Consider the following 57362-nt stretch of genomic DNA (forward strand, 5'->3'; position numbering starts at 1 on the left):
CGGCCGGCAGGTTGCGGTCCTCCAGGATGAATTCGAACAGCATGCCGACCAGGTCGATGGTGTCCTCATCGATGGTGGCCACGTGGCTGGGACGTTCGCCGCGCAGGGCGCCGATCTGGCTCAGCAACTGTCCCTTCAGCTGCATCACTTCACGGCTGAGTTCGGCAGCGTCGTCCGGCTGGGCGAGCGGCAACGGACCGGCGCTGGCGATCTGGCTCTGCAGCACGCTGAGTGCGCCGAGCAATTCGTTGGCCGACGGCAGCGGGCCACTCGACATCGTCTGTATTCCGCCGCTGCCGCCGCTGCCGCCCGGAGAGCCGCGACGGGCACTGAACAACGCATGCAGGGTCTGCAGCAGGTCACTCGGGATTTCGCCGGTATCCTCGCCAGTCTCTGCCTGCGCGCCGACAGGTTGTGCGCTGGCGCTGCCGGTGGCTGCAGCCTTCGCAGTGCCACCGCGCACAATCGAGTGCCGCAGCTGCGGCAACACGCCGGCACGGACCAGTTCGGTATTGATCTCCTGGTAGAGCTCTTCCAGCGACGACAGCACGTAGCGATCGAACAGCTTATAGATGATCAGCTTGACCCGCATGTCCGCACTGAGCTCATGCAGTGCCTGCCGAAACGCCTGCGACAGGATCGCCGGCGCCACCGGGTTGCCGGCGTCGTCGATCTTGTGACCGCCGCAGATCACCGACAATCGCTGGTTGACGGCGAACAGGTCGCGCGACAGCCGCGATTCGTTCTTGCCGATCATGCTGGTGATCGCCAGCGACTCTTCCAGATCGTTGTCGGCCACCAGTGACAGTTCCACCGTTCCCATCGGGCTCGGTGCGACAGGTGGCTGTGCCGGTGGATGGGTCAGTTCGCCGAGCTGCCGGCTGATCGCGCCCAGGAAGTTGCGCTCCACCGCCGGGCGGCGCTTGCGCACTTCGCGCATGCCGTCGAAATAGTGCATCTGGGCGGCATTGTTCTCGGCTTTCTCGGCCAGATCGAACAGGGCGTCGTCGACATGCTCGAAGGCGTTGCCGATCCACTGCTGCAGGCGCCGGTTGGCAATACCGCGCACGGCGTTGAGCAATTCGCCCACGCGTTCGCTGGCGGGATCCATCCGCTGGCTCAGATTGACGACTCTGGATGGATCACTGGCTTCGTTCATCGCCAATCCCCTGAAACATTGCGATATGCGGCCGGAACCCGGATGTACTGCACGGGTGATGACGATAAGCCAAAGCGGGTATCCGTGTCATGCGCGGTCTCGCAGGCGGATCAAGGCCTGCAGGATCTTACGGGGTCGTCGGGAACGCCGTCAGCTGCGTGGTGCCGATACCTTCCTCCGGCAGCATCACCGGAATGCCGTCCTCGACCCGGTAGATCACCTTGCGGTCGGTGGTGATCAGCGCCTCGGCCACGCGCTCGCGCACACCGGTGCCGGCGACGGAGTCGACCTGGCCGGCTGCGATTGCCTCATTCAGTGCATCGAGCTCGTGCTTGCTCAATGGGCGTACCGGCGTTTTGCTGACCGGACAGCACAGGATGTCGAGTAGACGCTTGTCCATGATGGGTTTTCTGGAAGGTGTCGAGGTGCTGGAAAGCCCGTACAATAACGGTTTTTGGACGGCTCGGCCATGACAGGAACTACCAAGCCGCCGCGCGTTGGCGTGGTGATGGGTTCGCGTTCGGACTGGGAAACCATGCAGCACGCGGCCGATGTGCTGACCGAGCTGGGTGTGCCGCACGAGGTGCAGGTGGTTTCCGCGCATCGTACGCCGGATCTGCTGTTCAGCTATGCCGAGCAGGCCGTGGGGCGCGGTATCCAGGTGGTCATCGCCGGCGCCGGCGGCGCCGCGCATCTGCCCGGCATGCTGGCGGCGAAAACGCGCCTGCCGGTGTTTGGCGTGCCGGTGCAGTCGAAGGCGCTCAACGGCATGGATTCGCTGCTGTCGATCGCGCAGATGCCGGCCGGCATTCCGGTGGGCACGCTGGCGATCGGCCGGGCCGGTGCGGTGAACGCCGGTTTGCTGGCGGTGGCGGTGCTGGCCTTGCACGATCCCGTGCTGGCCACGGCACTCGAGGCCTGGCGCGCTCGCCAGACCCAGGCCGTACTGGGGCAGCCGGATCCGCGTCAATGAGCGCGCCTGCTGAACTTGCGCGCACGGGTGCGCGCCGCCAGCCTGTATTGGGCATCCTGGGTGGTGGTCAGCTCGCGCGCATGCTGGCGCTGGCCGCGGCGCCGCTGGGCGTGAAGACCCTGGTGGTGGACAGCTCGGCTGACGCCTGTGCGGGGCAGGTCGCGCCGCTGGTGGTGGCCGATTGGGCCGACTATGCCGCGCTGGAAGCGTTTGCCGCGCAGGTCGATGTGGTCACCTTCGATTTCGAGAACGTGCCGGCCAAGACGGCGCACTGGCTGGCCGAGCGGGTGACGGTGTCGCCGGCGCCGCAGGCGCTGGCGGTGGCGCAGGATCGGCTGGCCGAGAAGACCCTGTTTCGCGAATGTGGCCTGCCGACGCCCGAATTCATGGCCGTGGATACGCGCGAGGAACTGGATCAGGCGCTGGCCGCCATCGGTGCGCCGGCGATCCTCAAGACGCGCCGGCTCGGCTACGACGGCAAGGGTCAGTTCCGCCTGAAGAGTGCGGCCGATGCCGCTGCCGCGTGGGCGGCGCTCGGCGCGCAGGCATCCAAGCATGGCCTGATCCTGGAAGCGTTCGTGCCGTTCGAGCGCGAGTTGTCGGTGATCGCGGCGCGTGGCCGCGACGGCGATTTCCGCATCTGGCCGTTGACCCGCAACTGGCATACCGACGGTGTGCTGGCGATGAGTCTGGCGCCGGCACCGGATATCGAATCGTTGCAGCGGCGTGCCACGACACTGGCGCGCACACTGGCCGAGCGACTGGATTACGTGGGCGTATTCGCGCTGGAACTGTTCGTCAAGGATGGCGAGTTGCTCGGCAACGAGATGGCGCCGCGGGTGCACAACTCCGGTCACTGGACGATCGAAGGCGCGCACACCAGCCAGTTCGAGAATCACGTGCGCGCCGTGCTCGGCATGCCCCTGGGGGACACCGGCGCGCGCGGCGTGTCGGCGATGTTCAACTGGATCGGTGAGCTGCCTACGGCAGAACCGGTGCTGCGCGCCGTCGATGCGCACTGGCACGATTACGGCAAGCAGGCGCGCGTGGGCCGCAAGGTGGGTCATGCCACGTTGTGCGCGCCGGATGCCAGGCAGCTGGCAGCGCGGTTGAGTGCGTTGGCCAGCACGCTGGAGCGTGAGGTGCAGGCGGAGCCGGTGCTGCAGTCGTTGGGTCACTCGTAGGTAGCGCACACCCTGGTTTCGTAGGGCGGCCACTGCCCGCCGGCTTTTGGTTTCACCGAGCGAGAGCGGCGGGCAGTGGCCGCCCTACAAAACTGTCGCGCGCAAAAAAAGTGGAGCCGTTGCCGGCTCCACTTTTTTGTTGGCGCACGCAATCAGACCAGGTTGCTGGCCGCAAAGTCCCAGTTCACCAGGTTCCAGAACGCTTCCACATACTTCGGGCGGGCGTTGCGGTAGTCGATGTAATAGGCATGCTCCCACACGTCGGCGGTGAACAGCGGCTTGTCGCTACCGGTGATCGGGGTGGCCGCATTCGAGGTGTTGACGATGCCTAGCGAGCCGTCCGGACGCTGCACCAGCCAGGTCCAGCCCGAGCCGAAGTTGCCGGCGGCGGATTTGCTGAACTCTTCCTTGAACTTGTCGAACGAACCGAACGCCTTGGTGATCGCGTCGGCCAGCTTGCCGCTCGGTGCGCCGCCGCCTTTGGGGCTCATCGAGTTCCAGTAGAACGTGTGGTTCCAGATCTGCGCGGCGTTGTTGAACACGCCACCGGAGGACTTCTTGATGATGTCTTCCAGCGCGGCATCCGCAAACTCGGTGCCTTCGATCAGCTTGTTGAGGTTGGTCACATAGGCCTGGTGATGCTTGCCGTAGTGATATTCCAGCGTTTCGGCGGAGATGTGCGGTTCCAGTGCGTTCTTCTCGTACGGCAGCGGGGGAAGTTCGATCGCCATGATGAGGCTCCTTGTCGGTGGCTGGGGAGATAGGTCGGCGCAGCGGACGGCAGCCGACGGCTGACTGATACAATATCGGTCTGTCTGCATTGTAAAGATGAAACACCGAACTATGGACATTAACGAGCAAATCCGGGCCACGCTGGCCGAGCATCCCATCGTGCTTTTCATGAAAGGCACGCCGGAATTCCCGATGTGCGGTTTTTCCAGCCGCGCCGCGCAGGCGCTGTCCAGCGCCGGGGCGACGTTCCATGCCGTGAATGTATTGGCCGATCCGCAGGTGCGCGCCGCGTTGCCGCATTTCGCGAACTGGCCCACGTTCCCGCAACTGTTCATCCAGGGCGAGTTGATCGGTGGCTGCGACATCATCGAGGATCTGAACGCTGCCGGTGAGCTGGCGCGCATGGCCAGTGACGTGACCGGAGTGGCGCCTTGATCGGCCTGCCCGTGGCCCGCTTGCCGGCGAACTGGATGCCGGCTGCCGATACCCTGGCCGATCGCGTGGTGCTGGTGACCGGCGCCTATGGTGGCCTTGGCAGCGCAGTGACGCGTGCGGTAGCCCGTGCCGGCGCCACCGTGGTGATCACCGGCAAGCGCAAGCGCCAGCTGGAGCAGTTGTACGACGCGATGCTGGCCGAAGGCTTGTCCGAGCCGGTGATCCATCCGCTCGACATGGAAGTGGCCACGCCGCGCGAATACACCGCGCTGGCCGAAGGGCTGGAGCGCGACCTTGGCCGACTCGATGGCATCGTGCATTGCGCCGCCAGCTTCACCGGACTGACGCCGATCGCGATGCACAAGCCGGACGACTGGCTGCGCGCGCTGCATGTGAATGTCTCGGCGCCGTTCGCATTGACCCAGGCCTGCCTGCCGCTGCTGAATCAGGCCAGCGACAGTGCCGCGGTGTTCATGCTGGACAATCCCGAGCTGCTGCAACGCGCGCACTGGGGTGGCTACGGCGTGTCGAAGGCGGCGCTGGAGCGCTTCGTGGCGATCCTGCACGAAGAGACCGACAGCGGTCCGCTGCGCACGCATGCGCTGCTGCCGGCGCCGATGCGTACCGCGCTGCGGCGGCAGGCGTATTTCGGCGAGGACATCATGCGGCGCCCGCTGCCGGATGCCACGGCTGCTGCCGCGGTCTATCTGCTCAGTGCGCAGGCACTGGCGGCGCGAGGTGCGGTGCTGGATCTGCGTGTCGACTGAATGCATGCGCCGGTGTCGCCGGCGTGGTGATCGCCTCACGAGAAGGGAGTCGAGATGGAAACGCAGATGACCACGTTGTCCGCGGGAATCATGTTGTTTCTGATCATGGACCCGCTGGGCAATATCCCGTTCTTCCTGAGCCTGCTCAAGGACGTGCCGCCGAAGCGCCGGCGCCGGGTGATGGTGCGCGAATTGCTGATTGCGCTGGGCGTGCTGCTGGCCTTCCTGTTCGGTGGCCAGCACCTGCTGCAGTTGCTGCAGCTGAAGCCGGATTCGATCAGTATTGCTGGTGGCATCGTGCTGTTCCTGATCGGCATTCGCATGGTATTTCCGCCGGCTGACGGCGGCGGTATCTTCGGCAAGCCCGGTCAGGGCGAGCCGTTCATCGTGCCGATGGCGATTCCCGGCGTGGCCGGCCCGTCGGCGATGGCGGCGTTGTTGCTGTTGACCAACACCCAGCCCGGGCGCACTGCCGACTGGGTGGTCGCACTGCTGCTGGCGTGGCTGGCCACTTCAGTGATCCTGCTCAGCGCCACCTATCTGTTCCGCTGGCTCGGCGAGAGCGTGCTGACCGCGCTGGAACGCGTGATGGGCATGTTGCTGATCGCGCTGTCGGTACAGATGTTCATGGCCGGCGTGGCGTCGTTCCTGCATCTGGCCGTCTGAACGCAGTCGCCTGAAGCCACGGCGCGCTGGACAGGCTGCCGCGGGACATCGCGTCATCGACCGCTTGTCACATTCGACCTTCAGGATGGAGGAGGTCGATTCGAGGACACGGTCATGCTGAGTATCGAGCAGTCTCTGGTCGAGCGCCTGCCCTGGCTCGCGCAATACCCCGCCATCCGTCGTCCGGTCGCCGGCATGCTCGGGCGACTGGCCGACGAAGATGGTTTCAACCGCGTGCTGGATCGGGTCGGCACGGCCACCGGTTTTGATTTTGTCGAGCGCGTGCTGGATGTGCTCGGCACCAGCTATCACGTCAATTCGCGCGAGCGCGAACACATTCCGATCGATGGCCCATTACTGGTGGTGGCCAATCATCCGTTGGGCATGCAGGATGCGCTGGCGCTGCTGCAATTGATTGGTTCGGTACGCAGCGATGTGCGCATGCTCGGCAACGACTGGCTGGCGACGGTGCCGCAACTGGGTCGTTTGCTGTTGCCGGTGGATGTGTTCGGCAAGGGTGCGGCCTCGCGTCTGCGTGGCATCTACCGCGCGCTGGATAACGGCGAGGCGCTGATCGTGTTTCCGGCGGGCGAGGTATCGCGGATGCGCGCCGACGGTGTGCGCGACGGGCGCTGGTCAGATGGTTTTGCGCGCTTGTCGTTGCGCCGCAAGGTGCCAGTTTTGCCGGTGCATGTTGCGGCGCGAAATTCCACGATGTTCTACGGCATGTCGATGCTTGCCCGGCCACTGAGTACGGCGATGCTGCCGCGTGAGGCGGTGGCGTCGGGCAGCCGACGGATCGGTTTCAGCATCGGCGCGCTGGTCACGCCCGCTGAGCTTGAACAGCGCAGTGCGGGCTCATCAACGCAGGCCGCCCGACTGATGCGCCGCCATGTCTACCGCGTCGGTCGGCATCGCGGCCTGATCTTTGGTGGACAGGCGCCACTGGCGCACCCCGAACCGGCCGCACAGGTCGCCGCCGAACTGGCACGGGCCGAAAAGCTGGCCGACCTCGGCGATGGCAAGCAGGCGTTGCTGTTCAAGGGGGTGGCCGACAGCACCGTATTGCGCGAAATCGGTCGACTGCGCGAGCTGACGTTCCGCAAGGTCGGCGAGGGTACCGGGGAGCGGCGCGACCTGGATGCCTGGGATCCGCATTACGAGCACCTGGTGCTGTGGGATCCGCAGGCCTTGCGGATTGTCGGTGCCTATCGTCTCGGTCACGGTGGTCGGCTGATCTGTGAGCGTGGCATGGCCGGTCTGTATACCTCCAGCCTGTTCCATTACTCGCCGGCACTGGAATCCCGACTGGCGCAGGGACTGGAACTGGGCCGCAGTTTCATCGCACCAGCGTATTGGCGTTCACGCGCGCTGGATCAGCTGTGGCAGGGCATCGGCCTGTATCTGCAGCGCCATCCGGAACTGCGCTACTTGTTCGGTCCGGTAAGCATGTCGGTCAGCCTGCCGCGCGAGGCGCGCGAATGGATTGCAGCGGCACACCAGCATTATTTTGGCGCCCCAGGGCTCGCTGCTGCGAGACAGCCATTCGTGATTTCGGCCGAGGTCATTCGTGGCGTGCAACTGGCGCTGGCGGGACTCGATGCTTCCGCCGGCCTGGGCAAGTTGAAGCATCACCTGGATGCGCTCGGCGTCAGCCTGCCGGTGCTGTATCGCCAGTATGTCGACCTGGTGGAACCCGACGGCGTGCAATTCCTCGATTTCGGCGAGGATCCGGGGTTTTCCGGTTGCGTGGACGGGCTGGTGATGCTGGATCTGGCCGCGCTCAAACCGCTCAAGCGGGCGCGCTATCTCGGCAAGTCAGCCTGATGGCTGTCGTCCTTCGACAGGTTGGCTCAACGAGTGCCATGAAGTGGTACTCGGCAGGCGAACAGACGGGATCCTGTTCCTGAAGTGAAGGCTGGGCTTTGCGATTACCGCGTGATGTGCCCGTGGCCCCGTTGTGGTCGACAGAACGACTGGACATGGCCATTTGACCTGGCCGTCAATGGCTGGAAATATTGTAAAATTGTTGTAAGGTAAAACTAAGACAATAGCGGAGTGCCTGGATCAGAGCAGCATGCCACCGGATTGGCGTGGAATAATCACAAGTAATTACGAAATTAGACACGTTTTCTCGCCCAGCTATGCAGTTGGGTTTTTTTGTGCCTGCAATTTGCGTTTTTTCTTTCGCTTTTTATGGGTTTGCGCCACATGAATTTGCGAAATGTTGTTGATGAAACTGCTTTGTCGTTGATTGAAACGAGTTGCTTGGAACATGGGTGAGTTACCAAAGTTCCCGATATGGCCGGATGAACTGGGCAGGGGATGTCCAGTGATCCGGAAAGTCATGAAAAGACGGCTATACGATCGGCCAGTGAACCGGTCATTCATTTGATTGAACTTGCAAGATGGAATCCATAATGAAACGAACCTACCTATCTGTATCAATCGCCCTGGTTTTCGGGATGGCATCATCGATGGTGTTGGCGCAGAGTGCCCCGGATCAAACCGGCACCGCGCAGACGGCCACGACCAAGCCGGCGCAACGAGCCAATGCGTCGAGCACCTCCAATACGACCACCTCCAATGACACCAAGCGCGTACAGCAATTGGGCACGGTCCAGGTCAGCGCGCAGTCGCTGTCGTTGGGTGGCGGCCTGATGTCGGTGCAGACGGCGCCCAAGGCGGTTTCCACGATCACCCGCGACGCGATCGTCAAGGCGGCGCCGGGCGTGAACTTCTCGCAAATGATCGAGAGTATTCCGGGTGTGAATGCTTCCACTGACGACTATACCGGCCTCGCCAACGGCAACTACAGCATCCGCGGCTTCACCAGCGACGAGATCGGTACCACCGTCAATGGCGCGCCGATCAACGACAGCGGCAACTACAAGGTCTATGCGACCGAGTATGGTGATGGCGAGAACTACGGCGACGTCACCGTCTTGCAAGGCTATCCGGACGTGGATACGCCGATCGCCGGCGCGGCCGGCGGCTCGATCGCCTGGGCCACCATCGACCCCTCGCATACCGCCGGCCTGGACGTGAGCCAGACGTTTGGCAGCAATGACTATCGCCGCACCTTCCTGCGTCTGAATACCGGCGATACCGGCCCAGTGCGTTCTTGGCTGTCCTACTCCGACAACACGGCCGACCTCTGGCGTGGTCCCGGTCAGCAGAAAGTGACCAAGGTGGATGGCAAGTCGCTGTGGACCATCGACGACAACAACTCGATCTCGGCCTCGTTCCAGTACAACCGCGAGTTCAACAACACCTATGACAGCCTGACCAAGGCGCAGGCGCAGCAGAATTACAATCAGAACTATGACGCGACCCTGCTGACGCCCACCGATACCAATTTCTACCTGCTTCATACCAACCCCTTCCGCAGCTGGCTGGTCAGTATGGATGGCGAATTCAAGCTGAGCGACAACCTGCATCTGTCGGTGGTGCCGTACATCCAGTACGGCAACGGCGGCGCCGGCGGCGGCTCGGTCTTCACCGAATCGACGTCCGCGAACAACTACAACTGGTATCAGTACACCAATCAGGATCTCAACGGTAACGGCGTGGTCGGTGGCAAGACCAACAAGGCGCTGGCGTATTCGATCAGCAACACGTATACGATGCGCCCCGGTGTCATTGCCAAGCTGAATCAGGACTTCGGCGAAAACAACAGCCTCGAGTACGGCGTGTGGTATGAGCGTCCGCGCCAGGAGCAGAGTCAGTCTTTCACTCCGGTTAATCCGACGACGGGCGTTCCCTCCGACAACTGGGGGGACGTCGACCTGATCCGCTATCAGAGTGGCTCGGCACAAAAGGCCTACAACGAATACACGGCTACCGAAACCCGCAAGGCATTCGCCACGGATACCTGGACGCCGAATGACCAGTGGACCATTACGGCGGGCGCCTCCTATCTGTGGGTGCAGCGCAGTGGTTTCGATTATCAGTACCCGGGTTCGGTGCGTCCCGGTTACGCACAGTACGGCGTAGCCGACTTCAGCCAGACGTTTCACGACTGGAGTCCGACGGCCGGCGTCAAGTATCAGTTGAACGAGCAGAACCAGTTCTATTTCGGCATGGGCCGGACATTCCGCGCGCCGATCAACGGCGCCACCCTGCAAAATGCGGCGGCGGCCTATTTCCCCGGCCAGACCGTGCCGGTGAGCGACTTCATCAACAAGCCGGAAACGTCAACCACGGCTGACCTCGGCTGGCGTTTCTACAACGACACGTTCTCGGCCAGCGTCGATGCCTACGCGTCCAACCTCAACAACAAGCAGATTTCCGGTTTCGACGAGACGACCTTCGCCACGGTGTACCTGTCACTGCCCAAGGTGCACATGCGCGGCCTGAACACCGAGGCGAGCTACAAGATCACGTCGAACTGGACGCTGTATGGCTCCTACGCGTACACCAAGTCCACGCTGGAGGCGAATCTCAACAGCCTGGGCGACGGCATCTACAGCACCGACGGCAAGACCCTGCTGAATACGCCGAAGAACATCGGCTACGTACGCCTGGGCTACGACCAGGGGCCGTTCTGGGCAAGCCTGGACGCGAAGTACCGCAGCGCGATCTGGGGTGACTGGTCCAACACGCAGAGTGTGGGCGGCTACACCACGCTCAACCTGAGTGCGGGCTGGAAGTTCGATGACTTCTCGTCATGGTTCCGCAAGCCATACATCAAGCTCAACTTGTTCAACCTCACCGATCGCCAGGCGCTCACCAATGCCAACAACATCAGTGCCTTCCTCGCGGCCAACCCGACCAAGATCAAGGACCAGAACGGCGTGACCCTGTTTGCTTCCCAGCCGTACTATTCGCTGTTGCAGGGGCGTACGTTCATGGTGACTTTCGGCGCCTCGTTCTTCTAAAAGCGAAGTCACACACCACGGCAACGACTGCGTGGTTCATCAGGCCGGCACCTTCGGGTGCCGGCTTTTTTGTGGCTGACACAACCCCTTGGGCGGTCTGCAAAAAATTACGAAATATTGCTCAAAGTTACGAAATTGTAATATTCTGCGCGTAACTTTAGCCGGGCCGAACGTGCCAGATAGCTTGGCTGCGGTCAGTCTCGTCAGGGAAAACAAGCAAAAAAATCATTGCCCTACGGAACAAGTCCGGTGGGCGAGGTGTCTTTTTTTGTTGCCCTGGCTCGTCATTTATTGCGAATCACCATGGGGTCGATGTTCGATGAAAAGCACTATTCGCACGAAATTGCTGCCGCTGGCCATTGCCGCGCTGCTTGCTTCTACGCCCACCCTGGCCCAGGACACCTCGTCGGCCATCTCCGGCCGCGTGCTGGACGCCAACGGCCAGCCGCTGGCTGGCGCCACCGTGCAGATCGTGCACGAGCCGTCGGGCACCACCAAGACCACTACGACTGACGCAGACGGTCGCTATGCGGCGCAGGGTCTGCGTGTGGGCGGCCCGTTCGACGTGACCGTGTCCAAGGACGGCGTGACCAAGGTCGAGCAGAACAATGTCTACCTGCAGCTGGCGCAGGAAACCCCGGTCAATCTGACCATGGCCGGCGGCGCACAGGCGCAGAACGCGAAGAATCTGAATGGTGTGACGGTGTCGGCGAATGCGCTGTCGCAGACGTTCTCGTCGGACAACAAGGGCATCAGCACGAATATCTCGCTGGCCGAACTGAACGCCCAGCCGACGCCGGGTCGTTCGATCCAGAACATCGTGCGCATGGATCCGCGTGTGGTCATCACCGACCGCGCCCGTGGCGAAATTTCGGCCAACGGCCAGAACAGCCGCTACAACAACATCACCGTCGACTCGATCAGCGCGAACGATCCGTTCGGCCTGAACGCGAACGGCCTGCCGACGCTGGGCACGCCGATCTCGCAGGACACGATCCAGGAATACAACATCTCCACCGCGAACTATGACGTGGCCAATCGCCGTGGCCTGGGCGCTGCCGTCAACGCGGTGACCAAGAGCGGTACCAACCAGTTCCATGGTTCGGTGTACTACGTCTACCAGAACGACAAGATGATCGGCGACAACCAGACTGGTGTGTCGTACAAGGGTTTTTCGCGCGCCTGGACGGGTGGCGCCACCGTCGGCGGTCCGATTATCCAGGACAAGCTGTTCTTCTTCGGTTCGTACGAAAAGAGCACGCAGATCGGCCCCGGCAGTCCGTACGGCCCGGCCGATTCGGGCGCGGCCTCGCCGGTCGCCGGCCTGACGTCCGCACAGGTGCAGGCGGTGCGTGATGCGGCGGCGAAGTATGGCCTGACCGACATCGGCTCGGTCGGCGGCGGCAACTCGAACCTGCTCGACAAGCGCTACCTTGCCAAGATCGACTGGAATATCAGCAACAACCATCGCGCCAGCTTCACCTATACCGAGACCAAGGAAAACAAGCCGATCATCACCGGCAGCACGACCAACCTTGTGCTCTCCAGCGGCTGGTACAAGACTGCCGTCGACAACAAGAACTATGCGCTGCATTTCTACGATGACTGGTCGGACATGTTCTCCAGCGACACCACGGTGTCGTATTCCAACTTCGACCAGAACCGCGGCCCGTACAACGGTACGCAGATGCCCGATATCCGGATCTATCCGAATGTGTACCCGGGTCCGTCGGTGGAATTCGGTACCGAATACTCCAGCCAGGCCAACGTGCTCAAGGTGAAGACCCTGAATGCGGCGTGGGCCGGCACGCTGTTCCTCGGCGACCACACGGTCAAGGGCGGTGTCGATTTCCAGAAGGACCAGTTCTACAACCTGTTCGTGCAGAACCTGTTCGGCAGCTACACCTTCGAGAATCTGACCGGCAGCACGAATACCGGTCTGCAGAACTTCCTGGCCGGCAACTACTACCAGTACCAGTACAACCGTCCGGCGAACGGACTGGATCTGGCGCAAACCGCGGCCGGCTACGGCCTGAAGCAGTACGGCGTGTTCCTGCAGGACACCTGGCAGGTCAACAGCCAGTTGTCGGTGCAGTACGGCGTGCGCGTGGATATTCCGCTGATGGACGATCTGCCGCTGTACAACGCGAAGTTCGCCGCGGCGCCGGGCGTCGTCGGTGGCACTGGCGAAAACAGGAACCAGTCCACCGGTGGTTTCGGCCGTACCAACCAGACCACGATCAACGGCAACCGCGTGGTACAGCCGCGCCTGTCGTTCAACTATGCCTTCGAAACCGAGCGCATGACCCAGCTGCGCGGTGGCGCCGGCCTGTTCGTGTCCAACACCCCGGGCGTGTGGATCGGCAACATCTTCTCCAACTCCGGCATCACCCAGACCCAGTTCAACTGCGGTCCGACGCAGAAGGCGCCATGCAATAACCCTGCGACCCTGCCGCCATTCAGTCCGGATCCGTCCGCCCAGAACGACGGCCCGGTGGGCTCCGGCGCGATGACGGTCAACACGATCTCGCCCGGCTTCCTGATTCCCAGTGCGTGGAAGCTCAGCCTGGGCTTCGACAAGGAGCTGCCGTGGTGGGGCCTGGTGGCGACCGCCGACTACGAGCACATCATTCAACGTGATGCGATCTGGTACCAGGCGATCAACCTGGGCGCGCCTACCGAGCAGTTGCCGGATGGTCGCAATTCCTACTACAGGTACCCGAACCTGGATCCCAAGGCCAAGAACCAGCAGTCGGTCTACAACTCCAACTCGGCCTTCAGTGCCAATACGATCAATCTGGCGGACAGCAACCGCGGCAAGGCCGACAGCCTGACCCTGCAGTTGAAGAAGTCGTTCAGCAATGAATGGTCCGGCATGCTCGGCTTCACCATGAACCGCGCGACCGAAGTGAATCCGGGTACGTCCAGCGTGGCGTCGTCGAACTACAAGTACAACTACGTCATGAACTCCAACGAGAACGTGGCGAGCATGTCGAACTACTCGGTGCCGAGGCGGGTGATCGCTGCACTGAACTGGCAGCATCACTTCTTCGGCGACTATGTGACCAGCGCCAGCGCGTTCTACGACGGCCACTCGGCATACCCGTACAGCTGGGCGTTCGGTAATGATGCCAATGGCGATACCTTCACCAACGATCTGGTCTTCATTCCGAAGCCGGGCCAGGTGGAGTTCCGCACGACCGGCAACGCCGCGAAAGATGCACTTCTGCAGCAGCAGTTCTACAGCTACATCCAGAACGACAGCTACCTGAAGGACCACCAGGGCCAGGTGGCCAGGCGCAATGGCGCTCGCGCGGGCTGGCTCAACCAGCTCGACCTGAGTTTCAGCCAGGAAATCCCGGGCTTGTTCAAGGGCAACAAGGGCCTGATCAAGCTGGATGTCTACAACTTCACCAACCTGCTGAACAAGAACTGGGGCATCGAGAAGCGCGTGACGTTCCCGGGCGGTCGTGCACTGGCCGACTTCTACGGCGTGGATGCGGCTACCGGCAAGTACATCTACGACATCTCCTGTGGTGGTGCGGCGACCTGTACCAATTACATCGACAAGAATGGCAATTACACCCCGCTGGCCATCCCGACCTACGTCAACAATGGCGACGATCTGGCCCAGCGTTGGTCGTTGCAGTTGACGGTGAAGTACACCTTCTGATTCATTGAAGGGTTGCTACAAAGCAGCCGGCGCCCTCACGGGCGTCGGCTTTTTTTTGCGCGCTTGACGGTACGGGTTCGGCGCGTGAAGCTACAAGGTCAGCTCACGTTTGATGATGGAAGGCATGCCGCGGACAGCGGTCAGGAGAATGAACCGGATGAACGATACAAACACCGCCGCGCGCGACAAATCAGCCACGGTCAGCGCGCGCATCTCGCCGGTCGGCGGCCTGGATATCCTTTCCCGCAACGAGGTGGCGCGGCTGCGCGGTGCGAGCGACTCGGGCCTGCATGCCTTGTTGCGCCGCTGCGCGCTGGCGGTACTGACTTCGGGCAGCATCAGCGACGACCCCCGCGCAATCCTCGAGCAATATCCGGATTTCGACATCCAGGTGCAGCAGCAGGATCGTGGCATCAAGATCGAGCTCAGCCATGCGCCGGCACAGGCGTTTGTGGACGGCCAGATCATTCGCGGCATCAACGAGCTGCTGGTGGCTGTAGTGCGCGACATCGTCTACGTGTCGACCCAGCTGGAGCAGATCGGCTTCGACCTGGATGGCTCGGCCGGGCTGACCCAGGGCGTGTTCGAGATCCTGCGTAATGCGCGCATCCTGAAGCCGCATATCGATCCCAACTTGGTGGTGTGCTGGGGCGGTCACTCGATCTCGCGCGACGAGTACGAATACACCAAGCAGGTCGGTTACCAGCTGGGGCTGCGCGGGCTGGATATCTGCACCGGTTGCGGCCCTGGCGCGATGAAGGGGCCGATGAAGGGCGCGACCATCGCGCATGCCAAGCAGCGGCGTCGCAACAATCGCTACATCGGCATCACCGAGCCGGGCATCATTGCCGCCGAATCGCCGAACCCGATCGTCAACCATCTGGTGATCATGCCGGATATCGAGAAGCGTCTCGAAGCATTCGTGCGCATGGGACACGGCATCATCGTGTTCCCCGGTGGCGTCGGTACCGCCGAGGAAATCCTCTATCTGCTCGGCATCCTGCTGCACCCGGACAACGTCGGCACACCGTTCCCGCTGATCTTCACCGGGCCGAAGCAGTCGTCCGCGTATTTCGAGCAGATTGACCGCTTCCTGCGGCTGGCTTTGGGTGACGAAGTGGCGCAGCACTACCAGATCATTGTGGATGATCCGGCTGCCGTCGCGCGCTCGATGATCAAGGGCATCGACAAGGTGCGCAATCACCGGCTGGACACCAAGGATGCATTCTTTTTCAACTGGGCCTTGCAGGTGCCGCTGGCCTTCCAGACACCGTTCCGTCCCACCCACGAGGCGATGCGCGCGCTGCAGATCCATCATGATCGACCACGGCATGAGCTGGCGGCGGATCTGCGCCGGGCGTTCTCCGGCATCGTCGCCGGCAACGTGAAGGAGGAGGGTGTGCTGGCAATCGAGAAGTCTGGTCCGTTCGAAATCGACGGTGATGCGGACATCATGCGTGCGCTCGACAAACTGCTGCAGGCGTTCGTCGAGCAACACCGCATGAAGCTCCCTGGCGGCGCAGCTTACGTACCGTGCTATCGGGTAGTAACGAGCTGAAATTTTCGCCGCACAAATCGCCAACAATGGCTTGACAGTTGACCTAAGCCCCGACAAACTACGCAGCTCACGCCCGAATAGCTCAGCTGGTTAGAGCACTTGACTGTTAATCAGGGGGTCGTTGGTTCGAGTCCAACTTCGGGCGCCAGATTGGCAAAAGCCGGCATATCGCCGGCTTTTTGCTTTTTGTGGCGATGGATCCCCACTCAATCCGTTTGCGCACACTCGGCGGCCTGGCTCGCGCTGGCTGGGGCGCCACGGACACGACCGGCGTTGGAGACCACCACGCTCAGTACGTGCTGCGCACTGGCGCGTGCGCAGAACAGCAGGGTGAGATTGCTGCCGCTGGCGCTCCCGTCGGGGCGGAAGCGCGCAAAATGCCGCCCACTGCTGCTGCGGATGGTCAGCTTGCCGGCGTAGCCGCTGCCGGTATACAGCGCGCCGTGGTCGGGCTGGTTGTTGCGATCGGCATCGTGGCCGATGAGCCAGCCACGTTCCCAGTGCATCTCATCGCTGCAGCTGCTGCCATCGCGGCTCGGGCAGAACAGGGTGTACCTGCCGCTGGTGATGGCCGTTCCACGCGAGTGCTGCAAGGCTGCGATGAAATCCATCTGGGCGACCTGCAGCTGGCTGCGGCTCAGCAGCTGCCCCAGCGACGGTATGGCCATGCCGAGCATTACCGCGATGATGACGAGGACCATGATCTGCTCGATCAGGGTCGCGCCGCGTTGCCTGCGCTGTAGCCCAGCCTTCCTGTGAACATTCACGGCATCATCCCTGCGCGGTCCGGAACTTCATGCTAGGGCGACGATGGAATGCATCCAGCGGCCTGGCGGTTGCCCGGATGTCGGCTTCTGCTGACGCACACTGTCAGCAGGCCCGATTTAAAATGCGCTGCCGCGCCCACATCTGTAGCCGATGACTGATCGCTTCCAGCTTGTTGCTCCCTATCAGCCCGCCGGCGACCAGCCGCAGGCGATCCAGCGCCTGTCCGACGGTTTCGAGGCAGGACTGGCCGCGCAGACCCTGCTTGGCGTCACCGGCTCGGGCAAGACCTACACGATCGCCAATGTGATCGAACAGGTGCAGCGGCCGACCATCGTGATGGCGCCGAACAAGACGCTGGCGGCGCAGCTGTACGGCGAGTTCAAGGAGTTCTTTCCGCACAACGCGGTGGAGTACTTCGTCAGCTATTACGACTACTACCAGCCAGAAGCCTACGTGGTGGCGTCGGATACCTTCATCGAGAAAGACGCCTCGATCAACGAGCACATCGAGCAGATGCGACTGTCGGCGACCAAGGCGCTGCTATCGCGGCGGGATTCGATCATCGTGGCCACGGTGTCGGCGATCTACGGCCTCGGCAATCCGGAGGACTACCTGTCGCTGCGACTGATCCTGGCCAAGGGCGAGCGTATCGACCAGCGCAAGCTTATCCATCAGCTGACCGAACTGCAGTACAGCCGCAACGAGATGGAGCTGCGTCGTGGTATGTACCGCGTGCGCGGCGAGATCATCGACGTGTTCCCGGCTGAATCGGAAATCGAGGCGCTGCGCATCGAGCTGTTCGACGGCGAGGTGGAGAACCTGTCGCTGTTCGATCCGCTCACTGGCGAGACGATTCGCAAGGTGCAGCGTTACACGGTCTATCCGCGCACGCATTACGCCAGCACGCGCGAGAGCGTGCTGAACGCGATCGAGACGGTCAAGGTCGAGCTGAAGGAGCGGCTGGAGCAGCTGTACAAGGACAACAAGCTGGTCGAGGCGCAGCGGCTGGACCAGCGCACGCGCTTCGACATCGAGATGATGGCCGAGGTGGGCTACTGCCAGGGCATCGAGAACTATTCGCGCCATCTGACTCGGCGCGAGCCCGGCGAACCGCCTCCGACCCTGTTCGATTATCTGCCGTCCGACGGCCTGCTGGTGGTGGACGAATCGCACGTCACCGTGCCGCAGCTCGGCGCGATGTACAAAGGCGACCGCTCGCGCAAGGAAACCCTGGTGGAATTCGGCTTCCGGCTGCCGTCGGCGATGGACAACCGGCCGCTGCGTTTCGAGGAGTGGGAACAACGCGTGCCGCGTTCGATCTTCATCTCGGCTACGCCACGTGCCTACGAGCTGGACAAGTCCGGCGAAGCAGTGGTTGAGCTGCTGGTGCGCCCGACCGGTCTGGTCGACCCGGAAGTGGAAGTGCGCCCGGTGCGTACCCAGGTCGATGACCTGCTCGGCGAAGTGCACAAGCGCGTGGCGATCGGCGATCGCGTGCTTGTCACCACGCTGACCAAGCGCATGGCGGAGAACCTCACCGAATATCTGGCCGAGCACGACGTGAAGGTGCGCTACCTGCATTCGGATATCGAGACGGTCGAACGCAGCGAGATCATCCGCGACCTGCGCCTGGGCGAATTCGATGTGCTGGTCGGCATCAACCTGCTGCGCGAGGGCCTGGATATGCCCGAGGTGTCGCTGGTGGCGATCCTCGATGCCGACAAGGAGGGTTTTCTGCGTTCCACCGGTTCGCTGATCCAGACCATCGGTCGCGCCGCCCGCAACGTGCGTGGCAAGGCGATCCTGTACGGCGATCAGATCACCCGCTCGATGCAGGCGGCGATGGACGAGACCGCGCGCCGCCGCGAGAAGCAGCTGGCGTGGAACGAGCAGCAGGGCATCGTGCCGACCACCATCGTGCGGCGTATTGCCGACATCATGGAAGGCGCGCGCAGCGAGGCAGGCAACCGGCGTGGCAGCAAATCCTCACGCAGCCGCGCCGCCGTAGCTGAACAAGCGGCCGATTACGCTGGGCTCAACCCCCAGCAGGCCGCAGGTGCGATCAAGAAGCTGGAAGCACAGATGTACAAGCACGCGCAGAATCTCGAGTTCGAGGACGCCGCCAAGCTGCGCGACCAAATCCACCAGCTGCGTGAACAGGCGCTGCGTTAGGCTGGTCGCTGTCTCAGCGGGATATTGTCGAGCGTCCGCTACTCCCGTATAATGCGCAGCTCGCTCGGCAAGCCGATGCGAAATGGGCAGTTAGCTCAGCGGTAGAGCACTTCCTTGACATGGAAGGGGTCACAAGTTCGATCCTTGTACCGCCCACCAATTTGAACCAGCAGCGGCGCAACCTTCACGGGTTCGCGCCGTTTCTGTTTTTGGCTTCGAAAACGGATTGCCTCGCTGGGTGCTTGGGCTCGTCCCGGCCTGCGCTCAACTCGCGAAGCGCTTGACCCACGCCACATAGCTGTCCACGAAACCCTGCAGGAATTTCCGGCTGCCGTCGTTGTTGATCGTGCCGTCCTCGGCAATCAGTTCGTCCTTGAAGTGGATGAATACTTCCGGCTGGCCCAGCACCGGCACGTCGAGATAGGCCAGCACATTGCGCAGGTGCTGCTGCGCCAGCGCGGTGCCGCCGGTGCCGATCGAAGCACCGATCACCGCAGCGGGCTTGCCGGCAAACGAGTTGGTACCCCACGGGCGAGATGCGATGTCGATCGCGTTCTTCAGCACGCCGGGTATCGAACGATTGTATTCGGGCGTGACGAACAGCAGCCCGTTGGCCGCTTCGACCTCCTGCTTGAGCCGGCTGGCGACGGCCGGGTAGGTGGCGTCGAAATCCTGCGAGTACAGCGGCAGGTCGTCGATCCGCACATGGTTGAAGGTGAGCTCGGCCGGTGCGAGTTTTTCCACCGCCCGGGCCAGCCGGCGATTGAATGAATCCTTGCGCAGGCTACCGACGAAAACGGCGATCTTTAGCTGACTCATTTCGGCGCTCCTTGGGATGATGTGGGAAGAACAAACCGACTTGCCGAGATTGGATGATTTCTATTGCACGTGATCAACCAATGTACTGCCGCGCCTGGTTAAAGGCGGATGAAACTGCCGATCCTTGGAGAAACTGGGACTGGATGTCACCTGTGCTACGGCATCGACTGCCGCAGCATGTACTCTTTGCGACCAGCCCCACGGCATCTGTCGTCCATCCGCTTTCAACCAGTGAAGCCGTCCCATGCAAGCCATTGAAACCTTGATCGATGGCGCCTTCGAGCGCCGCAACGAACTGACCCAGGCCGAGATCGAGACCCATCTGCGGCCCGCCATCGGCCAGGTCATCGACCTGCTCGAATCCGGCGAAAGCCGCGTCGCCGAACCGGATGGCCACGGCGGTTGGACGGTGAACCAGTGGATCAAGAAGGCGGTGCTGCTGTATTTCCGCATCAACGACAACCGCGTGGTCGACGGCGGGCCGGCGCAGGCCTTCGACAAGGTGCCGCTGCGCTTCGCCCAGGGCAACGACGCCGAATTGCAGCAACTCGGTGCACGCGTGGTACCCGGTGCACTGGTGCGACGCGGTGCGCATATTGCCAAGGACGCGGTGCTGATGCCGAGCTACGTCAACATCGGCGCTTACGTCGGTGCCGGCACGATGGTCGACACCTGGGCCACGGTCGGTTCGTGCGCGCAGATCGGTGCGGGCGTGCACCTGTCCGGCGGCGTCGGCATCGGCGGCGTGCTGGAACCGCTGCAGGCGAACCCGACCATCATCGAGGACAACTGCTTCATCGGCGCACGCTCGGAAGTGGTCGAGGGCGTGGTGGTGGAGCGCGGCAGCGTGATCGGCATGGGCGTATTCCTCGGCCAATCCACTCGCATCTACAACCGTGCCACCGGCGAAGTCAGCTACGGCCGCGTGCCGGCCGGCAGCGTGGTGGTGTCCGGCAGCCTGCCGGCGAAGGACGGTAGCCACAGCCTGTACGCCGCAATCATCGTCAAGCAGGTCGATGCGAAGACGCGCAGCAAGACCAGCATCAACGAACTGCTGCGGAGCGGCGAATGAATCCCGTCCTGTATGGACTTCCTAACTGCGACACCTGCAAGAAGGCGCGCAACTGGCTGGCCCGTTTCGACGTGGCGCATGATTTCATCGACTACCGAGCCAACCCGGTGCCGGCCGCGACGCTGAAAGATTGGGCGGCGAAGCTCGGTGACTGGGAGAAGCTGGTCAACAAGTCGTCCACCACCTGGCGCAACCTGCTGCCGCAACGCAAGAATCCCGGCAGCGATCCAGAATGGACGCTGCTGCTGAAGGAATATCCCGCGTTGATCCGTCGTCCGGTGGTGGTGCAGGCCGACGGCTCGGTGAGCGTGGGCTTCAGCGACAACGGCTTCAAGAAACTGTTCGGTCGTTGAGGCAGACATGCCGGAGCAGGGCGCCCACATCAGCCATCACCGTGCGCGGCGATTCCGCACCAATCTGCGGATCGAGCGCGACAACGCCGCGCTATACTCGCGGCTGGCCGAACTGGCGACCGACCCGCGGCTGAGCCGCGTCTATCGACGCATCGCCGCAGGCGAACAGGCCAATGCGGGTTTCTGGGAGGCGCGTCTGCGCGAGCTCGGCACGGCGGTGCCGACCGCACGGATCGGCCTGCGCGTACGCGCGCTGAGCTGGTTCGCGCAGCACTTCGGCACCGAGTTCGTGATGCCTACGGTGGTGCGGCTGGAACATGCCGATCACGCCGACACGCCAGTGGATCGCAGCGGCCATCGCGATCATTTCGTGCCGCCGCACGGACTCGATGTGCCTGGTGGTCGGCATCGCACGCAGAGCGGCAACACGCTGCGTGCAGCGGTGCTCGGCGCCAACGACGGACTGGTCTCCAACGTCAGCCTGGTGATGGGCATGGCTGGTGCGGCCTCGGGTGATCGCGCGATATTGCTCGCGGGTCTGGCCGGGCTGGTCGCCGGTGCCTGTTCGATGGCGCTGGGTGAATGGCTGTCGGTGAACAGCTCGCGCGAGTTCTATCAGGCGCAGATCACCGAGCAGGCCGAGCGCCTCGCGGTGTCGCCGGAGGATGGCCAGCGGCACATCGCCGGCATCTACCGCGAGAAGGGGCTGGAGCCGGCCGCTGCCGAACATCTGGCCGAGCACATCGCCGAGACTCCACGGGCCGCGCTGGACATGCTGGTGCGCGAGGATCTGGGCGTCGATCCGGGCGAACTCGGTGGCTCGGCCTATGGTGCGGCGATCTCGTCGTTCTGCCTGTTTGCCTGCGGCGCGCTGTTTCCGGTGGCGCCGTACTTCTTCCTTGGAGGTCACACGGCACTGTTGGCCAGCGCCTGTTCCACCGCCGTTGGGCTGGCGCTGATCGGCATCGGCACCTCGCTGTTCACCGGACGCAGCATGCTGTTTTCGATCGCGCGCCAGTTCGGCATCACCGTGGCCGCCGCGTCCATCACGTATGCGGTGGGTCACTTGCTGGGTGCGGCGATCGCCAGTTGAGGCGAGGTTTCGCAAGAATGTTGTCGGGCACGCTTTCGTCAGTAAACGATGCTTTGACAGAGTCGGAATTGACGTAGCATGACGGCTCCCCCAGCCCTGGAGAACAGCATGAGCGCTTCCTCGATCGTCGTCAGCAGCGTCGCCGAACTGGTTCGTGCGGCTCAGGATTCCGACATACATCAGATCGTGGTCGATGGTGAGCTTGCCGAGGTGCCGGCGATCCGATTGGCGCCTGGACAGGTGCTGCTGGGGCAGGGCGATGACGCGGCGCTGATCTTTGCCGCCGGCATCGATGGTCTGCAGCTGACCACGGACAATGAGGTTCACGGCCTGCATCTGGTCGCCTCGCCGGACCGGCGCGCGATCCACAACGACACCCAGGTGGAAAGCCTGGGCCGGCTGGTGCTGGGCGAAGTGACCACGATCGGCCAGGTACAGATCCTCGCGCGCGACAAGGTGCGCAGCGGCCACGTCGAGGTCGCCGGTCTGGATGTGGTCAGCGCCGATGCGCGTGCGCAGACCGACCGACCGCAGGGTTTCGGCGTGCATGTGCTGCAGGGCGCGTTCACACTGTGGAACATGCAGGCCGATGCTTCGGTAGTGATCAGCGCGCGGCTGGTCGGGCTGTCTGCCGGGCGTGCCGCGGCGCCGGTGCTTGGCAGCGGCATTTTCGTCAGCGGCGCCGGCTTCGAGGGCGGCCGACTCACCGTGTCACTGCTGGAAACCGGTGAGATCCACAGCGATGGCCGCATCGCGCCGGGCACGCCGGACGTGATCACCGGCGGTGTGTTCACCGTCTTCAACGCGTTCGTCGATACCGTGCGCAACCTCGGCCCAGTGGTGACTTACGGGCAGAACGACATGGTGCTCGACAACTGGGGTTCGGTGGATCGCTGGGTCGCCGAGGAAAAGATCACCTCGTACGGTCCCAGCGGCATCGGCTTCGTCAACTTCGGCCTGGTCAACGAGCTGGAGGTCGAGGCACCGATCGAGACGTTCGGGCAGGGCGCGCGCGGTTTCAACGTTTACGCCGGCACAGTCAATCGCGCGGTGTTCGATCGGATCACCACCCATGCCGATGGCGCGGTCGGCATCCAGATCAGCCAGCCGATCGGTTACCTCAGCGTGCGCCGTGGCCTCGAAACCTTCGGCGGCACGGGCGACTCGCTGGTGAAGGGCGTCGTGCTGAAACTCTCCGCGATCGCGCTCAGCGTCAAAGCCGGTGGCTCCGCCCGCGAGATCGACATCGACGGCGGTGTCACCACGCATGGCGATGGTGTGGCACCGCTGGAAATGCTCGGCGTGGTGGGGCGGCTGAGCATCGAGGGCGGGGTCAGCGCGAAGCAGGCGCATTGATCGCGAGCGCACTCGTACCGGTGCGCTTGCTATGCTGCAGCGCTGTCGATCCGTTGCGCCTGGCGAGTATCCATGTCCGAAGTTCTCGATCTCACCTGTGATCTGATCCGTCGCCGCTCGGTGACGCCGGAAGATGCCGGTTGCCTGCCATTGATCGGCGGGCGCCTGCAGCGTGCGGGTTTCCATGTCGAGCACCTGCGCTACGGCGAGGTGGACAATCTGTGGGCCACACACGGCACAGGTGGACCTACGCTGGCCTTCCTCGGCCACACCGATGTGGTGCCGAGCGGGCCGGAAGCGTCGTGGCAGAGTCCGCCGTTCGAACCGACGATTCGTGATGGCCGTCTATACGGCCGCGGCGCCGCCGACATGAAAGGCTCGGTGGCGGCGATGGTAGTGGCGCTGGAACAGTTTGTGGCGGCACATCCCGATCATCGCGGCCGGGTCGGCCTGCTGCTGACCAGCGATGAGGAAGGGCCGGCCAATCTCGATGGCGTGCGCAAGGTGGTCGAGCATTTCCGCACCGTTGGCGAACGCATCGACTGGTGCGTGGTCGGTGAGCCGTCGGCAAAGGAAAAGCTCGGTGACCTGATTCGCGTGGGCCGGCGCGGCTCGCTGTCGGGCACGCTCCGCGTGCGTGGCGTGCAGGGGCATGTGGCCTATCCGGAGAAGGCGCTGAATCCGATCCATGCATTCGCGCCGGCACTGGCCGAGCTGGCGGCCGAACGCTGGGATGAAGGCAATAGTGATTTCCCGCCCACCTCGTTCCAGGTTTCCAACCTCAACGCCGGCACCGGCGCCAGCAACGTGATTCCCGGCGAGCTCAAGGCGCTGATCAATTTCCGCTATTGCACCGCCAGCCGTGCGGAAGATCTGCGTGCGCGTACCGAGGCGATCCTGCATCGGCATGGCCTGGATTTCGTGCTCGAGTGGAATCTGTCCGGCGAGCCGTTTCTCACGCCGCCGGACGGTGTGCTGCGCGAGACGGTGGTTGGGGTGTGCCGCGATCTATGTGGCCTCGATCCTGAGCAAAGCACGGGAGGAGGCACCTCGGATGGCCGCTTCATCGCGCCGATGGGTGTCGAAGTGGTCGAGATCGGCCCGGTCAACGCCACGATCCACAAGGTGGACGAATGCGTGACGGTGGACGAGCTGGAACGATTGCCAGCGGTCTATCAGGCCATTTGTGAACGGCGGCTAGTTCGCGAGGAACTGCGATAGGCACGTCGGACACCGCTATGGCACTGTCCGCTTCATTGATTGCTTGGGCTGGAACGCGCGGATCACGGCATGCTCGAAACCATCGAACACAAGGCATTGGAATCCACGCCAGCGTGGCATGCCCCCTGGCCTGTCGACGAACTGGAATGCGTGCCGGCGTGCCCGGTCTGTAGCGGCACAGCACGGGAGCTGCTGCGGGAGAACCTGGTAGACAATGTGTTCTTCGTTGCGCCGGGTCGGTGGAACCTTTACCGCTGCATGCATTGCCACAGCGCCTATCTCGATCCGCAGCCTAATGCGGCGAGCATCGGCAAGGCCTACGGGGTTTATTACACGCACGCGATCGACGAACCACGGATGACAGCCACCAAGCCCGGTGCGGTGCGGTACCTGAAGCGGGCGCTGACGAACGGCTATGTGAACTCGCGTTATGGAACCCGGCGCCAGCCGGCAAGCGAGCTGGGCGTCTGGCTGGCGAAGCTGCTGCCGCAGCGACGGCAGAAGCGCGATGCCGAATTTCGCTATCTGCCGAAACCGCACCCGGGCCAGCGGCTGCTGGATATCGGCTGTGGCAACGGCGACTTCCTGCTCAATGCGCGTGATGCCGGCTGGGACGTGATGGGCGTCGATCCCGATCCCAAGGCGGTCGCCGCGGCGAAGCAGCGCGGGCTCGAGGTCAGTGTGGGATCCGTCGAACTGTTCGCCGGCGAGTCCGATAGTTTTGATGCGGTCACGCTGAGCCACGTGCTGGAGCACCTGCACGAACCGGTGCAATTCATCCAGGCCGTCCATCGCCTGTTGAAACCCGGTGGCGTGATCTTTGTCGACACCCCGAATATCGAAAGCCGCGGTGCACGGCGCTGGGGCAGGAACTGGCGCGGACTGGAAACCCCGCGGCATCTGGTGCTTTTCAGTCGGGCCGGACTGGTCGGGCTTTTGAAAGCCGGTGGCTTCGACAACATCGAGACGAAGCGTCGCACGGCGGTCAGGAAATCCATGTATCTGGGCAGCCTGCGGATGCAGCTGGGCAAGTCGCCCTACGACCCAGCGCCGTCCCGCTTGCCTTTGCTGATGCGCGTCCGCCTGCTGTGGCCGGCTGCCCGCGTGCAGGACGACGAGTTCCTGACGTTCGTTGCACGGAAACGCAGCTGATCACAGCTTGCCGTGTTCGAGCGGCCGCTCGCGGTGCATCAGCGCCCATTCGGAGTGTTCGGCCAGCGAAGCATCCCCCAGTGCGCGCAGGATGTCGCATTGGCCTTCGGCGGTGTGTGCAGCGTCCAGTTTCCTGCGTGCGGTGGCGAAGATGCTGCGCATGTAGCGGTATTGCTTGATCAGTTCCTTGTCGGCCTTGCGGTAGGCGTAGGACTCGCGCGCCGCTGCGATGATCGCCAGCGTGCCCATGAGTGCGATCAGTATCGTGGTGGTATCGGGGCTGAGCCGGCGATGGAACAACGCCAGGAACACGCTGAGGGCGATGCCGACCCACAGACAGCTGCGCCCGAGTCGCTGGGTCGTTCGATGCGTGCGGATGCGTTGTTCGGTCTTGCGCAGATAATAGTCGAGCTGGCCGCCAGCGCCGGGCTCGCCGATCCATTCGGCGATGACCCGGGACAACCCGTCCTCCGATACCGCGGCATCGAAACTGTGCACGCTGGCGGCGCGCATCACATGCCGGATCCAGCCCAGTTCGATGTCCTGCTTCTGCATGAAGTTGTCATGCGCAAATGCAGTGGAGCGGTTGGTGCCGATGCCGGCCTCGTGCCAGTAATGCTGCACGCGCAGCCCCTCGGCGAGAGCACGGTAATCGACATATTTCCGATGCCAGTCGCGATGGCGTGCCTGTCTTGCGAGCAGCACGCCTGCCGCGAACAGGACGATGAACACATAGATCGCATTGTCCTGATAGGGCCAGTCGGTCGGGAGGTCGGAATAGCAGACAAAGGCGATGCCCATCAACGCGGCGAGAATATAGATGCCGCGCATCGCCAGCAGCACGCGTTTCTGGAAATGGATGGCCAGCCAGTCGGCGCTGGCAAACAGGCCATCGAGCAGATCGTCATTGACCGCATCGGCCGGGTTGTCGACGGAACCTGCCGCATCGGCCTGGATGTAGTCCGCGTAGTTTTGCGCATCGGTGTTGAACTGACGCATGCGCGCGAACATCCGGAGAAACTCGTCCGGCATGCCGGCGTCGCCCGGACAAGTGTGCTCCTGGCTGACCCAGCGCGATTGCAGAGGTTGCAACGGCGGCAGCGGCGGCTGCACCAGGCCATGTTCGTCGGTGCGCGAACACGCGATGTGGTAGAGCAGGCTTTCGTCGCGATCGTCCAGCGTCACGGGATTGGCCTGGCGGCGTTCGATCAGGCCCGGCATCAGTCCATCGAGATGGAAACGGACGACCTGCGCCGTACCGCCGAGCAGTCTCGATGCACGCCCGTCCCACAACGCCAGCAGGATATGGCAATGGCTGGCGATGAAGACGCCGGATTGCGCGTATTGGCGATCACGTTCTTCGCCATGCACGGCAATGCCGGCGAGGGAATTGCCGGGCAGCAACGGCAATTGCAGCACGTCCGCGCGCTGGCACAGCGCGGCGAAGGTAGCGCGGCCGGCATCGGTGAAGTCGCTGGCGTATGCCTGTGGCGAGAGCGGCAGCGGTGCGGTCAGCGTTGCGCCAGCGGCGAGTGCCTCCTGCGCCACCAGCTGATCGCCGCCCTCGGCCAGCGCCGACAGCACCATCAGCGGCAGCTCGGGGAAGTCGCGTTTGAGCTGCGCAAAGAAATCCCGCACATGTTGGCGCAGCGGCTCGACCTCGTGCGCCGCGAGGTTGCGATGGCTGGTCACGCCGATCACCAGTGGCACGATGGTGTGTGCCGATGGATTTCCCGTTGGCGTCAGCATGGTGCGACGTGGTGCAGGGCGAAAGTGATTGGTTGATGCATGTGGGGGCGCCGGCGACGCGTCAGGTGTTTTTTATCGAGGGATTGGCCGTGTTCGCAGATCCATTTGTCGTTGTCCAGGGCGTCTGATACACGTGGTCTCCGAAGCGCGCGAAAAGCTGGTAGTTCCAGTGTCCCTCGGTGGTTCTGTCGGTGTGATGATTGACGATGCGCAGCTTGTTCGACGCAGGCTTGGAGAGGTCGCTGAAGATGCCTGAGCGAGGTGCATCGAAGGGCCATGCGAAGCCCGGAACGGAATCGCCGGGCGCACAAAATTCACCATTGCTGGCGTTTCCCGCCAATGTCCAGACGATAGCTTGCGGGTGCTCACTTTTTCCAAATATGTGCTGATGGCCGCCGCTGTTGACTACGAGGAAAGAGTGCCCGGGCAGGTCATTGTTCAAGGTGACGCTCAACTCGAGATCATTGTTCATGGTGAACTCCTGTGGGTGAGGATTTTATCTTCGCGCTTGATGCTGCTGCTACTTTTGTGCTCGGTGTTCAATCTGGTTAGCGATCGGTTGCGGTACTGGCCGCCAACAGTTGTTTCTGGAAGGTCACATTGACCGGATAGGCAATGTGCTCGCGATGCAAGATGGCCAGCAGTTCCGCATCGCGGTAGCCGCTGCTCCATAGTTGCTGGATTACCGGCTGCACTTCGCTCTTTTGGCCCTGTGCCAGCAGCGCCTGGATCTGCAATGCCAGCAAACGGGGATCGCCTCGGCCGCTTTTCGGGGTCTGCGCCGCCATGAGGACATCGGCGCGCAGTTGTTGTGCGGCATGAACATCTGTGCTGGTATTTGCCAGCAACAACTTTGCGGTCATCGTGGCTAGCACGATTGCTCGATCGTCGGGATGCGTGTCCAGCAACGGGTCAAGAATGCCTAATGCGGCCTGCACCTGCACATATGCGGCACTGCCCTTTCCGGTGGCCAGTGATTGTGCGGCCTGTTCCGTCTGCGCCTCGGCAAGCTCGCGCCGTAGAGTGGCATCAGTGGGATCCTGTTTGGTCAAACCAAGAAGAATCGATAGCGACTGTGCAATCAGCGTTTGAGCCGAGGCTTGATCGCCATTGAGGCGCTTCAGCCGGGCCAGTTGTGCCGCGTAGCGCCCTAGGTCGTCCAGGAAGCCGCTGTTGTGGGGGTCGATCTGGACCAGTGAGGCCGCTATCTCGACTGCCTGCTGCAGATGGCGCATCCCGTTTTCGTTGTCGCCCGTCAGCGCCAGCGTTCGCCCCAGAATGGCGCGCACTTTCAACATGCTCTCGCGTTGGAGGTTGTCCTTGGGAGTGCGTTCCGCCAATCTGGACTCGATCGCATCATCGGCGATGTATTCAGCGACGGCCGTCGCGAGGTCGCCATGCTGCAGTGCAAGCTTGCCAAGGTTGTTGTGCGCACCACCCAATTCCACCACCCACTCGGTTTTGTCGGGATTGGCCGCAACCAGCTGTTTGGACAGGGTCAGCGCACTTCGGTAAGGCACGGAGGCGTCATCGAGCCGACCACGCGCCTCAAGTACATGGCCGATATTGTTGTCGATCATCTCCAGCTCGAACTGCAGCGGCAGCTTGTTCGTAGTTTTCAACTCGGCGGGCTGCAGAATTTTCTGCGCCGACTCAAAACTCCTTTGTGCCATGTCGAGCTGGCCTTGGTACCAGTGGGTTTCGCCGATGAAGGCCAAAATCCGCGCGTAGGCGAGCTGTCGCACCGTGTTTTCGGGTGCTGCTTCAGCCAGCGTTGCGGCGAGTTTCGATGCCGCCTGGAACGACGCCATCGCCGCTGGCAACTGGCCTTGCCCCAGTCGCACGCTGCCGATCTTTTCCAGCGCCTTGGCACGCTGCGCCAGCGCGGCGTCAGTGACATCGATCGTCGGCAGCGACTGGAAGTAGTTCATCGCCTGATTGTCGACGGCCTCCATGATGTCCAGTCGTGACACCTGTTGCAGCTTGTCGTTGAGGTCGCCGAGCATGAAACCGACCAGATCCTCGGCTTGTTTTTGCCGACGCTCGGCGGCGTGGCTGGCGATTACTGCGGTATGCCGTGCGATCAGCGCGGCGATCGCCAGTGCGGTGGTCACCGTCATCACAACCAGTGCCAGCGTGGCCAGTGCGGCCAGGTGCCGGTTACGCCGTTTCAGCTCGCGTCGCTTCAATGCATCGAAATCGAGATCCAGCATGCCGGCGATCAGCTTCAGCTTGGCGTTGGTCTTGCCGTCCTTGCCCGTGCGGGCGTCGGCGGCGATCGGCTCGGTGTGTTCGCAGGTGGGTTTGCCGTCCACATCCAGCCGGAAACGCAGCGCCGGCGCGAAGCATTCCTCGGCGTCACGGCCGGGCAGGTCGCTGGCGTTGGGCTCGCCGTCGACGATCAGGCAGAAGATGCGTTCGGCGTGTCCCATCCGCTTGAACGCCAGCACTTCCTCGTTGACCCAGGCCGAGCTCGCCGAGCGCGGCGAGCAGATCACGATCAGGTTCGCCGATTGCACCAGCGCCTCGTTGACCTTGCGACCTAGGTCGGTGGCGCTGGCCAGTTCGTCGCGGTCGCGGAAGATCGGCGCGAGACGGCTCGGGATCACGCCGGCCGCGGTGGTCTGGCCGACCAGCCGTTTCGGGATCGCATAGGTCTCCAGCGCCTTGTGCAGCCAGTCGGTCCAGGATTTGTCCTGGTGGCTGTAGCTGATGAAGGCACGGTACCGGAAAGCCATGGCCAACTTCCTGCTGGTGGAAACCTGGTTCGGGGTTTGCGTCGGCGGCCGATACGCAGTCGAGTAGCGCTATTTATTCTTGATCGTTGGAGTCGAGTCGTCTCCTCTTTGCGATGGTGCCTTTGTCGAAAAATCCTTGCCGCCAATCCTGGCGCGCAGGATGTAGTTCCAGCTTCCGCTCGTGCTGGCATCGACGTGGCGATCGCAGATCGTCAGTTGATGGTTGTGTGCGATCAACTCAGGCTTGCCGAAAATGTGGGGAGGTGGCGGTGTGTAGCGAGACCAGGCGAAACCCGAAGAGTCACCATCGAGTGCCAAGAACACCCCCTCTTTGGCATTTCCGGTCAGAGTCCAGACGATTCTTTGTGCATCCGGGCCTGGGGAGATTGGCGTGGGGTCACCGAGCGGGGTGACAACGAGGAACCAGAGCTCATCGATTTTTTCCAACGTGACGACCAGCAAAGTGTCCAGGCCCGAGTTGCAGGTGACATCGAGATCGTTCGGCATGATCGACTCCTTTTGATGAGAGATTGAACCGGTATCGCACTTGCTGTTGTTTTCTATATCCCCGGTCGCTGTATCCGGTTTTACTTCTTGGTGTTGCTGTCGGTTGCCGCCAGCAACTTTTTCTGGAAGGCCACGTTGACCGGATAGGCGATCTGCTCGTGCTGCAACATGGTCAGCAGCTCTGCATCGCGATAGCCGCTATTCCACAGTCGCTGGATCACGGGCTGTGCTTCGGCCTCTCTGCCAAGTGCCAGCAAGGCCTCGACCTGCAATGCCAGCAGGCGTGGATCGCTACGACCACTTTTCACTGTTTTCATCGCGTCGAGTGCATCGTTGCGCAGCTGCCGGGCGGTTTGTGCGTCGTTGGTCATTGCGGCAAGCAACAGCTTCGCATCGATGGCTGCCAGCAGGGTGGCGCGATCATCGGGCTGCTTGGAGCGCAGCGGGACGAGTATCGTCAGCGCGGTCTGCACCTTCACGTGTGCCGCATCGGTCTGGTCGGAGGCATGCGACTGCTCGGCCTGTTCGAGCTGCACTTCGGCGAATTCGCGCTGCCAGTCGGTGTTGGCCGGGTCCTGTTTTGTCAAGGCAAGGAAGATGGACAATGATTGCGCGGTCAGCGCGCGAGCCGCAGGCAGAACACCGTTCAGGCGTTGCAGCCGGCCCGACTGTGAGGCATACAGCGCAAGATCTTCCTGAAATACGGTGTTTTTCGGATCGACCTTTGTCAATTGTGTGGCAAGGTCGACCGCTTCCTGAAGATCGCGCATGCCCGTTTTGATGTCGCCCGTCAGGGCCAGCGTGCGTCCCAGAATGCCGCGAACGGTAAGCATGTTCTCGCGTTGGCTGTTGTTTTGGGGATCGCGTGCGGAAAGCGCGGTTTCTATCGTGTCATCGGCGGTGTATTCGGCGACAGCCGTCGCAAGGTCGCCGCGCATCAATGCCACCTTGCCGAGATTGTTGTGCGCCGCGCCCAATTGCGCTTCCCACTGGGTTTGTTCGGGCCCGGTCCCGACCAGCTTCCGGCAGAGCGTCAGCATGTTTCCATACTGGATGGTGGCTTCGTCCAATAACCCGCGTGCCTCGAGAACATGGCCGATATTGTTGTCGATCATCGTCAATTGGTACTGCAACTGCGGAGTATTGAAAGTAGGCAAGTCGGTATGCTGCAGAACCTTCTGTGCGGATTCGAAGTTCTGCTGCGCCGCGCGGAGCTGACCTTGGTACCAGTAGGTCTCGCCTATGTATGCCCAGATTTCCGCCGCCGAAAATTGCCGCGATGAATCCGTCGGCATGGCGTCGGCTAGCGGGGTGGCGAGCTTCAGTGCTGCCTGAAAGGACTCCAATGCGGCGGGCAGATGACCCTGCTCCATGCGCACGATGCCGATCTTTTTCAGTGCCTTGGCGCGTTGCGCCAGCGCGGCGTCGGTGACATCGGTCGTCGGCAGCGACTGGAAGTAGTTCATCGCCTGGTTGTCGACGGTCTCCATGATGTCCAGCCGCGATACCTGTTGCAGCTTGTCGTTGAGGTCGCCGAGCATGAAACCGACCAGGTCCTCGGCCTGTTTCTGCCGGCGCTCGGCGGCTTGGCTGGCGACCACCGCGGCATGCCGGGCGATCAGCGCGGCAATCGCCAGCGCGGTGGTCACCGTCATCACGATCAGCGCCAGCGTTGCCAGCACAGCCATGCGCCGGGTGCGTCGTTGCAGCTCACGCTGTTTCAACGCATCGAAGCCCAGATCCAGCATGCCGGCGATCAGCTTCAGCTTGGCGTTGGTCTTGCCGTCCTTGCCCGTGCGGGCGTCGGCGGCGATCGGTTCGGTGTGCTCGGTGGTGGGTTGGCCGTCCCTGTCCAGCCGGAAGCGCAGCGCTGGCGCGAAGCATTCCTCGGCTTCACGACCGGGCATGTCACTGGCGTTGGGTTCGCCGTCGACGATCAGGCAGAAGATGCGATCGGCGTGCCCCATGCGCCTGAATGCCAGCACTTCTGCATTGACCCACGGCGAGCTCGCCGAACGTGGCGAGCAGATCACGATCAGGTTCGCCGATTGCGCCAGCGCCTCATTGACCTTGCGGCCGAGGTCGGTGGCGCTGGCCAGTTCGTCGCGGTCGCGGAAGATCGGGGTGAGACGCGCGGGAACGGCGCCGGCTGCGGTGGTCTGGCCAACCAGCCGTTTCGGGATCGCGTAGGTTTCCAGCCCCTTGTGCAGCCAGCCGGCCCAGGACTTGTCCTGGTGGCTGTAGCTGATGAAGGCGCGGTACCGGAAAACCGGCATCACGGAGGCTGGCGTCATGACGCACTGCACTCCCGCACGAAGTTGCGCATTCCCTTGCCGGGAAGTCCCCATCCAGTCGGTCGCAGCTCAGGCGCCGGCCCATCGTGGTGCCCGGACAGTGCCTGCGACTTTATGACAATAACGCAAAATGTGATGTACATCACATTTTTTCTCAAATCGACAGGCTCTAGGCTACGGTTCGAGGGTCAGCGTGTGCTGGTCCAGCCCGGGCAGCAGCGGCGTGGGCCGCCCCTTGACCCAGTCCGCGTGGCCCGCGCCGAAGTAAGGCGACAGCGGGTTGTCGCTCTGGCCGCCGGGCATCTCCAGAATGCCCTGTGCCTCGTGGCCCGGCGCCACATCGAAGCGTTCGGAGGCGCCAAAGTCGGGGGCGGCGACGCGCGGCATGTTGTTGTCGCCGGGCAATGGCTGTTCGGGCATGTCGATCAAACGACCGAGCCAGTGAGGCAGTGCGGCGGACAGCGGGTGGTTGATCTCGCTGCGGTTGCGTTCGCCCCAGCTGCGTGCGGCTAGGCCACCGGGTTGCTGGCCGAGTTCGCGGGTGACCTTGCGCGCGGCATCGATGAGCAGGGCATGCCAGTCGTGGTACTTCGGGTCGAGCAGTTGCGCTGGCTGGGCCTGGAGCAGCGCCCACACCGCCGCTTCGGCACTGTTCTCGCCGGGCCAGCTGAAGTCGCTGAAGCGGTGCTTCACCTGTGCCACGAACGGCGCCAGCGCGGCCTGACTGACCTCGGTGCGGAACGCACGCACGAGCCGGTAGTCGACACTGTCGACGGCGGCGCGGCCCTGCCAGTTAGCGCTGAGCTGGCGCAGCTGCTGCAGCGCCGGATCCTGGCTGTCGGCCAGTGTCTGCAGCAACAGTTGCTGCCAGCGAGCCAGCAGCAAGGCGCGGTTGTCCAGCTGGATATCGAGCAGGTCGGCGGGAGTGAAGCCGGCGCGTGCGTGGAGGTCGTCGCGGATCTGCTGCGCGCGTGCGCCGAGGTCGTGACCACCATTGCCGAGCAGGGCCAGTTCGTCACCGCCGACGGTACGGTTGTTGGCCGTCCACAGGCGATCCTCGGCGGGATGCGCGATGCGCGGGTACTGCGCGAGCGTGGCCCAGCCCTGCCAGCCGCTGCCGGGTCGGGACCAGTCGGAGGGCAGCAGCGGATCGATGTTGGCGCGCAGCGGGATGCTGTTGCCGGCGATCGTCCAGCCGATCTGTCCGCTGCTGTCGGCGACCAGCAGGTTCTGCGGCGGCATGCCGAGCCGGGGTGCCAGGTTCAGCGCGCTGGACACATCGGGCTGGTGTTCCAGCTGCATCAGCTCGACGTTGTAGCCGCGCGGCTGGGCGCCGATCCACGCCAGCGCCAGCGGGGTGCCGTCGACATCCTTGCCCATGATCGGACCCCAGCGGGTGTCCTCGACCTTGAGGATGCTGTCGGGCCTGCCCTTGACCTGGATGTGTTCGTCGTGAGTCTCGATACTGGCCCAACCTTCCGGCACCTTGTAGCGGCCGGGGTTGGCCGGATCGCGGAGCACACGTACCCAGTCCAGCCAGTCGCCGTAGCTGTTGGTGAAGCCCCAGGCGATCTGGCCGTTGGAGCCGGCGATGATCGCCGGCGTGCCAGGCAGGCTGACGCCGTTGACGTCGCGCTGCCCGTGCGGCGCGCCGGGGTCGGGATAGCGCAGGCGCGTGCGGAACCATATGTTCGGCACGCGCAGGCCCAGGTGCATGTCGTTGGCGAGGATGGCCGCGCCGCTGCCAGTGAGAGTGCCGGCGACCGCGAAGCTGTTGCTGCCGGGGCGCGGCGCATCGAGGGCTGGCGCCAGCGCGGCGGTCAGGCTGATGGATGATCCGGTCGGGGCGACGTGGCGCAGATCGAACACGTCGGCGCCGGGAATCACCGGCGAAGGCGACAACGGCCCGCTCAGCGGCGCCTCCCAGTCGGGATCGGGTGCCAGCAGGAAATCCACTAGCGGGCCGGGCAACACTGCGCGCATCTGCGCGATGCTCAGTTCGCGTTCGTTGAGGCCATCGCTGTTCAGATCAAGATACATCGCGGCGATCACCAGCGCGCTGTCCTCCGAGCGCCACGGCTGCGGCTGGCTGCCGAGCAGCAGGTACTCCCACGGCCGCACGCGCAGGTCAGCGAGACCGGCGTTGACGCCATCGCGGTAGCGGTCGAGCTGGAGCTTGTCCGCTGTCGACATCTGCGCGTAGGCGGCCTCGACGACCGCGCGCAGGCGATGGCGACGATGGTTGAGATCCATCTTGAGCGCGGCCGGACCGACCAGCGCGGACAGCTCGCCGGCCGCCGAGCGACGCATCAGATCCATCTCGAAGTAGCGTTCCTGCGCATGCACGTAGCCGAGTGCGTAGCTGAGGTCGGTACGGCTTTTCCCTTCGAAGGTGACCGTGCCGAGTGCGTCGCGGCTGATGCTGATGGGTGCCGAGAGACTCGCTATCCGGCGTACGCCGTCGAGCTGGGCGCGGCTCCCGGCGAGCAGGTACCAGCCGGTAGCGAAGGCGGCGAGCAGCAGAACCAGCAAGGTGACCAGCAGGGCGCGCAGGATGCGCCAGCGCCGTGCCCCCTTGAGGTGTGTCATCACGGCTTGGCAAACACCGCGAAGATGCCGGCGTAGGGCTTGACCATGAAGGCCGGCGCACCGGCGTAGCCGTCGCCATCGACATACAGCTGCGAGATGCTGCCATCCAGGTACAACGCGTCGCGACAGCCCAGCTGGTCGCGGAACAGCCGTCCGAAGGTATGGAAATTCACCGGCGCCTCGCTCACCGCGAAGATCACTTCGCTGGGAGTTTTCACGCACACACCGCTGCGCCATTTCAGGCTGGCCGAGTCATCCACGAATTGTTCGTTGAGCTTGCCGTCGATCAGCAGCATCGGGCCGGACTGGGTCGCCCATTGCACAGGCTTGCCGTCAGCCTTGAACGCGGCGCTGGTGCGTATCGCGGCATGACCGTCCGGATACACGGCGAACACGCCGTTCGGCAGCAGCGAGAAATTGCCGGAAGCAGGATTGCCGTGCGACAGGTTCAGCGGCACCACGGTCTTGCCGTTTTCCACATACAGGCCGAGCGGCGCGAACTGCTTGTCATAGATTCCCGCATTGGTGGCAAACAGCAGTCGCTGACCGTGGGCGTTGCCCCACTGACGCAGGGCCTCGATGTTGCCGTACGGCTGGCTGCTCTGCGGATCGCGCCAGTGCAGGCTCAGCGGTTCACGCTTGAGATCCAGATGCACGACGCGGTAGTTCTGGCCCTCGAATGCCAGCTCGCTGCTGTCCAGTGCCTGTGCCGTCGAGGTGCAGCCGGACAGCTGGATCAGCAACGCCAGCGCCAGCAGCCAGAGCAGGGATCGATGGGCACGGAGACGTTGGGGCGATGCAGGGACGAGAGCAGGCATTTGCCGATGGTCGCCGGCCAGCGGTAGCTGCGCAAGCCCTCGTCGGATGTTCGGGCAACGGTCCGGCGTGGATCGACGACTGCCGCTAAACTTGGTTTTTTGTCGCGGGCTCCATCCATGCCGTACACCCCGATCACGGCCACGCTCGGTTATGTGCTGTCGCCCGATCGCAGCGAAGTGCTGATGATCCACCGCAACGCGCGCCCGGACGACCAGCACCTGGGCAAGTACAACGGCCTGGGCGGCAAGATGGAACCGGGCGAGGACATCGCCACCTGCATGCGACGCGAGATTCTCGAGGAAGCTGGCATCAGCTGCGAGTCGATGCAGTTGCGTGGCACGTTGAACTGGCCCGGTTTCGGCAAGCACGGCGAGGACTGGCTCGGCTTCATCTTCGTGATCGACCGCTACACCGGGACGCCATTGACGGCCAATGCCGAGGGCACGCTGGAGTGGGTGCCGCGAGACAAGCTGATGGAGCTGCCGATGTGGGAAGGCGATCGCCACTTCCTGCCACTGGTGTTCGATGCCGATCCGCGTCCGTTCCACGGCGTGATGCCGTATCGCGACGGCCGGATGCAGTCGTGGTCGTATACGCGGCTGTAATGGTTTTGTTTTTTGTGGGAGCGGCTTCAGCCGCGATGCTCTGCGCCACGCGTGAAAAACATCGCGGCTGAAGCCGCTCCCACAGAATCGAGGGGGTTACGGCACATCGGCCAGCCATGCTGCGCTGGCGAACTTGCTCTGTGCCAAGGCCTCGGCATCGGCCAGCTCATTCGCGCGCAAGCTGTCATCGCTGAGACCGTGCAGGCGCCGGAATGTGGCGATCATCCGCGCGATCACCGCTTCGCGCGGCAGGCCCGTCTGACTGCGCAGCGGATCGACCCGCTTGGCGGCGCTGGTGGTGCCCTTGTCGGACAGTTTCTCGCGTCCGATGCGCAGCACTTCCAGCATCTTCGCAGCGTCGATGTCGTAGGCCATCGTCACGTGATGCAGCACTGCGCCGCCGCGATGCGCCTGTGCGGCGCCGGCGATCTTGCCGCCCGCGGAGGTGATGTCGTTGAGCGGCTGATACCACGCCTTGATACCCAGTTCGCCGAGCGCCTCGATTACCCAGGCGTCCATGAATGCGTAGGATTCCTGGAACGACAGTCCCTTGATCAGCGACAGTGGCGCATAGATCGAATAGGTGATCGTGTTGCCCGGCTCGATGAACATCGCACCGCCACCGCTGACCCGCCGCACCACCTCGATGCCGTGGCGCTGTGCCGCTGCCGCATCGACTTCGTTGCGCAGCGACTGGAAGCGGCCGATCACCACCGCTGGCGCGGCCCATTCCCAGATGCGCAGCGTCGGTGTGCGTCGACCGGTACCGACTTCGTGAGTGAGCACGTCGTCCAGCGCCATGTGCAGCGTGGGTGATTGCGGAACGGTGTGGATCAGTTGCCAATCGTGGTCGCGCCAATCGGTACGCATCATGCGTCGGGACCCTGGTGCAGGGCGCGGCGCACGGCGACCGCGATCGCCTCTGGCGACACGCCGTACATCATCACTTCGGATGAAATCGCGGTCTGCACCGCGGTGGTTAGCATAGCCTCATCGGCATCCGCCGGCTGGCCGGTCAGCGCGGCATTGATCGTGTGTAGGGCGCTGTCCGGCTCCAGGAAGAAGTCACCGCTCAGCTGCACATTCGCGAGGCGATCGTCGTGCAGATCGAGGTCGATCACCACCAGCTTGCCGCCAGGCATCTTGTACTCACCGTGCATTGATCGCTTCCCTACCTGGTCAAGATGAACGGCGGGCTGGACAAGCCGGGCTTCCAGAACGCCATGCGGTGCCCTAGGTCAGAAGCCGTGACCACCGTGGAAATTCCCCTGGCCGACGCTGACCGAAAAGCCGATGCCGCCGCTGGGGTGCTCGCAATCGCCAAGCGCCTTGGTGACGCTGACCTCGCCGGTCTGGTAGCTCCCACTGACGTGATTGCCGGCAACCACGCCCATGCCTACGCTGCCATGCATCTGCGGGTCGTTGTACTTGGAATCATCGCAGGCGCGTGCGTTGGCGGTTCGGTCATCGCTCATGTGGCCACTGGTATCGCCGTAATACACGCCGGGCGCGGGCTTGGCTGCGGCGGTCGGGCTGGAACCGGAGCTTGCCGGCTGGGCGGCGGTCGAGCTGGCGGCCGGCACGTCGCCCGGTGGCAGCTTGAGGTTCAGCGGCTTGCTGGCCGTTTGTGCCGCCACCGAACTGACCAGCAGGGTGCCTGCCAGGGCAAGGATCAAACGTTTCATGTTCATGACGTGCTCCGGAGATATGACGTGTTCAACGCACGATGCTGGGTTGGCGTGCACATCCCTATTTGAAACACCGGGCAGCAGGAAGTTCCTGCCGCCGCTTCATCAAGCCGTTGTCTCGATCCGCTCCACCCGGCGCAGACCGCGTGGCAACAGGCCACCACGCGTGGCGCGGTTGCCACCGTACTCGACCAAGTCTGACCATTTCAGGGTGAGTTTACGCTGACCGGCGTACAGGGTGACTTCGCCCTTGCCCTCGCTGACCACGGCGATGCCGGCCACGCGCTCGTCGCCACTGGCGAGTTTCGCCTTCGGCACCTCGATCAGCTTGTTGCCCTTGCCCTTGTCCAGTTCCGGCAGCTCGGCGACCGAGAACATCAGCAGATGGCCTTCGGTGGTGACCACCACGATGCGGTCGCGCGCCGGATCGGCGCTGAGCTGCGGCGCAAGGACATGCGCGCCATCGCTGAGGCTGATGATCTGCTTGCCGGCCTTGTTGCGCCCGGTGAGCGCCTCGAAGCGGGTGACGAAACCGTAGCCGAAATCGGTGGCGAGGATCAGCCGGGTGTCGTTGTCGCCGGCGATCACCGCGTCGAAGCTGGCGCCCGCCACTGGACTGAAGCGGCCAGTCAGTGGCTCGCCGTTGCCGCGCGCCGAGGGCAGGGTGTGCGCCGGGGTGGAGTAGCTGCGACCGGTGGAATCGATGAACGCCACCTGCTGGGTGGTGCGTGCCTTCACCGCGGCGAGCAGGCCGTCGCCCTCGCGATAGTTCAGGCCTTCGGCGTCGATGTCGTGGCCCTTCGCCGCGCGCGCCCAACCTTTCTGGCTTAGCACCACGGTGACCGGTTCACTGACGACCAGCGCGCTCTCGTCCAGTGCCTGTGCTGCATCGCGCTGCACCAGCGGCGAGCGGCGGTCGTCACCGAACTTGGCGGCGTCGGCGCGCAACTCGTCCTTGATCAGGCTCTTCAGCTTGGCCGGCGATTTCAGCAGCACGCTGATCTTCGCGCGCTCCTCTTCGAGCTGGTCGCGCTCGGCATTGATCTTCATCTCTTCCAGCCGCGCCAGCTGGCGCAGCCGGGTTTCCAGGATGTAGTCGGCCTGTTCCTCGCTGAGCTTGAAGCGGGCGATCAGGACGGGCTTGGGCTCGTCCTCGCTGCGCACGATGCGGATCACCTCATCGAGGTTCAGGTAAGCGATGCGCAGCGCTTCGAGCAGGTGCAGGCGACGCTCGACCTTGGCCAGCCGGTGCTCCAGTCGTCGGGTGACCGTGCTGGTACGGAATGCTAGCCACTCGCTGAGGATGCGCTTGAGATCCTTCACCTGTGGCCGGCCGTCCAGGCCGATCATGTTGAGGTTGACGCGGAAGCTCTTTTCCAGGTCCGTGGTGGCGAACAGGTGCTGCATCGTCTCGTCGGCATCGACGCGGTTCGAGCGCGGCACAATCACCAGGCGGATCGGATTCTCGTGGTCGGATTCGTCGCGCAAGTCTTCGATCATTGGCAGTTTCTTCGCGCGCATCTGCGCGGCGATCTGCTCAAGGATCTTCGACGGGCTGACCTGGTGTGGCAGCGCGGTGATCACGATGTTGCCTTCCTCACGCTGGTACACCGCGCGGGCGCGCACCGAACCGCCGCCGCTCTGGTACATCGCCAGCAGGTCGGCGCGCGGAGTGATGATCTCCGCCTCGGTCGGATAATCCGGTCCGCGCACATGCTCGAACAGATCGGCCACGCTGGCGTCCGGATCGTCCAGCAGGCGGATGCAGGCGCTGGCCAGCTCACGCAGGTTGTGCGGCGGGATATCGGTGGCCATGCCGACCGCGATGCCCATCGAGCCGTTCAGCAGCACGTGCGGCACGCGCGCCGGCAGCCAGCTCGGTTCGTCCATGGTGCCGTCGAAGTTCGGCACCCAGTCGACCGTACCCTGGCCGAGCTCGCCCAGCAGCGCCTCGGCGATCGGGCTGAGCTTGGATTCGGTGTAGCGCATCGCGGCGAAGCTCTTCGGGTCGTCCGGCGAGCCGAAGTTGCCCTGGCCATCGACCAGCGGATAGCGGTACGAGAACGGCTGCGCCATCAGCACCATCGCTTCGTAACAGGAGCTGTCGCCGTGCGGATGGAACTTGCCGATCACGTCGCCGATCGTGCGCGCGGATTTCTTCGGTTTCGCGGTGGCGGCCAGCCCCAGCTCGCTCATCGCGTAGATGATGCGCCGCTGCACCGGCTTCAGGCCGTCGCCGACGAAGGGCAGCGCGCGGTCCAGCACCACGTACATCGAGTAGTCGAGATAGGCCCGCTCGGCGTATTCCTTGAGCGGGATCTGTTCGTAATTGGCTTGCAGGTTCATGGGCTTGCATCGATCAGGTAGCGCGCAGGCTGCGCGGATAACCGGACGATGGTGCCAGAAAGCGGGCGCTATGGGCGAACCGCTTCGATGCCCAGCTTTTGCAACTGCGCCTGTACGCTGTCCGGTCCGGCCAGATGCCCGGCGCCGACCGCGATGAAGACGGTGCCCGGTTGCTGCAGCATGCCGGCGATCTTGCCGGCCCAGGTCTGGTTGCGTTGTACCAGCAGGCGTTTATAAAGCGCGGGCGTCTGCTGGCGCACATCTTCGTCCTCGATCCGCGCGATGGTGGCGGTGTCGCCATTCTTCCAGGCACTGATCAGCTTGGTGAGTTCCGCGGGACCCTTGTCGATGTCGTGCAGGGTCGAGCGCAGGAAGCTCAGTTCGACGTCGGGCGGAAGGTCGGCGAGAAAACGGATCTGCTGCTCGGAAGTCTCCAAGCCGTTCACCGGCTTGCCGGCTTGCTGCATCTGTGCCTTCAACAGCTTGTCCACGCCATGCGCGGGATCGAGGCCGGCTTTCAGCAGTGGCGTCACGGCCAGCGTCAGCGCAGCCAACCACGGCCGCATGATCTCAAGGGTCTGCACGCCACCCGGAATGCCCGCAGTCTGCGCGGCCTGTGCCAGGGTGGCATTTTCGGCGGCGCTAAGTTTGTCCGACAGCGGATGAGCGGAGTCCAGGCCGTATTGCAGCACCAGTGCCTGCATGGTCACGGCGTCGTCGTCGGTCAGCTCGATCGTCAGCGAATCGCTGGCGGCGAGCGCCTTGTCCAGCGCCGGGTAGTGCCAGTCGGTGTCGTTCGGCAGCAGGTGAACCGTGCCGAACAGATAGATGGTTGTCTGTGCACTCTTCACGACCCACAACGCCGGTTCGGCGAGTGCCTGAGTGGTCAGCAGCAAGCCGAGCAGCGCAACGGCCGCGCCGCGGCGAACATGGTGCAACAGAGGCATGGGTCTTCCTTGCGGTGAGAGCGGCATTGGCAACGGTGGCACGAAGCAGGTGCGCAGTCGATGGACTCAGCGCGCCACCCGATAGCCGCCAGGCACGCCGTACGGGCTCAGCGTGAGCTGCCACAGCTGGTCGCGGCGGCTGCGGAACACTGCGGCGGAAACCGCCAAGTAGTAGCGCCACATGCGCCGGAAGCGTTCGTCGTAATGCGCCGCCAGTGCGGGCCACGCGGCCTCGATGTTCGCCTGCCAGGCGGTCAGGGTGCGGTCGTAGTCGGTGCCGAAGTTGTGCCAGTCCTCGACCACGAACAGATCTTCCAGCGCGACGGTCACCTGGCTGGCGGCGGGAATCATCGAGTTCGGAAAGATGTACTTCTCGATCCATGGGTCGGTTTGTGCCGGTGCGCTGTTGCTACCGATGCAGTGCAGCAGCGACAGGCCGTCGTCTTTCAGGCAACGGCGCACGCATTCGAAATAGGCGCGGTAGTTCTTGCCGCCGACGTGCTCGAACATCCCGATCGAATACACCGCGTCGAAACGCTCGTTGATGTCGTGGTAGTCCTGCAGGCGGATTTCGATCGGCAGCCCGGCGCAAAGTTCGCGCGCATAGTCGGCCTGCTCCTGCGACACGGTGATGCCGACGCCCTCGATGCCATAGCGTTCGGCGGCATACTTCAGCGCCTCGCCCCAGCCGCAGCCGATGTCGAGCACACGCTGGCCGGTCTGCAGCTGCAACTTGCGGCAGACCAAGTCGAGCTTGGCCGCCTGCGCATCGTCGAGGTTGTCGGCCTTCGCCCAGTAGCCGCAGGAATACACCATCCGCTTGCCGAGCATGGCGTGGAACAGGTCGTTGCCGAGGTCGTAGTGCACCTTGCCGATCTCGAACGCACGCTCGCCGCGCTGCAAGTTGATGAAGCGCGCCTTCAGATGGGCGAGCAGGGTGTCGATGGTTTTCAATTCCTGGTCCAGCCCGGCGGTGAGCAGCCGCGTGCATAGACCTGGCAGGTCGTCGGCATCCCACCAGCCATCCATATAGGCCTCGCCCAGGCCCAGCGAGCCGTGCGCGAACACGCGGGCATACACGCGTTCGTCATGCACGCGCAGGTCGATCGGCGCATCGCCGTCGATATGGATGCCGGCCTGCTCGAGCAGTTCGCTGGCGCGATTCTTCAGATCGTCCTGGCCCATGCCTTGCCTCGCAGTGGATGAAGCCGGTGAATGTCAGTGCTTGCTCAGCACGGCAAAGCTTGCTGGCCAGCGTGCATACGTCGCGTCGACGTCGGCCACGCGTACCAGTTGCAGCAGCAGATCGGCCTGATCCTCGCGCAGCAGGAATTCGATCTTGACCGGCAGGTCGTCGGACAGCTCGAAGAACTGTTCCTCGTGCAGCACACCGTGCCGACCGAAGCCGGCGATAGCACGGAATACCGAGCCGCCGCCGAGGCCGTGTTCCTTGGCCTTTTCCAGCAGCCATTCGGACAGCAGCATGCCGTCATGCTTCGCGCGCAGATGGCAATAGAAGGTCAGATGCACGCCCTGTTGCACGGTTTCCTGATTCATGGGCGACTCCGGATCAATGACGCAGCAGGCTGCGGGTGAGGGTGATGCCGAGTACGGTCATCGCCAGCGAACCGACCAGATGTGCCGCCACATGGCCGCTGAACCACAGATATTGCTGACGCAGCAGCAAAGTGGTGGATTCGGCCGAGAACGTGGAGAACGTGGTCAGGCCGCCGAGGAAGCCGGTGAACACGAACAGCCGCAACTCCGGCGACAGGGTCTGGAAATGATCGAACAACCCCATCACGCAGCCCATCAGCAGGCCGCCGCCGAGGTTGGCTGCCAGCGTGCCCAGCGGCAGGGTGGGGAACAATGGGTTGAGCAGGATGCCCAGGCCCCAGCGCAGCCAGCACCCAAGGGCGCCGCCGATACCCACCGCTACAAATCCGTTCAAGCCCACGTGCGCGCCTCCTGACGTTGAAAGTGTCCGGTTGCCACGGGGCAGGCACGCCTGCGCCGCCGGAAGCCGGTGGTGCAGGCATCATCAACCTCAACGCCGGGCGAGAGGTGGTTTGTTCCGGGATGCCGAAAGCTTCCGCGAAACGGGAGGCATGCCATCTCCCGAGTGGTCATCCTAGTCGATCCGGGCACCTGCTCGTCAAGCCAAGGTGGATCGCATTGGCGGCTCTATACTGCCAAACCCCGTCGATGTGCCCATCTTCCGCATGAACCCAGCTCCTCGCACCGTACAACGCACCCTGCCCTGGTTGCTGGCGGCGCTGTCGATGATCGGACCGTTCTCGATCGACGCGGTATTCCCGTCGTTTCCGCTGATCGGCGCTCGCTTTGCAGTTGACGACACCGCGCTACAGCAGCTGCTCAGTGTGTACCTGGTCACCTATGCGGCGATGAGCCTGTTCCATGGAGCGATCTCCGATGCGATCGGGCGCAAGCCGGTCATGGTCACCGGCATGCTGGTATATGCACTCGCTTCGGTGGGTGCTGCGATGTCGACCTCGTTCGCGATGCTGCTGGCCTGCCGCGGTCTGCAGGGCGTGTGTGCTGGCGCGGGCCTGGTGGTGGGGCGTGCGGTGATCCGCGACACGCTCGAGGGCGCTGCCGCGCAGCGACTGATGTCGCAGGTGATGATGATTTTCGGGGTGGCGCCGGTGATCGCGCCGATGGTCGGCGCGTTGCTGCTGCCGCTGGGTGGCTGGCACGGCATCTTCTGGGTGCTGGCCGGATTCACCACACTGCTAGCGCTGGCGCTCGCTCTGCTGCTGACAGAAAGCCATCCGCCGGCACGGCGTACGTCGTTTGCGCCGCGGCCGCTGCTGGCCAGCTATCTTTCGTTCGGCCGTGATCGCCCGTTCTGGCCGTTGCTGATTTCCAGCTCGGTCAACTTTGCCGGCCTGTTCCTGTACATCGCCTCGGCGCCGCGCATCGTGCGCGAGCTGCTGCATCTGCCGGCATCCGGTTTCCCGTGGCTGTTCCTGCCGGTGGTGATCGGCCTGATCGGTGGCGCGTGGCTGTCCGGGCGGATGGCCGAGCGGCGCAGCGCAGGCTTCACGGTGAACCTGGGTTATGCTGTGATGTTGCTGGCCTGTGCGCTGCATCTGTTGCTGGCGCTGGTATTCCCGGCGCCGCGGCTGCCGTGGTCGATGCTGCCGCTGATCCTGCACGGCGTCGGCGTGCAGCTGGCTTTCCCCACCTTGACGCTGTTGCTGCTGGATCGTTTTCCGCACCAGCGCGGCGGCATTTCCTCGGTTCAGGCATTCGCCAGTCTGCTGTTGTGCAGCTTCGTAGCCGGCGTGCTGTCGCCACTGCTGTCGGTCAGCATGCTGCAACTTGCGCTGGGTGCGTCGACGCTGACCGTGATCGGCACGCTGGCATGGTGGTGGTACAGCGTTGTCGCTGCACGCGCGCTGCAGCGTGTGCGGACAGGCGCCGATACGGTCACGGCGCTGCAAGCTGAAATCGCCGAGCCACGCTGAGGCGGTTTGGCGAGGCACATGGCAATCGCAGGACTTACGAAGGTGTCGGTGGCCGGGCACCGGTGACCGGTGTCGGTGCGGCCACGTTTTCGAACGACATCAGCACCACCGCGCGCGCCAGTGCCTGCGCCAGCGAAGGCGACCGGTAGCTGGCATCCGTCATCCAGCGCTGCCATACGGAATCGTCCACCTTTTCGTTGATGCCATTGCCCAGCGTGCGGTCGAACGGCGGCTTGAATTCCTTGTACAGGCCATACATGAACTCCGCGTAGGAGTTGCGCGGCATGCCGGCATTGGCGTCGATTTCCGGGACGAGGATTTCATCGCAGGCGAGACCTGCGGCGATCGCCTTCTGCTGCAGCCATGCCAGTGGCAGCTCAGGCAGCGGATCCGGTTTGCGCCCCGCACCATCGCGGTCGTTGCCGCCACCGACATCGGCATGCGCACCGATGAACCAGCGTTGCTCGATATCGATCTGCTCGATCTTTTTCGTGGTCAGGGTCTCGCCGGGTTTCACGCTGTATGGGTTGCGCGTCCAAACAGCCGGCGCAAAGTCGGCGCGATGTTCGTCCAGCGCCAGCGCCTGATACGCGTATTTGACGATCTTGCTGAGCTCGGTGTCGTGGAACTGATAGCGCGAGCGGGCGTACGGGAACCACGAGGCGGTATCCGGGATGCCGAGCGAGCCGACCGTATCCCAGACGCCGATGAAATGGATGTCGATTTCGACGGAGTGATGTGTACGGAAATCCACCGCCGCAGGATCATCGGGCTGGATCGTGGTGTCGCGGTAGAAGTCGTACGCAACGGAAATGGCGCTCTTGGCAATCCTGCCATCGGCGCTCGTCTTGAGCAGGCCGCACTTGCGGATCAGCCCGGCGAGACTGCGTGCGGTATAGGCTCCGCGGCTGAATCCGAACAGATAGACATCGTCGCCCGACTGCCATGTTTCGCACAATCGGCGGTAGCCCCTCAGCACATTGCCCGACAGGCCATAGCCGAACGCACCACCGAGCAGGTGTACCCAACCCGACGCCACGCCGACCCCGGGGATGTAGTTGACGAGTTGCTCGACGCCGGCAGCATCACGCGTCGCGATCAACCGACGCAGGTGCTCCACGTTGGTGTTCGACTCCGGCTTGTTCCAGGTGCCGTCGAACAACAGCACAAGCCTGCGGGTGGCCATGGTGCCCTCCAGCGCGATGCGTCCCGATTGCCTGATGAAACTCTAGGCCGAGGCGCTGCGCCAGGCCAGTGTCGCGCCGGTGGGTGCTGTGACCTGGTTGGCAGGCTGCGCAGGCAACGCAAGCGGCGTAGTCTGCGGGTTTCCCTATCGGCCGTGGGCTAATGACAGATGACAAGCAGACGCAGATCAAGCGGTGCGGACATTCGGGAACATGCGTGATCGCCTGACGGTTCTGTTGCTGTCAAAGAGTGCGGATGCGCAGCGGTCGTTGGCACATGGCTGACCAGCGCGCCACGCTCGATCGTGCGTTCTATCGGCGCGATCCGTGCGAGGTCGCTGTGGCTTTGCTGAACAAGATCCTGGTCAATGCGGACGGTCGCAGCGGGCGTATTGTGGAGACCGAGGCGTACAACGGGGCACTGGATCCCGCTGCACATTCCTGGCGTGGCCGGACGGCGCGCAATGCGACGATGTTCGGTGGTCCGGGCCTGCTCTACGTGTATTTCACTTATGGCATGCACTGGTGCTGCAACCCGGTATGCGGTGAAGCCGGTGAGGGTGTTGCGGTGCTGTTGCGGGCGCTGGCACCACTCAGCGGCCTCGATGCGATGCGCGCTGCGCGACCGGCCTGTCGCAGCGACCGCGACCTGTGCCGCGGCCCCGCGCGGTTGTGTCAGGCGATGGGCATCGACGGTGCGCAGGACGGTATTGACCTGGTCGAGAGCGCCGCCGGTTTCAACATCATCGACGACGGCACGCCGCCACCTGCCGTCCCCGTGGTGACGACGCGCGTGGGTATCACGCGTGCGATCGACCAGCCTTGGCGCTGGTATGTGCCGGGCGATCAGCACGTATCGCGTCGCTGAACGGGGGCGTGCTGTTCCCGCCACGGCAACATGAAGTTGACGGCGGCTTGATCGCACAGGGCGCACGGTGGAGCCATGCATGATCCATGCAACGGAGCCTTCTGCCATGCCATACAAAGCCATCAGCGATCTGCCCGATAGCGTGCGTGATCATGTGCCGAAACATGCTCAGGAAATCTACAAAAAGGCGTTCAACAGCGCGTGGGACGAATACGGCGACAAGAGCGAGCGGCGCGGCAGCGAATCGCGCGAGGAAGTCGCGCACAAGGTGGCATGGTCGGCAGTAAAGAAGAAATACAGCAAGGGCGACGATGGTGACTGGCACGCCAGGTAAAAGTGCGAAGCGCTACTGCCTGCTGCGACGGCTCAGATAAGGCCGCGTGCCTTCAGAAACTCCCTTGCCTCGTTCGCATCCTGCTCGAACCAGGCGCGGGCCGAACCGAGCCGGAACGAGTAGCCCCACGCATCCATGTCGGCCATCAGTCGCTCGCGTCCTACGCCGGGCAGTTCGTCGGCGAGCACGATCTGCAGGTAGCAGGTGGCATCCTCTTCCTCGATCGAGTCGGTCGCATCGGTATGGACGTCTGGACGTCTTTCCAGCGGCAATACGATCAGGTGGCAGGCCTCGTGCAGAAGCGAATGCACCGGCGTGTCATCGCGGGCGTGGACGGTATTGCCAATGATGCCGGCCTCCTCGTCACCCCAGTAGCTGCCGGGGATCGGCTCGCCATGCGCCACTCGCCGCAGTTGCAGGTCGTAGCGGGCGAGCAAGGCAGCGGGCGCGTCAAAACCGATCTGCCCCAGGCGCATCACGCTGCTGGCGGGATCGATGGGTTCAGGGCGGTTGACGGTTTCGGGATGCATGCGCGTGCGCGGACAGCGCAGATCGAGGGGCGGGCGATGATGCCGGGCGATGCGTGATCGCCCGGCGGACTGGCTGGCGGCAACGGCCGCCGGAACTCAGGCGGTCTTGGCGGCAGCCTTGCCGTCCGGCAGCGTCACCGAGAGTTCCAGGATCTCGTGACCACTGTCGCGTTCGAAATTGATGTTGATCGCATCGAGATCGACGTGGATGTATTTCTTGATCACTTCGAGCAGCTCATTACGCATCATCGGCAGGTAGTCCGGCGCACCGCGGGTGGAGCGTTCCTGCGCCACGATGATGCGCAGGCGTTCCCGGGCCACGTTGGCGGTCGCTTCCGGCTTGCGTTTCAGGAAATCAAGAATACCCATCGTGATCAACCTCCGAACACGCGCTGGAGAAAGCCCTTCTTGGGCACGTCGATAAAGCGCAACGGGCGCTCTTCGCCGAGGATGCGGGCCACGGTGTCGCTGTAGGCCTGACCGGCATGTGAATTGGCATCGACGATCACCGGGATGCCGTTGTTGGAGGCGGTCAGCACGTTTTCCGATTCGGGGATCACGCCGACCACCTCGATGCCGAGGATTTCCTCGACGTCCTTGACGCTGAGCATTTCGCCGATGGCGACACGGGCTGGGTTGTAGCGGGTCAGCAGCAGGTGCTGGGTGACCGGGCCTTCGCCGCGCTCGGCACGCCGCGTCTTGCTGGCGAGCAGGCCGAGGATGCGATCGGAATCGCGCACCGAGGACACTTCCGGATTGACCACCACGACCGCGTGGTCGGCGAAATACATCGCCAGGTGGGCACCTTTCTCGATGCCGGCCGGCGAATCGCACACGACGTAATCGAAACCGTCCTCGGATAGCCCGTCGAGCACTTTCTCGACGCCTTCCTGGGTCAGTGCGTCCTTGTCGCGGGTCTGGCTGGCGGCCAGCACGTACAGGTTGTCGTGGCGCTTGTCCTTGATCAGCGACTGTTTCAGCGTGGCTTCGCCGTGCACGACATTGACGAAGTCGTACACCACGCGGCGCTCGCAGCCCATGATCAGATCGAGATTGCGCAGGCCGACATCGAAATCGATCACGGCGACTTTCTTGCCGGCCATCGCCAGGCCGGTGGCGAGCGAGGCGCTGGTCGTCGTCTTGCCGACGCCGCCCTTGCCTGAAGTGACAACGATAATCTCAGCAGTCAATGGCCCATCTCCGCATGATTGTTCTTGTTGTAGGTGATCACAGCTTGGCGATCAGCAGTTTTTCGCCTTCGAGCCAGCATTGCACGGACTGGCCTTCGAGGTCGTCAGGAATTTGTTCGAACACGCGATAATGACCGGCGATCGCCACCAGTTCGGCGCGGAAGTCGGAGACGAAGATGCGCGCCTTCTCGTCGCCCTGCGCGCCGGCCATGGCACGACCACGCAGGCTGCCGTAGATATGGATGTTGCCGTCGGCAATCACCTCGGCACCGTTGGCGATCGCGCCGGTGACGATCAGGTCGCGCTCGCGCGCATAGACCTGCTGCCCCGAGCGCACCGAGCTGGCGTGGTGCTGGGCGCCCTGCAAGCTGCCGGGTGCCGGCGCGGACAGGATCGGCTCGCGTTGCACCGCTGGAGCGGCCGGTTCGGCTTGTCTGGCTGGTTCGTCGGCGACCGGGTTGCCGCCGACCGGTTCATAGGCAGCGCGGAATTTCGCGATCAGCGGCAGCCCCATCCGTTTGGCCAGCGCCTCGGTTTCGCTGGTGCCATAGGCCAGGCCCACCGGCAGCATGCCGGCGCTGCGCACGGCTTCGAGCAACGCGTCGACGGCGCCGTCATCGGGCAGGTCGAGCAGATGGCTCAGGTCCAGCACCACCGCAGCACGGGAAAACATCTGCGGCGCGGCGCGCACACGGCGTTCCAGTTCGTCGCACAGCGCAGCGGCATCAACCCGGCGTACACGCACGCAGGCAATACCAACCTGACCGAAGCGCAGGTCACAGGCGTCGGTTGTATCCATCTTTGCATTCATGGGCGCCGCTCTCCGGCGAGGCGGCGCGGGGTGGAGTCATGCAGGTAAGGGTGTTCGCGTTCGGCCAGCCAGGGCACATCCGGCAGGCCGCCGTGTTCGAGCCAGGTATCGCGGACATAGGCGTAGCTGGGCAGATCGCGGGCGAGCAAGCTGACCTGCGGGCCAGTTTCGCCCATGCGTTGCTGGCCGACTTCCTGGAAGCCATAGGTGCCGTGGAACAGCACCACCACGTCGTCGCGCGGCTCCAGGAACACTTCGCAGGTGAGCAGCGGCACACGCACTTCGGCGTAGCTGTGCACATCGCAATAAAAGACCCGACCCAGACCATGACGGCGGTAAGTGTTCGCAATCACGATGCGGTCGATGTAGAGGAATTGCGGGTAACGCCCGGCGAACCAGCGGTAGTTCGGGCTGGTGTATTCGCCGCCTTCACGTAGCGCGATCACAAAGCCGGCCAGGTGACCGTCGATTTCGGCAACGCGGAAATATTCAGCGTGCTCGTAGAAATAGCGCAACTGGGTAGCGTCAAGGGCGAGGATGGAGCGACCGGCAGCGTTGTTGAGCGCCAGTACGGCATCCAGGTCGTGCTCGCGCACGTCGCGGATGGCAAGGGCCATTCGTTGCTCCGCAATGAAATGGATAGAGGAACCAAGGTCGACGGATCGGCCTCGCAGATAGGGCCATTATGGCATGCGGCCGTTGCCGACACATCTCGCAAGGACACATCAAGGGCACATGTAAAGGCTTTGTAAAGCGGCCGGCAGTCCGGTTGGCGCCATGGCCGTGCATGACTTCTCGCGCATTGCGCGAAAACTGCGCACCCTCAATGATGCGCGGCATGCGCTGGCCATTCTTCAATCACATCCGACTGCTCCGCCTGACGGGTTTTTTCGCCTATCTGTGTTCAGGCACCCCATTGATCACCACCTGGGCGGTGGAACGCCTCGACCAGTTGCATCGACCAAACTTCGCGCTGCTGTTGTGGACCTTGTCCTACTTGCTATTCGGCGTGCTGTACCTGCTGCTGACCAGCAATCTCGGTTCCAAGCGTTATCTCGGCACCCGTCTGATTGGCTTGGCGCTGATGACGGCGTGTTCGTTGGCTGTGGGTTGGTACAGCCACAGCGGTCTCTCGGCGATCCTGATGGTGGTGTCGTCGGTCGTGCTGCCCTGGCTGGTGCCGTTCTGGCTCAGCGTGGCGTGGCTCGTGCTCTGGAATCTGGCCTTGGCCGCGGTATTTGCTACCTTTCCCGAACTGAACTACAGCATCCTGCTGGCGTTGATGCAGGCCAGCATTTATATGGGTTTCGCCGCGATGGGCTTCGTCGCCTCGCTGGTGGCCAGCCAGCAGGTCGAGGAGCGCGAGGTGCAACGTCGGCTGAATTCCGAACTGCGCGCGACCCGCGCATTGCTGGCCGAATCCAGCCGGATCGCCGAGCGCATGCGCATTGCACGCGATCTGCACGATCTGATTGGTCATCACTTGACCGCGCTGAGCCTGAACCTGGAGGTGGCCAGCCATCTCACCAACGAGGCGGCCGGTGCGCATGTGCGCAAGGCGCAGAGCACCGCCAAACTGCTGCTGGCCGACGTGCGCGAAGTGGTCAGCGAGCTGCGCCAGGATGACGCAATCGATCTGACCCAAGCCTTGCGCAGCCTCACCGAGGGCGTCCCCGGGCTGAATGTGCACGTGATCATGCCGCCGCGTTTCAGTGTGGAGGATCCACGGCGCGCGCAAGTACTGCTGCGCTGCGCACAGGAGATCATCACCAATACCGCCAGGCATGCCGGCGCGCGCAATCTATGGCTGAATTTTGCCTATGCCGGAGAAAGCCTGCTGGGCCTGCATGCGCGCGACGATGGCCGTGGCGCCGAGCAGGTCGAGCCGGGCAATGGCCTGTCCGGCATGCGCGAACGGCTGGCCGAGTTCGGCGGCAGCCTGACGCTGGACACCGGCATGAGCCAGGGGTTTGCGCTGACGGTACGGTTGCCGCTGGGTGAGCACACGGCGCTGGCGCACGCGACGTCACGGTTTGAACCGCCGGCGTTGAATGTGTCGTAATGTTGGTGGTTCGCACGGCGTGCCAGAATGCGCCTTTGCTGGTCGGCCGTTTTGCGGGCCAGCCTGAATCACGTTACTCCGAGGATGCGCGATGATCTCCGTTTGTCTCGTCGACGACCAGAATCTGGTGCGCCAGGGCGTTCGTTCGCTGCTGGATCTGGCCGAAGACATCCGCGTGATCGCCGAATGCGCCGATGGCGCACAGGCGGTGCAGGACATTCCGCGGATCAAGCCCGATGTGGTGTTGCTGGACCTGCGCATGCCGAACATGAGCGGGCTGGAAGTGCTGCAGGCGCTGTCTGCGCGCAATGAACTGCCGCCGACGATCATCCTCACCACGTTCGACGACGATCAGCTGGTCTTGCAGGGTCTCAAGGCCGGTGCGCGGGGCTATCTGCTGAAGGACGTCTCGCTGGAGCAGCTGGTGGAAGCCGTACGTACGGTTGCCGCTGGCGGCTCGCTGGTGGCGCCGATGGTCACCCAGCGCCTGATGGCGGGGGTGTCGCGGATGCAGAACCATTTCACCAGCCTCGAGCAGCCCGATCCGCTGACCGAGCGTGAAACCGAGATCCTGCGCCTGCTCTCCGGCGGTTACAGCAACAAGGAAATCGCCAACTCGTTGAAGGTGGCCGAAGGCACCGTGAAAAACCACGTTTCCAACATCCTTTCCAAGCTGGGTGTGCGCGACCGTACCCGTGCCGTGCTGAAGGCGCTGGAGATGGGGATCGTCTGAAGCAGGTTGGGCAGCAGCAAGCTTCGTTTTTGCTGCGTTGCGATGAAATCGGCAGCCGGCGCCGTTGACGCGCGCCATCTGCGGACCCCGTTTTTGGCCTTCCAGATGCGCCTGCAGCGGCGGATAGCGTTCCAGCCCGCGAGCAAGTAACATCCCTAGCTTCGGCGTTTGCCGACCCCCTGTCATCGCCTCGGAACGACTGTTCGGGCAGGCGCATATGGCGATTGGGGCGACATCTTTAGGTATGGCGTAGAGACGCTCGGAGAACTCTGGAATGATGCGTGTCCTTGAATTTCTTGTTGCCCTGGTCATCGTCGCGGTGATCGGTGTCGTGGCGGCCGTGATCATGCCCGGCAGTGGCCATGTGGAACGCCAGCTGGTGATCGGCAAGGATATGCGCCAGGTCTATGACGTACTCGACAACTTCCGTCGGCTGCCGGACTACTCCGTGCTGCGCAATTACGATCGCAATGTGCAGTTCAGCTTTTCCGGCAAGTCCTTCGGCCCGGGCGCCGAAGTCAGCTGGACCAGCACCGATGCCAAGGTGGGCAACGGTGGCCTGACCATCGCCAGCGCCACGCCGGATTTCGACAAGATCGACAGCAATACCAAGAATGCCAGCATCGTCTGGAACCTGGACAACGACTGGCGCGGCCTGGACAAGCATTTCACGCTGGACCTGGAGCGTCAGGGCAGCCGTGGTCAGCTGACCCAAGTCACCTGGTCGTATGACGTGGCCTATGGCTGGAATCTGGTCAACCGGTTCTCCAGCATGTACATCCATGGCGACCCCGACTCGTTCGTCCAGTTCAGCCTGAACAACCTGCAGAACGTGCTGGCCGGCGTGGCCAACGTCGACTACAGCCAGTTGATTCCGTATATCGCGCAGACTCAGCCGACGCCGATGCTGCTGGTGTCCGTCTCGACCCAGCGCAAGGACGGCCAGGACGCCGTCGAGGACGAGGTCACCAAGGCCACGGCCGAGCTGCAGGCGGCAGCCAAGAAACTGGGCGTGAACGTGACCGGCACAGCGGTTCTGTTCATCACCAACTACGGTGACCAGACCTTCGGCTTCGACGTGGGCTTGCCGATCGACTCCAGCACGCTGACCGTCAACGGCCAGAGCGTGCAGCTGACCGCGGCGACCGCGCCGGCGCTGGACGCATCCGGCGCTCCGGCCGATGCCAGCAGCGCGGCCGGTGCCGCCAGCAGCGCGCCGCTCGCGGCAGGCAGCCGCGATCGTTTCGGCCGCCTGGTGGTGGACAACGATGTGCGTGGCACGCTGGCGTTCGGCGGTGCGGTGCTGAAGGGCGTGTGGAACGGTACGTTCGCCGGTGTGCCACAGACCCGCGAGATGCTCAAGGCCTATGCGCAGACCCACGGCTACACCTTCGACGAGGTGGTCAGCCCGGTCTATGACATCGTGGTCACGCCGGCGCAGAAGGACGCCAGCGGTAGCATCACCCGCTATGCCAAGTACAACGTGCTCCTGCCGATCACCAGCGCGCCGGCGCAGACGCCGGAGCAGGAGGCGGGTATCCAGCCGCCGTCGCCGGACACCGATGCACCAGCCAGCCCCAGCACGGCACCGGCTCCCGCCAGCACGGCGGCAGCACCGGCCGCGGCCGCCAGCGCCGCCCACTAAGCTGAAGCCTGGTGGCAACATCGAAAGGCCCTTCCATCAAGGAAGGGCCTTTTCTTTGTCGGCAGCGGCCACAGCCGAACTTCCAGGATGTCTTGCGGTACATTGCCGGACGCCCCGTGCCATCGCCGGCCGGATCTGCCGGCGCTCGATGATGCGTTTCGCCACAGCTCTCCACTGGACATGATCGAAACCGACCAGCTCACCCGATGCTATGGCAACCTGACCGCGGTGGATGCGCTGAGCATGCGCGTCGAGCCTGGCCAGGTGCTTGGCCTGCTGGGCCCCAACGGCGCCGGTAAATCCACCGCGATGCGCATGATCGCCGGGTTCCTGGTGCCCACCTCGGGCACGGCGCGGGTCTGCGGTTACGACGTCATGCGCGAACCGCTGCTGGCGAAGCGTGCGCTGGGCTATCTGCCGGAAGGTGCGCCGAGCTACGGCGAGCTGACCGTGCGCGAATTCCTGCAGTTCATCGTGCGCATGCGCGGGCTCAAGCCGGATGTCGGCTACCGGCGCTTCGACGAGGTGGTGCACCGGCTGCAGCTGGAGGAAGTACTGGGACTGTGCATCGACACCTTGTCGAAAGGTCTGCGCCGGCGCGTCGGGCTGGCCCAGGCGATCCTGCACGATCCGCCGGTGCTGATGCTGGACGAGCCCACCGACGGTCTCGATCCGAACCAGAAGCACGCGGTGCGCCAGTTGATCGACATGATGGCGCGCGAGCGCACGATCCTGATTTCCACCCATCTGCTGGAAGAAGTGCATGCGCTATGCAACCGGGTGGTGATCATCGCCCGCGGCAAGCTGCAGGCCGACGCCACTCCGGCTGAGCTGGAGCAGCGTTCGCGCTACCACGGCGCGGTGTCGTTCAGTGCGCCGGGCAGTGGCATGTCGCAGGAAATGCTGGGTCGCCTGCCGCAGGTGGCGGCGATCGAGGTCGATCCGCTGGACGGCCGCATCACGGTGTTCCCGAAACCGGGCGAGCGCATCCTCGATGCGGTCGAGCAACTGCTGCGCCAACAGGGACTGGAGGTGTCGGAGATCCAGCTGGAGCGTGGCCGGCTCGACGAGGTATTCCGGCAGATCACCACCCATGCCGACGTCCAGCGCAGCATGGCCACAGGGGAAAGCGCATGAGTCCGCAGGGTGCGGTGATGCGGCGCGAATTGCGCAGCTATTTCGTGACCCCGGTGGCCTATGTGTTTCTGGTGATCTTTCTGGTGCTGGCCGGCATCCTCACGTTCTATGCGGGTGATTTCTACGAGCGCGGGCAGGCCGACCTGCAACCGTTCTTCGTGATGCATCCATGGCTGTACCTGATCCTGGTGCCGGCGCTCACCATGCGGATGTGGGCGGAGGAGACCAAGGGCGGCACGCTGGAGTTGCTGCTGACCCTGCCGGTGACGCTGTGGCAGGCGATGCTGGGCAAGTTCCTGGCGGCATGGCTGTTCATCGGGCTGGCGCTGGTGCTGACCTTTCCGATCTGGATTACCGTCAATTATCTGGGTTCACCGGACAACGGCGTGATCCTGGCTGGCTATCTCGGCAGCTGGTTGATGGCTGGCACCTTCATCGCGATCGGCGCCTGCCTGTCGGCGCTGACCCGCAGCCAGGTGGTGGCGTTCATCCTGACCGCGCTGGTGTGCGTGCTGCTGCTCCTGGCCGGGCAGCCGCAGGTGCTGGATTTCTTCTCCGGCGCGCTGCCGCGCAAGCTGATCAATGGCGTGGCACACCTGTCCATGCTGCGACATTTCGAGGCGATCTCGCGCGGCGTGCTGGACGTGCGCGATCTGCTGTATTTCCTGCTCAGCACGATCGGCTGGCTGCTCGCCGGCGTGCTGCTGCTCGACCTGAAACGGACGCGCTGACCCATGCTCCGTCTACGCCTTTCCCCTGTGCTTACCACTCCGCTGAAGCTGACCCGGCGTAGTGCGCTGTATGCCGCACTGCTGTTGTTGGTACTGGTGTTCGTGCCGCTGATCGTGGCCAGCAGCCGCTGGTTGCATGCATCGCGGGTCGACCTCACCACCGACCGGCTGTACACGCTGACGCCCGGCACGTTGCAGATCGTCGGGACGCTGCAGCGGCAGCTGCGACTGACTCTGTATTTTTCCGAGCATGCGACCCGCGACCTGCCGCAACTGCGCAGTTACGAGCAGCGCGTGCGCGAGATGCTGCAGGAGATGGTGGCGCGCTCAC

At 63.5% G+C, this 57362-nt stretch carries 52 protein-coding genes, 2 tRNA genes and 1 riboswitch (2 of these 55 running past the window's edge); of the genes, 28 read left to right on the forward strand and 26 right to left on the reverse strand.

What is annotated here, in order from left to right:
* Together B0E48_RS14130 and B0E48_RS14135 are read right to left on the reverse strand one after the other, a co-directional pair.
* Positions 1-1159 carry the 5' portion of a DUF1631 domain-containing protein gene (locus B0E48_RS14130; RefSeq protein WP_077518894.1) on the reverse strand. The gene continues 1133 nt to the left of window position 1, outside the view, so the window shows 1159 of its 2292 coding nt (coding positions 1-1159); it begins with the start codon at positions 1157-1159; the stop codon falls past the left edge of the window.
* A gap of 127 nt (positions 1160-1286) precedes the next feature.
* Positions 1287-1559, reverse strand: coding sequence for a Trm112 family protein (locus B0E48_RS14135; RefSeq protein WP_077518795.1), 273 nt, complete (start codon positions 1557-1559; stop codon positions 1287-1289).
* A 69-nt stretch (positions 1560-1628) separates the two neighbouring features.
* Here B0E48_RS14135 and purE point away from each other — a divergent pair, with 69 nt between their 5' ends.
* Together purE and B0E48_RS14145 are read left to right on the forward strand one after the other, a co-directional pair.
* The gene (gene purE, locus B0E48_RS14140) at positions 1629-2132 is read left to right on the forward strand and encodes a 5-(carboxyamino)imidazole ribonucleotide mutase (protein ID WP_077518796.1); all 504 of its coding nucleotides are present in this window, start codon (positions 1629-1631) and stop codon (positions 2130-2132) included.
* Positions 2129-3316 carry a 5-(carboxyamino)imidazole ribonucleotide synthase gene (locus tag B0E48_RS14145; protein WP_077518797.1) on the forward strand — a complete coding sequence of 396 codons (1188 nt, stop codon included), beginning with the start codon at positions 2129-2131 and terminating at the stop codon, positions 3314-3316. Before purE ends, B0E48_RS14145 begins: the two co-directional genes overlap by 4 nt.
* A 152-nt stretch (positions 3317-3468) precedes the next feature.
* Here B0E48_RS14145 and B0E48_RS14150 read toward each other — a convergent pair whose 3' ends face one another.
* The gene (locus B0E48_RS14150) at positions 3469-4047 is read right to left on the reverse strand and encodes a Fe-Mn family superoxide dismutase (protein ID WP_077518798.1); all 579 of its coding nucleotides are present in this window, start codon (positions 4045-4047) and stop codon (positions 3469-3471) included.
* A 112-nt stretch (positions 4048-4159) separates the two neighbouring features.
* On the opposite strand from B0E48_RS14150, the gene grxD reads away from it, so the two are divergent.
* The 8 genes from grxD (at position 4160) to B0E48_RS14190 (ending at position 16175) form a co-directional block, all read left to right on the forward strand.
* Positions 4160-4483: a Grx4 family monothiol glutaredoxin gene (grxD, locus tag B0E48_RS14155; protein ID WP_077518799.1), complete on the forward strand. Its 324-nt coding sequence runs from the start codon at positions 4160-4162 to the stop codon at positions 4481-4483.
* Positions 4480-5250, forward strand: a complete 771-nt coding sequence (locus tag B0E48_RS14160; RefSeq protein ID WP_254423975.1) for an SDR family NAD(P)-dependent oxidoreductase — start codon at positions 4480-4482, stop codon at positions 5248-5250. The genes grxD and B0E48_RS14160 overlap by 4 nt, the downstream gene beginning before the upstream one ends.
* Positions 5251-5316: 66 nt before the next feature.
* Positions 5317-5916, forward strand: coding sequence for a YhgN family NAAT transporter (locus tag B0E48_RS14165; protein WP_077518896.1), 600 nt, complete (start codon positions 5317-5319; stop codon positions 5914-5916).
* Between the two features lie 114 nt (positions 5917-6030).
* Complete coding sequence (locus B0E48_RS14170; protein WP_077518800.1) at positions 6031-7743, forward strand: lysophospholipid acyltransferase family protein; 1713 nt, start codon at positions 6031-6033, stop codon at positions 7741-7743.
* 638 nt (positions 7744-8381) lie between these two features.
* Entirely contained in the window at positions 8382-10796 is a 2415-nt protein-coding gene (locus B0E48_RS14175) for a TonB-dependent receptor (protein WP_254423976.1), read from the forward strand.
* Between the two features lie 319 nt (positions 10797-11115).
* Positions 11116-14469 (forward strand): carboxypeptidase regulatory-like domain-containing protein, encoded by a 3354-nt coding sequence (locus B0E48_RS14180; protein WP_077518802.1) that lies wholly within the window; start codon positions 11116-11118, stop codon positions 14467-14469.
* Between the two features lie 157 nt (positions 14470-14626).
* Positions 14627-16027 (forward strand): nucleotide 5'-monophosphate nucleosidase PpnN, encoded by a 1401-nt coding sequence (gene ppnN, locus B0E48_RS14185; RefSeq protein WP_077518803.1) that lies wholly within the window; start codon positions 14627-14629, stop codon positions 16025-16027.
* Positions 16028-16098: 71 nt separating this feature from the next.
* A tRNA-Asn gene (locus tag B0E48_RS14190) sits at positions 16099-16175 on the forward strand.
* Positions 16176-16233: 58 nt separating this feature from the next.
* Here B0E48_RS14190 and B0E48_RS14195 read toward each other — a convergent pair.
* Entirely contained in the window at positions 16234-16794 is a 561-nt protein-coding gene (locus tag B0E48_RS14195) for a GspH/FimT family pseudopilin (RefSeq protein ID WP_254423977.1), read from the reverse strand.
* 151 nt (positions 16795-16945) lie between these two features.
* On the opposite strand from B0E48_RS14195, the gene uvrB reads away from it, so the two are divergent.
* Positions 16946-18967 carry an excinuclease ABC subunit UvrB gene (uvrB, locus tag B0E48_RS14200; RefSeq protein WP_077518804.1) on the forward strand — a complete coding sequence of 674 codons (2022 nt, stop codon included), beginning with the start codon at positions 16946-16948 and terminating at the stop codon, positions 18965-18967.
* Positions 18968-19051: 84 nt separating this feature from the next.
* Positions 19052-19126, forward strand: a tRNA-Val gene (locus B0E48_RS14205).
* A gap of 105 nt (positions 19127-19231) precedes the next feature.
* Here B0E48_RS14205 and B0E48_RS14210 read toward each other — a convergent pair.
* The gene (locus B0E48_RS14210) at positions 19232-19786 is read right to left on the reverse strand and encodes an NAD(P)H-dependent oxidoreductase (protein ID WP_077518805.1); all 555 of its coding nucleotides are present in this window, start codon (positions 19784-19786) and stop codon (positions 19232-19234) included.
* 244 nt (positions 19787-20030) lie between these two features.
* Between B0E48_RS14210 and dapD the strand changes: the two genes are divergently transcribed.
* The 6 genes from dapD (at position 20031) to B0E48_RS14240 (ending at position 26033) form a co-directional block, all read left to right on the forward strand.
* Positions 20031-20858, forward strand: coding sequence for a 2,3,4,5-tetrahydropyridine-2,6-dicarboxylate N-succinyltransferase (gene dapD, locus B0E48_RS14215; RefSeq protein ID WP_077518806.1), 828 nt, complete (start codon positions 20031-20033; stop codon positions 20856-20858).
* Positions 20855-21211, forward strand: coding sequence for an arsenate reductase (locus tag B0E48_RS14220; RefSeq protein ID WP_077518807.1), 357 nt, complete (start codon positions 20855-20857; stop codon positions 21209-21211). The genes dapD and B0E48_RS14220 overlap by 4 nt, the downstream gene beginning before the upstream one ends.
* Before the next feature lie 7 nt (positions 21212-21218).
* Positions 21219-22304 (forward strand): VIT1/CCC1 transporter family protein, encoded by a 1086-nt coding sequence (locus tag B0E48_RS14225; protein WP_254423978.1) that lies wholly within the window; start codon positions 21219-21221, stop codon positions 22302-22304.
* Between the two features lie 108 nt (positions 22305-22412).
* Positions 22413-23660: a hypothetical protein gene (locus B0E48_RS14230; RefSeq protein WP_077518808.1), complete on the forward strand. Its 1248-nt coding sequence runs from the start codon at positions 22413-22415 to the stop codon at positions 23658-23660.
* Positions 23661-23732: 72 nt separating this feature from the next.
* A complete protein-coding gene (gene dapE, locus B0E48_RS14235) occupies positions 23733-24881 on the forward strand; it encodes a succinyl-diaminopimelate desuccinylase (protein ID WP_077518809.1) in 1149 nt (382 codons plus the stop codon).
* 69 nt (positions 24882-24950) lie between these two features.
* On the forward strand, positions 24951-26033 hold the full coding sequence (locus B0E48_RS14240; protein WP_077518810.1) for a class I SAM-dependent methyltransferase: 1083 nt from the start codon (positions 24951-24953) through the stop codon (positions 26031-26033).
* Here B0E48_RS14240 and B0E48_RS14245 read toward each other — a convergent pair whose 3' ends face one another.
* The 7 genes from B0E48_RS14245 to B0E48_RS14275 all read right to left on the reverse strand — a co-directional run bounded on the left by B0E48_RS14245 (position 26034) and on the right by B0E48_RS14275 (position 36728).
* On the reverse strand, positions 26034-27782 hold the full coding sequence (locus B0E48_RS14245; RefSeq protein ID WP_254423979.1) for a hypothetical protein: 1749 nt from the start codon (positions 27780-27782) through the stop codon (positions 26034-26036). It abuts the gene before it with no gap.
* Between the two features lie 61 nt (positions 27783-27843).
* Positions 27844-28254, reverse strand: coding sequence for a hypothetical protein (locus B0E48_RS14250; protein ID WP_077518811.1), 411 nt, complete (start codon positions 28252-28254; stop codon positions 27844-27846).
* Positions 28255-28330: 76 nt separating this feature from the next.
* Complete coding sequence (locus B0E48_RS14255; RefSeq protein ID WP_077518812.1) at positions 28331-30520, reverse strand: toll/interleukin-1 receptor domain-containing protein; 2190 nt, start codon at positions 30518-30520, stop codon at positions 28331-28333.
* A gap of 69 nt (positions 30521-30589) precedes the next feature.
* Positions 30590-31027, reverse strand: a complete 438-nt coding sequence (locus tag B0E48_RS14260) for a hypothetical protein (protein WP_077518813.1) — start codon at positions 31025-31027, stop codon at positions 30590-30592.
* An 80-nt stretch (positions 31028-31107) separates the two neighbouring features.
* Entirely contained in the window at positions 31108-33321 is a 2214-nt protein-coding gene (locus B0E48_RS14265) for a toll/interleukin-1 receptor domain-containing protein (RefSeq protein WP_077518814.1), read from the reverse strand.
* A gap of 174 nt (positions 33322-33495) precedes the next feature.
* Entirely contained in the window at positions 33496-35910 is a 2415-nt protein-coding gene (locus tag B0E48_RS14270) for a penicillin acylase family protein (protein ID WP_077518815.1), read from the reverse strand.
* Entirely contained in the window at positions 35910-36728 is an 819-nt protein-coding gene (locus B0E48_RS14275) for a phosphodiester glycosidase family protein (RefSeq protein ID WP_077518816.1), read from the reverse strand. The genes B0E48_RS14270 and B0E48_RS14275 overlap by 1 nt, the downstream gene beginning before the upstream one ends.
* Before the next feature lie 117 nt (positions 36729-36845).
* Between B0E48_RS14275 and B0E48_RS14280 the strand changes: the two genes are divergently transcribed.
* Positions 36846-37334: an 8-oxo-dGTP diphosphatase gene (locus B0E48_RS14280; RefSeq protein ID WP_077518817.1), complete on the forward strand. Its 489-nt coding sequence runs from the start codon at positions 36846-36848 to the stop codon at positions 37332-37334.
* A 96-nt stretch (positions 37335-37430) separates the two neighbouring features.
* Here B0E48_RS14280 and B0E48_RS14285 read toward each other — a convergent pair whose 3' ends face one another.
* From B0E48_RS14285 to crcB, 8 genes are all read right to left on the reverse strand, one after another.
* Positions 37431-38207 carry a biotin/lipoate A/B protein ligase family protein gene (locus tag B0E48_RS14285; protein ID WP_077518818.1) on the reverse strand — a complete coding sequence of 259 codons (777 nt, stop codon included), beginning with the start codon at positions 38205-38207 and terminating at the stop codon, positions 37431-37433.
* Positions 38204-38494 carry a biotin--protein ligase gene (locus B0E48_RS14290; protein WP_077518819.1) on the reverse strand — a complete coding sequence of 97 codons (291 nt, stop codon included), beginning with the start codon at positions 38492-38494 and terminating at the stop codon, positions 38204-38206. Before B0E48_RS14290 ends, B0E48_RS14285 begins: the two co-directional genes overlap by 4 nt.
* Before the next feature lie 78 nt (positions 38495-38572).
* Positions 38573-39025 carry a hypothetical protein gene (locus B0E48_RS14295; protein WP_077518820.1) on the reverse strand — a complete coding sequence of 151 codons (453 nt, stop codon included), beginning with the start codon at positions 39023-39025 and terminating at the stop codon, positions 38573-38575.
* Positions 39026-39127: 102 nt separating this feature from the next.
* Positions 39128-41368, reverse strand: a complete 2241-nt coding sequence (gene parC / locus B0E48_RS14300; protein WP_077518821.1) for a DNA topoisomerase IV subunit A — start codon at positions 41366-41368, stop codon at positions 39128-39130.
* 68 nt (positions 41369-41436) lie between these two features.
* Complete coding sequence (locus B0E48_RS14305; protein WP_077518822.1) at positions 41437-42315, reverse strand: TraB/GumN family protein; 879 nt, start codon at positions 42313-42315, stop codon at positions 41437-41439.
* 66 nt (positions 42316-42381) lie between these two features.
* The gene (cfa, locus tag B0E48_RS14310; protein ID WP_077518823.1) at positions 42382-43500 is read right to left on the reverse strand and encodes a cyclopropane fatty acyl phospholipid synthase; all 1119 of its coding nucleotides are present in this window, start codon (positions 43498-43500) and stop codon (positions 42382-42384) included.
* Positions 43501-43533: 33 nt separating this feature from the next.
* Complete coding sequence (locus B0E48_RS14315) at positions 43534-43872, reverse strand: DUF190 domain-containing protein (RefSeq protein WP_077518824.1); 339 nt, start codon at positions 43870-43872, stop codon at positions 43534-43536.
* Positions 43873-43885: 13 nt separating this feature from the next.
* Entirely contained in the window at positions 43886-44272 is a 387-nt protein-coding gene (gene crcB / locus B0E48_RS14320) for a fluoride efflux transporter CrcB (protein ID WP_077518825.1), read from the reverse strand.
* A 68-nt stretch (positions 44273-44340) separates the two neighbouring features.
* A riboswitch (Fluoride riboswitch) is annotated at positions 44341-44443 on the reverse strand.
* A 94-nt stretch (positions 44444-44537) separates the two neighbouring features.
* Between crcB and B0E48_RS14325 the strand changes: the two genes are divergently transcribed.
* A complete protein-coding gene (locus B0E48_RS14325; RefSeq protein WP_077518826.1) occupies positions 44538-45806 on the forward strand; it encodes a multidrug effflux MFS transporter in 1269 nt (422 codons plus the stop codon).
* Between the two features lie 34 nt (positions 45807-45840).
* On the opposite strand, the gene B0E48_RS14330 is transcribed toward B0E48_RS14325, so the two are convergent.
* Positions 45841-46992 carry a DUF2235 domain-containing protein gene (locus tag B0E48_RS14330; protein ID WP_077518827.1) on the reverse strand — a complete coding sequence of 384 codons (1152 nt, stop codon included), beginning with the start codon at positions 46990-46992 and terminating at the stop codon, positions 45841-45843.
* Positions 46993-47246: 254 nt separating this feature from the next.
* Between B0E48_RS14330 and B0E48_RS14335 the strand changes: the two genes are divergently transcribed.
* A complete protein-coding gene (locus tag B0E48_RS14335) occupies positions 47247-47858 on the forward strand; it encodes a DNA-3-methyladenine glycosylase (RefSeq protein ID WP_174566745.1) in 612 nt (203 codons plus the stop codon).
* Positions 47859-47964: 106 nt separating this feature from the next.
* On the forward strand, positions 47965-48192 hold the full coding sequence (gene chaB / locus B0E48_RS14340; RefSeq protein WP_077518828.1) for a putative cation transport regulator ChaB: 228 nt from the start codon (positions 47965-47967) through the stop codon (positions 48190-48192).
* Positions 48193-48224: 32 nt separating this feature from the next.
* Here the strand turns inward: chaB and B0E48_RS14345 are convergent, their stop codons facing one another.
* The 5 genes from B0E48_RS14345 to B0E48_RS14365 all read right to left on the reverse strand — a co-directional run bounded on the left by B0E48_RS14345 (position 48225) and on the right by B0E48_RS14365 (position 51340).
* Positions 48225-48722 carry a hypothetical protein gene (locus B0E48_RS14345; protein ID WP_077518829.1) on the reverse strand — a complete coding sequence of 166 codons (498 nt, stop codon included), beginning with the start codon at positions 48720-48722 and terminating at the stop codon, positions 48225-48227.
* A gap of 96 nt (positions 48723-48818) precedes the next feature.
* Complete coding sequence (gene minE, locus B0E48_RS14350) at positions 48819-49091, reverse strand: cell division topological specificity factor MinE (protein ID WP_077518830.1); 273 nt, start codon at positions 49089-49091, stop codon at positions 48819-48821.
* Between the two features lie 5 nt (positions 49092-49096).
* Positions 49097-49912, reverse strand: a complete 816-nt coding sequence (gene minD, locus B0E48_RS14355; RefSeq protein ID WP_072761835.1) for a septum site-determining protein MinD — start codon at positions 49910-49912, stop codon at positions 49097-49099.
* 37 nt (positions 49913-49949) lie between these two features.
* On the reverse strand, positions 49950-50723 hold the full coding sequence (minC, locus tag B0E48_RS14360; protein WP_077518831.1) for a septum site-determining protein MinC: 774 nt from the start codon (positions 50721-50723) through the stop codon (positions 49950-49952).
* A complete protein-coding gene (locus B0E48_RS14365; protein ID WP_077518832.1) occupies positions 50720-51340 on the reverse strand; it encodes a GNAT family N-acetyltransferase in 621 nt (206 codons plus the stop codon). Before B0E48_RS14365 ends, minC begins: the two co-directional genes overlap by 4 nt.
* Before the next feature lie 221 nt (positions 51341-51561).
* Here B0E48_RS14365 and B0E48_RS14370 point away from each other — a divergent pair, with 221 nt between their 5' ends.
* The 6 genes from B0E48_RS14370 to B0E48_RS14395 all read left to right on the forward strand — a co-directional run.
* Complete coding sequence (locus B0E48_RS14370) at positions 51562-52785, forward strand: sensor histidine kinase (RefSeq protein WP_077518901.1); 1224 nt, start codon at positions 51562-51564, stop codon at positions 52783-52785.
* Positions 52786-52876: 91 nt separating this feature from the next.
* Positions 52877-53518, forward strand: a complete 642-nt coding sequence (locus tag B0E48_RS14375; protein WP_077518833.1) for a response regulator transcription factor — start codon at positions 52877-52879, stop codon at positions 53516-53518.
* Positions 53519-53792: 274 nt separating this feature from the next.
* A complete protein-coding gene (locus B0E48_RS14380; RefSeq protein ID WP_077518834.1) occupies positions 53793-55163 on the forward strand; it encodes a polyketide cyclase in 1371 nt (456 codons plus the stop codon).
* Between the two features lie 180 nt (positions 55164-55343).
* Positions 55344-56300: an ABC transporter ATP-binding protein gene (locus B0E48_RS14385; protein ID WP_077518902.1), complete on the forward strand. Its 957-nt coding sequence runs from the start codon at positions 55344-55346 to the stop codon at positions 56298-56300.
* Positions 56297-57031 (forward strand): ABC transporter permease subunit, encoded by a 735-nt coding sequence (locus B0E48_RS14390; protein ID WP_077518835.1) that lies wholly within the window; start codon positions 56297-56299, stop codon positions 57029-57031. The genes B0E48_RS14385 and B0E48_RS14390 overlap by 4 nt, the downstream gene beginning before the upstream one ends.
* 3 nt (positions 57032-57034) lie before the next feature.
* On the forward strand, positions 57035-57362 hold the start of the coding sequence (locus tag B0E48_RS14395) for a Gldg family protein (RefSeq protein WP_077518836.1). 1592 nt of this gene lie beyond the right edge of the window; the window shows 328 of its 1920 coding nt (coding positions 1-328); its start codon is at positions 57035-57037; its stop codon lies beyond the right edge, outside the window.

The organism is Rhodanobacter sp. C03, from assembly GCF_002001175.1.
In the GTDB taxonomy this organism is placed as follows: Bacteria; Pseudomonadota; Gammaproteobacteria; order Xanthomonadales; family Rhodanobacteraceae; genus Rhodanobacter.

Bases quoted from the DNA above. Each gene is read 5' to 3' on its own strand.
- ppnN (WP_077518803.1), top strand. From the start codon at position 14,627: ATGAACGATACAAACACCGCCGCGCGCGACAAATCAGCCACGGTCAGC.
- B0E48_RS14265 (WP_077518814.1), bottom strand. From the start codon at position 33,321: ATGACGCCAGCCTCCGTGATGCCGGTTTTCCGGTACCGCGCCTTCATC.
- B0E48_RS14280 (WP_077518817.1), top strand. From the start codon at position 36,846: ATGCCGTACACCCCGATCACGGCCACGCTCGGTTATGTGCTGTCGCCC.
- dapD (WP_077518806.1), top strand. From the start codon at position 20,031: ATGCAAGCCATTGAAACCTTGATCGATGGCGCCTTCGAGCGCCGCAAC.
- B0E48_RS14250 (WP_077518811.1), bottom strand. From the start codon at position 28,254: ATGAACAATGATCTCGAGTTGAGCGTCACCTTGAACAATGACCTGCCC.
- B0E48_RS14230 (WP_077518808.1), top strand. From the start codon at position 22,413: ATGAGCGCTTCCTCGATCGTCGTCAGCAGCGTCGCCGAACTGGTTCGT.
- B0E48_RS14295 (WP_077518820.1), bottom strand. From the start codon at position 39,025: ATGAACATGAAACGTTTGATCCTTGCCCTGGCAGGCACCCTGCTGGTC.
- dapE (WP_077518809.1), top strand. From the start codon at position 23,733: ATGTCCGAAGTTCTCGATCTCACCTGTGATCTGATCCGTCGCCGCTCG.
- grxD (WP_077518799.1), top strand. From the start codon at position 4,160: ATGGACATTAACGAGCAAATCCGGGCCACGCTGGCCGAGCATCCCATC.
- B0E48_RS14260 (WP_077518813.1), bottom strand. From the start codon at position 31,027: ATGCCGAACGATCTCGATGTCACCTGCAACTCGGGCCTGGACACTTTG.
- B0E48_RS14245 (WP_254423979.1), bottom strand. From the start codon at position 27,782: ATGCTGACGCCAACGGGAAATCCATCGGCACACACCATCGTGCCACTG.
- B0E48_RS14225 (WP_254423978.1), top strand. From the start codon at position 21,219: ATGCCGGAGCAGGGCGCCCACATCAGCCATCACCGTGCGCGGCGATTC.
- B0E48_RS14135 (WP_077518795.1), bottom strand. From the start codon at position 1,559: ATGGACAAGCGTCTACTCGACATCCTGTGCTGTCCGGTCAGCAAAACG.
- parC (WP_077518821.1), bottom strand. From the start codon at position 41,368: ATGAACCTGCAAGCCAATTACGAACAGATCCCGCTCAAGGAATACGCC.
- B0E48_RS14240 (WP_077518810.1), top strand. From the start codon at position 24,951: ATGCTCGAAACCATCGAACACAAGGCATTGGAATCCACGCCAGCGTGG.
- B0E48_RS14380 (WP_077518834.1), top strand. From the start codon at position 53,793: ATGATGCGTGTCCTTGAATTTCTTGTTGCCCTGGTCATCGTCGCGGTG.
- B0E48_RS14330 (WP_077518827.1), bottom strand. From the start codon at position 46,992: ATGGCCACCCGCAGGCTTGTGCTGTTGTTCGACGGCACCTGGAACAAG.
- minC (WP_077518831.1), bottom strand. From the start codon at position 50,723: ATGAATGCAAAGATGGATACAACCGACGCCTGTGACCTGCGCTTCGGT.
- B0E48_RS14270 (WP_077518815.1), bottom strand. From the start codon at position 35,910: ATGACACACCTCAAGGGGGCACGGCGCTGGCGCATCCTGCGCGCCCTG.
- B0E48_RS14375 (WP_077518833.1), top strand. From the start codon at position 52,877: ATGATCTCCGTTTGTCTCGTCGACGACCAGAATCTGGTGCGCCAGGGC.
- B0E48_RS14385 (WP_077518902.1), top strand. From the start codon at position 55,344: ATGATCGAAACCGACCAGCTCACCCGATGCTATGGCAACCTGACCGCG.
- B0E48_RS14255 (WP_077518812.1), bottom strand. From the start codon at position 30,520: ATGGCTTTCCGGTACCGTGCCTTCATCAGCTACAGCCACCAGGACAAA.
- B0E48_RS14220 (WP_077518807.1), top strand. From the start codon at position 20,855: ATGAATCCCGTCCTGTATGGACTTCCTAACTGCGACACCTGCAAGAAG.
- B0E48_RS14365 (WP_077518832.1), bottom strand. From the start codon at position 51,340: ATGGCCCTTGCCATCCGCGACGTGCGCGAGCACGACCTGGATGCCGTA.
- B0E48_RS14170 (WP_077518800.1), top strand. From the start codon at position 6,031: ATGCTGAGTATCGAGCAGTCTCTGGTCGAGCGCCTGCCCTGGCTCGCG.
- B0E48_RS14165 (WP_077518896.1), top strand. From the start codon at position 5,317: ATGACCACGTTGTCCGCGGGAATCATGTTGTTTCTGATCATGGACCCG.
- B0E48_RS14145 (WP_077518797.1), top strand. From the start codon at position 2,129: ATGAGCGCGCCTGCTGAACTTGCGCGCACGGGTGCGCGCCGCCAGCCT.
- B0E48_RS14345 (WP_077518829.1), bottom strand. From the start codon at position 48,722: ATGCATCCCGAAACCGTCAACCGCCCTGAACCCATCGATCCCGCCAGC.
- minE (WP_077518830.1), bottom strand. From the start codon at position 49,091: ATGGGTATTCTTGATTTCCTGAAACGCAAGCCGGAAGCGACCGCCAAC.
- B0E48_RS14325 (WP_077518826.1), top strand. From the start codon at position 44,538: ATGAACCCAGCTCCTCGCACCGTACAACGCACCCTGCCCTGGTTGCTG.
- B0E48_RS14210 (WP_077518805.1), bottom strand. From the start codon at position 19,786: ATGAGTCAGCTAAAGATCGCCGTTTTCGTCGGTAGCCTGCGCAAGGAT.
- purE (WP_077518796.1), top strand. From the start codon at position 1,629: ATGACAGGAACTACCAAGCCGCCGCGCGTTGGCGTGGTGATGGGTTCG.
- B0E48_RS14285 (WP_077518818.1), bottom strand. From the start codon at position 38,207: ATGATGCGTACCGATTGGCGCGACCACGATTGGCAACTGATCCACACC.
- uvrB (WP_077518804.1), top strand. From the start codon at position 16,946: ATGACTGATCGCTTCCAGCTTGTTGCTCCCTATCAGCCCGCCGGCGAC.
- chaB (WP_077518828.1), top strand. From the start codon at position 47,965: ATGCCATACAAAGCCATCAGCGATCTGCCCGATAGCGTGCGTGATCAT.
- B0E48_RS14315 (WP_077518824.1), bottom strand. From the start codon at position 43,872: ATGAATCAGGAAACCGTGCAACAGGGCGTGCATCTGACCTTCTATTGC.
- B0E48_RS14180 (WP_077518802.1), top strand. From the start codon at position 11,116: ATGAAAAGCACTATTCGCACGAAATTGCTGCCGCTGGCCATTGCCGCG.
- B0E48_RS14305 (WP_077518822.1), bottom strand. From the start codon at position 42,315: ATGCCTCTGTTGCACCATGTTCGCCGCGGCGCGGCCGTTGCGCTGCTC.
- B0E48_RS14290 (WP_077518819.1), bottom strand. From the start codon at position 38,494: ATGCACGGTGAGTACAAGATGCCTGGCGGCAAGCTGGTGGTGATCGAC.
- B0E48_RS14175 (WP_254423976.1), top strand. From the start codon at position 8,382: ATGGCATCATCGATGGTGTTGGCGCAGAGTGCCCCGGATCAAACCGGC.
- B0E48_RS14370 (WP_077518901.1), top strand. From the start codon at position 51,562: ATGCGCTGGCCATTCTTCAATCACATCCGACTGCTCCGCCTGACGGGT.
- B0E48_RS14390 (WP_077518835.1), top strand. From the start codon at position 56,297: ATGAGTCCGCAGGGTGCGGTGATGCGGCGCGAATTGCGCAGCTATTTC.
- B0E48_RS14150 (WP_077518798.1), bottom strand. From the start codon at position 4,047: ATGGCGATCGAACTTCCCCCGCTGCCGTACGAGAAGAACGCACTGGAA.
- B0E48_RS14335 (WP_174566745.1), top strand. From the start codon at position 47,247: ATGCGCAGCGGTCGTTGGCACATGGCTGACCAGCGCGCCACGCTCGAT.
- B0E48_RS14275 (WP_077518816.1), bottom strand. From the start codon at position 36,728: ATGCCTGCTCTCGTCCCTGCATCGCCCCAACGTCTCCGTGCCCATCGA.
- cfa (WP_077518823.1), bottom strand. From the start codon at position 43,500: ATGGGCCAGGACGATCTGAAGAATCGCGCCAGCGAACTGCTCGAGCAG.